The organism is Streptomyces sp. NPDC002888 (assembly GCF_042888465.1).
Taxonomy (GTDB): domain Bacteria; phylum Actinomycetota; class Actinomycetes; order Streptomycetales; family Streptomycetaceae; genus Streptomyces.
The window spans coordinates 1-55,463 of sequence record NZ_JBIAPU010000009.1; the positions used below are offsets into that span (position 1 = coordinate 1).

The window sequence follows — 55,463 nt, forward strand, 5'->3', positions numbered from 1 at the left end:
CCTTGAGGCGGGCCGCGGAAGCACGACACTGACAAGAAGCGGGCGGACCCAACGGCCACTTCATCGGCAGGGGTTCACGGCAGCCGGCCCCGACGGTCGCACCAGACCCTCACCGTCTGAACAGCACCCTGCGTCATCTCGGGATCGTCCACTCCGCCGTCAGGTCGGCTCGCGTGGCCGGGGTGGCGTTGTGGACGCCGTACGCCCGCACCGGCCGCATGTTCGATGTTCGGGCCGTTGGCCGACGGCGAGGGACCGGGGCGCGGGCTTCCGGCCTTACGGCCTTACGGCTCCTTCGTCTCCGACTCCAGGGCCTTTCGTGTCGTCGGTCCGTACACGCCCAGTTCGTCGTCCTGGATGCCGCGGGACCACTGGTAGTTGCGTACGGCGTCCTCGACCTGGGTGCTGTACTTGCCGTCGATGTCGTCGTTGTAGAGGAACAACTGGCCCAGCCGCTGCTGGAGTTCCGTCACTTCCGCGCCGCGGTCGCCGTGGCGTAGGGCGACGTTGTCGGCGTCGCTGTCGCTGTCGGGGGCGCTCTGGCGGCTCGCGTTGTCCTCGGGCTTGAGGGGGGTGGTCGCGTCGGCGGCCGGTGTGGTCGGGGCCGGTTCGGTCGACGGTGAGGCGGAAGGGGGCGCGCTCGACGCCGACCGGGAGGGTGATGCGGTCGGACTGGCCGACGAGGGCGTGGTCGTGGGTGTCGGGGTGGGGGACGCCTTGGGCGGCGCCGACGTCGGAGGTGTGGAGGCGGCGCTCGTCGACGGGGCCGGTACTGCCGCTCGTACGTCCTTGGATGCCGAACCGTCCCTCGACGGCGTCTCGTAGGAGAACAGGCCGCTCGCGAACCCGGCCGCCGCCACCACCGCCACGACCGCCGCCGTGGCCCCGAGAAGGACCGTGCGGCGGTGACGGCGCGGTCTGTCGTCGGCTTCGACGTACGGGTTGCCCGAGGCGCCCGCGGCGTCCGAGACGTACGAGACCTCCTCAGCGACCGGCGCCCCCGGGGCGCTCTCGAACAGGCTCAGGTCCATCGCGCTGGGAGCGCCGGCCGGGGGTGCCAGGGGGGTGGGGAGCGCCGCGGTCGCCTCCGCCGGCCCGTGCTGCTCGGCTGCCACCGCGCGCAACGGCATCGTCGCGTCAGGAGCGGGCGGAGCCTGCCTCTCCTCGCGGCCCTGGCCGTCCTCGCGACCCTGCCCCTCCGCAGGACCCTGGCCCTCTACCTGCCCCTGCCCCTCCTCGGGGCCCTTGCGCGCCGCCTCCCCCTCGATCTCCACGTATGGCCGTATCCGCAACGGATCGAAGTCCTCCGCCGCGGCCGCCTCCGCCGTGCGCGCGTCGCGCAGGGCTTCGGACGCGCGCTGGGTGCAGGCGCACGACGGGGTGTTGTCCCGTGCCCGGAGCGCCCCGCACTGCGGGCACTGATGGCCGTTCGACTCGTCCACGTGTTCGGTCCTTCCCCATGCGAGCTCCAGAGATTATGCAGATCCTCCACACACGCACCCGCGATCGACCCCCGGAATGTGGCCTTCCAACAGGACTCAACGGGCCATAACTGGTCACACCGTTCACGATGGAAGGTGTCACGAGAGCTTCGGGAGGTCTTCATGGCCCTGGACACGCACGCCCGGACGGGAGAGGCGGAGCGGCACGTGCCGGGCAACGTCCTCGTGTCGATCGGCGCCCTGCTCCTCGGGATGCTGCTCGCCGCACTCGACCAGACCATCGTGTCGACAGCGTTGCCCACGATCGTCAGCGAACTCGGCGGTATGGAGCACCTGTCCTGGGTGGTCACGGCGTACATGCTGGCCTCGACGGCCGCGACCCCGCTGTGGGGAAAGCTCGGTGACCAGTACGGTCGGAAGCGGCTGTTCCAGATCGCGATCGTGCTCTTTCTCGTTGGCTCCGCACTGTGCGGGGCCGCACAGGACATGACCCAGCTCATCGCCTTCCGGGCCGTTCAAGGGCTCGGCGGTGGCGGGCTGATGGTGCTGTCCATGGCGATCGTGGGGGACATCGTCGCGCCGCGTGAACGCGGGCGGTACCAGGGGCTGTTCGGGGCCGTCTTCGGCGCCACCAGCGTGCTCGGACCGCTGCTGGGCGGGCTGTTCACCCAACATCTGAGCTGGCGCTGGGTGTTCTACGTCAACCTGCCGATCGGTGTCGTCGCCCTCGCCGTGATCGCGACGGCCCTGCACATCCCGCACCGGGCGACCCGGCACGTCATCGACTACCTCGGCACCATCCTCATTGCGTCCGTGGCCACCTGCCTGGTCCTGGTCGCCTCCCTCGGCGGCACGACGTGGGACTGGGGGTCCGCGCAGATCGTCGGGCTGGCGGTCCTCGGTGTCGTACTGGCCGCCGTGTTCGTGTTCGTGGAGCGGCGGGCCGCCGAGCCGGTCCTGCCGCTGAAGCTGTTCCGCATCCGCACCTTCACCCTGTCGGCCGTCATCAGCTTCATCGTCGGCTTCGCGATGTTCGGCGCGATGACCTACCTGCCGACGTTCCTCCAGGTCGTCCAGGGCGTCTCCCCGACCATGTCGGGCGTGCACATGCTGCCGATGGTGCTCGGCATGCTGCTGTCGTCCACCGGCTCCGGGCAGATCGTCAGCCGCACCGGGCGCTGGAAGGTGTTCCCGATCGTCGGCACGGGCGTGACCGCGCTCGGGCTGCTGCTGCTCCACCGGCTCGACGAGGGCAGCTCCACCGCCGAGATGAGCGCCTGTTTCTTCGTCTTCGGCCTCGGCCTCGGCCTCGTCATGCAGGTCCTCGTGCTGATCGTGCAGAACGCCGTCTCGTACGAGGATCTGGGCGTCGCCACCTCCGGCGCGACCTTCTTCCGCTCCATCGGCGCCTCCTTCGGCGTGGCCATCTTCGGTACGGTCTTCGCGAGCCGCCTGGGCGACAAGCTCACCGACGCCTTCCGGGGCGCCCAGCTCCCGCCCGGTGTCTCGGCGGACTCCCTGCAGGCCGACCCACGCGGCATCTCCGCCCTGCCGGCCGCCCTGCGCCCGGAGGCCCTGCACGCGTACGCGTCCGCCATCACCGACGTCTTCCTGTATGCAGCCCCGGTCGCCCTCCTCGGCTTCGTCCTGGCCTGGTTCCTGAAGGAGGAGCCGCTGCGCGGCTCGGTCACCGCCCCCGACGTGAGCGAGACGCTGGCCAGCAACCCGGTCGAGCGGTCGTCGTACGACGAGGTGTGCCGCGCGCTGTCCGCCCTCGGCACCCGGGAGGGCCGCCGCGAGGTCTACCGGAAGATCACCGCGCGGGCCGGGTACGACCTGCTCCCGGCGTCGAGCTGGCTGCTGCTGCGGATCAAGAGGTACGGCGGGGTGGAGCCTGCCGTGCTCGCCGACCGCAGCCCCGTACCGCTGGGCGTGATCATCGAGGGCGCCCGGCAGATCGAGGAGCGTCGGCTCGCCGTACGCGCCGGCGCCGACCTCGTGCTGACCGACGAGGGCCGCGAGGTCGCCGAGCGGCTGGCGGCGGCCAGGGAGGAGTCCCTGGCCGAGTTGCTCGGCGACTGGTGGGGACCGGACCGGCCCACCGACCTGGTGCAGCTCGTCAAGGAGTTGAACGAGGAGCTGTGCGGCTCGGACCGGGAACAGCCGCACGACGACCGGCCGGTGGTGCGCCGGGGCTGAGTGCCCTATCCGACCGGTGCACCCAGCCTCTTGCTGAACCAGTGCTCGGCGTACTGGTCGTCGTTGTGCGGCTCGGTCTCCGTGTAGCCGAGTCGGGCGTACAGCGCGCGGGCCTCCACGAGGTCGCCGCGGGTGTCGAGGACGATCCGCCCGGCGCCGAGCTCGCGGGCGGCGTCCTCGGCGACGGCGACGAGCAGCGCCGCGCCGCCCTTTCCGCGGGCCCCGGGCAGCAGGAACACACGCGTGAGCTCGGCGGTCGTCGCGTCGAGGAGCCGTACGCCCGCGCTGCCGGCCGGCTCACCCTCGTACCGCCCGACCAGCAGTCGTCCGCCGGGCGGGGCGAGGTCGGCGCCGGTGTGGGCGGCGATCTCCCGCTCCAGCTCGTCCGGGTCGGTCCTGCGCCCCTCGTGCAGCAGATACCAGCGGTCGCTGACCTCCGTGTAGTACGCCCGCCAGAGTGCTGCGGCGGCGGGGGAGTCGAAGGGTTCGGGGGCTACGGTCCAGGAGGTCATGTCGGTCATTCTCGGGAGGCGGCGGGTACCGCGCGCAACCGAATATGTGTGACCTCCGGTGAGTCCACGACCTGGGTCTTCTCCCACTCGATGTGCTGGTCGCCGAGGCCGTCGAAGAGCCGACGGCCGCCGCAGGCGAGGACCGGTACGACGTGCAGGAGGAGCTCGTCCAGCCATCCGGCGCGGATGAACTGCTGCACCAGGTCGGCGCCTCCCGCCAGCGACACGTCCTTGTCCCCGGCCGCCTCGCGGGCCAGCTCCAGAGCGCGCCCGGGACCCTGGGTGACGAAGTGGAAGGTGGTGCCGCCCTCCTTCACCAGCGGCTCGTGGGGGTGGTGGGTGACGACGTAGACCGGCGTGTGGAAGGGCGGGTTGTCGCCCCAGGGGATCTCGCCGGTGATGTACATGCCGTGCCCCATCACCACCGCGCCCGGCCGCTCCGCCCAATCCCCGATCAGCTCGTCGTCGGGGCCGCCCGTCCCGCCCTCCATCCCCTGCATCCGGCGGAACGTGCGCAGCCCGTACACCCACTGGTGCAGGCGTTCCCCGCCGATGCCCAGGGGGTGCTCGCGGCCCGACTCCGGGCCTGCGACATACCCGTCCAGTGACATGGCCAGCCGTGCGATGACCTCACCCATGACGACCTCCTCGAATCCTGCGGTGTCCTCGACGTCTTGACGCTTCGTGTCTTCACGTCTTCGCGTCCTCTCACCCTGACGTCGATCGGGGCGCCGCCGAATCGACACGCCCGTCACACCGGTTTCAGGCGGGGGCCGGTGGCCTGTAGCCGCCGTTTGGGAGGTGCCTTCCGGGCAACTCGACGGGAAACCCGGCCCACTGGGCCATACACCGGAAGGCAACCATGTCCACAGGCGTGATCATCGCTCTGATCGTGATCGTGGCGGCCGTCGTCGCAGTGGCGGCCGCCCTGACCCTGCGGGGCCGAGGAGCGCGGGGCGGAGGGAGCCTGAAGCGGCGCTTCGGGCCCGAGTACGACCGTGCCGTGGCCAGGCACGACGGAGACACCAAGGCCGCCGAGCGGGAACTCGGCGCACTCGTGGAGCGGCACGGCGGACTGCGCGAGCGGCCGCTGGAGCCGACGGAGCGGGAACGGTTCGAGGCCCGCTGGACGGACACGCAGGAGCGGTTCGTCGACTCGCCGCGGGAAGCGGTGGCCGAGGCGGAACAGCTGCTCTCCGAGCTGGCCGGAGCGCGGGGCTTCCCCGACGGCGGGCGGTACGAGGAGCAGGTCGCCGCGCTCTCGGTGCACCACGGGCACCACGTGCACGGCTACCGGCGCGTCCACAGCGTCGTGCGTGGGCGCGCGGGCAGTGAGCAGGACGGCCGGACCCCGGGCACGGAGGAGCTGCGCGAGGCGCTGGTCGAGGCCCGTGACCTGTTCGAGGACCTGATGGGCCCGGTGCGCCGCGACTCCGGCCGCCACCGCGCGACCCACGACCACCACAGCAAGGCCCGTGCCGGCGGCCGCGGTCACCTGCCGTCGTTCCACCGACACCAGACGAGCAAGGGGTGAGCGAGATGGCGGACGTGACATCCGACGAAGGCAAGCGACGCACACCGGCCCGGGGCACGCACGGCGGGCTCGGCGCGGGAGCGGAGGACGTTCCCACCGCGGGCGCGCCCCGCGCCGGAGGCCAGGGGATCCCCGAGGAACACGGCACGCCCATCGGCGGGAAGCCGGTGAGCGGGAGCCGGCAGACGGGCCGTGCGCTCGACGGGGAGACCACGGTCGGCCGGGATGACGCCCAGGACGTCCCCCGGGAAGGCGCCCTCGGGGCCACCGGGCCGAGTCGGAAGGCCCCCGCCGGCGCCGCTTCGGTCGCGTCGGACGAAGGAGCCCGGCTGCTCTCGCACGACGAGGCCGACAAGCTCGCGCTGCAACTGCACCACGCCGTGTCCGGGTTCGTGGACGAGCCACGGTCCGCCGTGGAGGAGGCCGACCACGTGCTGGAGGAGGTCGCCTCGCGCTTCACGGAGGCCGTGACGCGCCGTCGCCGCACCCTGCGCGGGGCGTGGCAGTCCACGGAGGGCGGCGAGGACAGGCCCGCGACGTCCACCGACACCGAGCAACTCCGCTTGGCCCTGCGCGACTACCGCGAGCTGGCGGAACGACTCCTACGCGTCTGAAGCATCCGAGTCTGCCTGCACATCCACCGCCGTCCGGCGCTCCCGCCACTGCCGTACGACGTCCTCGACGTCGTACGGCTTCTTGCCCAGCGGGGGGCCGGGCGGCGGTTTGAACATCATCTCGCGGATCTTGACGTTGACGTCGTCGATCAGCTTCCGCACGATCCGCTCCGAGGGCGCCGCGAGGGCCGCTACGAGCGTGTCCTCGGCCTCCTTGCGCAGGGCGAGGGCGGGCGGCAGGACCGACAGACCCTCGCGGGCCATCTTGCGCCGGATCCACCACAGTTCGTCGTACGTCGTGTCCGTTCCCGGCGGCAACGGTTTGCCCGCGCCGGGGAGTCGGTCGAACTCACCGCGAGCTTCCGCGTCTCGGATCTGTTTGTCGACCCAGGACTCGAACGGTACGCCCGGTGGCTTTCGCTCGGTCATGACTCCATTGTGCCGGACGCGGTGCCCACGGGCGATTTATCATGCGGCGGCGGTCGCCAACCAGGCCGCTCGCACGCACAGTTCAGCAGGACAGTGCACCAGGCACACTTCAGAAGGAGCGCACGTGCTCGAACTCACCATGGCCACCGTGTCCGGGACGGACGCGGGCGCCACGGCCGGCATGCTCATGGCCGACGCGCCCAGCGACCCGGGTGCCGTGCTCCGGGTGGGCCGGGACAAGTCCGTGTGCCGTCTCGCGACGCCCGAGGACTGGCTGTTCGTCTCGCGGGTCCACCTGGAGTTCCTGTGCGGCCCGGAGGGCGGCTGGCAGGTCACCTGGCTGCGCGGCTCGCAGCCCGACCCGTCCTCCGAGGTGCGGCTGGTGGTCGGGGAGTACGCGCAGACCATCGCGTACGGCGGCACCGTGCAACTGCCGAAGGGCGGCGCCGGCGAGATCGTCATCGTGGACCGCACCGGGCCGCGCAGCGTCAACGTCGGCTTCTACCACGAGGCGTAACCGCCTGCGCGGGGCTGGGACTACGCCAGCACCCGGGCCAGGGCGAAACCGTCGTAGCCCTTGCTGCCCACCGTCTGGACCGCGGTTCCGCTGAGGCGCGGGTGCGTGCCGATGAGTTCGATCGCGGCGCGGGTGCCCTGGATGTCGGGGGTGCTGCTGTCCACGTCGGCGACGCGGCCGCCCCGGACGACGTTGTCGACGACGATCAGGCTGCCCGCGCTGGTGAGCTTCAGCGCCCATTGCACGTAGTGGGCGTTGTTGGCCTTGTCGGCGTCGATGAAGACCAGGTCGAACGGGGGCGGGTTCTCGTCGGCGAGCTGGGGCAGCGAGTCCAGGGCCGCGCCGACGCGCACCTCGACGACCTTGTCGAGGCCGGCCCGGGCGATGTTGCGGCCGGCGACCTCGGCGTGCTTGGGGTTGTACTCCAGGGAGATCAGGCGGCCGTCGGCCGGGAGCGCCCGGCCCAGCCAGATGGTGCTGTAGCCCCCCAGTGTGCCGATCTCGAGAATGGTGCGGGCGCCCTGGATCTGGGCGAGCAGCTGGAGCAGCTTGCCCTGGTTCGCCGTGACGTTGACCTGCGGCAGGCCGGCCGCCTCGCTGTCCCGCAGCGCGGCGCGGGTGACCTCGTCGTCCGGGGTGAGGTGGGCGGTGAAGTACGCGTCGACGGCGTCCCAGATCTGCGAGTCGCTCATGCGCTCTGCCTCTCCAATACAAGTTAGATGCTCTAACTAGTTGTTCTGACGAAGATGCTCCGGCGCAGGTTCCTCCCCAAAAGTGCTCCCCGAGTACCCCGCGCGGCGATTTCAGCCGATCGGACCAGGGGGAGCGGGCGGCGTCTGCTGCGCTCCCGCCGGGACCGATTCCCACAGCCGGGGCCGCAGCGTCAGCCACACCAGGCCGATGGCGAGCGCGGCGAGGCTGCCGCCGACCGTCAGCAGCCAGACCGGGATCCCGCCCACCTTCCGCAGCCGCTCCTCGTAGATCACCTGCCGGTAGGAGTCGTCCGTCGCCGCGCGGCGCAGTTCGTGGTCGCCGGAGATCGTGGCCGGGGTGGGGAACTTCTGGCCCACGGCCGTCAGGAACGGCGTGCCGTCCGCCAGCTCGGCCAGCGGGGTGCCCGACGTCGCGGCGACCCGCCCGGCGAAGATGACACGGGGACGCTCGCCACCGATCCGGGAGGCCGGTTCCATGCGGTGCGGGGCGAGGACGTACAGGCCCAGCGACTGCGGAGCGCGGGCCGGCCGGGACAGACGCATGGGGTAGACGGGGCTGTCGGCGGTGAAGGTGAGGTGCAGCGGGTCGAGGGCGCCGTTCAGCGGGGTACCGGCGGTCTCGGGAGTGAGGCGGACCGCCACGTACTCCCAGCGCCGGTCGACGTACGGCTGGAGGGCGCTCTCCAGGCGGGGCGGGAAGGCGAAGCCGTTGGTGCGCAGCCAGCCGTCCAGGGCGCCGGGGTCGGTGGCGGTCAGCCGGGCCACGTCGAAGGGGCCGAGCCGCTGCCGTCCGACCACGCCCACCTGGGGCGGGGCGGCGTTGGCACTCTCGCCGGGCGGCGGCGCCCCGGCACCGTCGCCCGTGGTGAGCGGCCAGTCGCCGTCCTGCGGCCAGAAGTGGTAGCGGGCGCGTTCCACGGGGGCGGTCGCGGCGGTCAGCTCGTCGAAGAGCGCCGGGTCGCCGAGCTTCACGGTCGCCCGGCGCGGTACGGGCATGATCCACGCGGCCCGGTCGGCGTCGCCCGTGACCGACAGCCGCATCACGATCTGCTCCTGCTGCCCGTCCCACCGCACGACGGACACCTCCCGGCCCACGGAGACCTGCTGCCGCGACCCCGGAACCAGCGCCCCACACCCGCAGGCGTATGCGGGTGCGACGAGCGAGCCGAGCTGGAGTGCGAGGAGCGCCAGGACGACCGTCAACACGCGCCCACGCGCCCCACGCCGCAGTGAACCGCCCATGTCCCCGAGCACCCCGAAGCCCCTCCACCCCTCGTCACCTGGCCGGTCGGCGTCTACGACGGTATGGCGGGGGCTCCGGTTCCGTTCGTGGCGTGATCGTTCTCGCAATTTGCGGAGGCAACCTCGGCGCCCGCCGACTATCGTCTAGCGGACAAAAGGGGAACGGATGTCAGGTGAACCGGGGGTTGCCTGCGTCTCTGTCCTGGGGCGGTACGAGCCTCACAGGGTTCGTAGATCACATCCCTCGCGAGGGACGCGTGGGGCGAACGGGGCGGGAGGCCGACGAGGCGTGGCGAATGCGGATCACAGCAGGCGTCCGGTAAAAGCCTTCGGAGCGACAGCCGTCGGGGCGGCCAGGGCCCGCCTGCGCGCCGCTCGCCTCGGACTGTGGCTGATCGCCGCCGTCCTCGCCGTCCGACAGCTGGCCGTCGTCCTTGCTACACCCCGCGGAGAACGGCTGACGGACCTGGAGACCTGGGTCGGTCCGAACGGCGTCCTGCACGTGAAGGGGTCCCTCTACGACTCCACACGTTTCACCGGTACCCCCTTCGGGGGGCTCGTTCTCAAGCCTTTCACCCGTTCGGCCGAACAGGCCCTCGGCTGGGGCTGGACCTTCGGCACCCTCCTCCTGGTCGTCGCCCTCGGCCTGGTCGTCGCCCGCGCCCTGCCGCAGCCCGTCAGCCGCCGCACCGCGCTGCTGGCCGCGCCCGTCGCGATCAGCCTGCTCATGCTGTCGCTACCGGTGCGCAACACCCTCTGGCTCGGCCAGACCAGCATCATCCCGGTGCTCCTCGTCCTCCTCGGCTGCTTCGTCGTACGCGGGGAGCGCACCAGCGGCGTGCTCATCGGCCTCGCCGCCGCCCTGCAGCCCACGATGCTGCTGTTCACCCCGCTGCTGTGGTTCACGGGGCGCCGCCGCGCCGCCGCCTCCACCGGCGTCACGTTCGCCGCGTCCACGGCGATCGCCTGGGCGGCGATGCCGCACGACTCGTACACCTATTGGGTGCACCACATGGTCGGCGTCGGCCTCGGCGGCGAGGCGAACGACCTCGCCAACCAGTCCCTGCACGGCACCCTGCTCCGGCTCGGAGTGACCGGCCCCCTGGAGATCGGCCTCTTCTTCGCCCTCGGCGCCGCCGTCGCCTGCCTCGGCCTGCGCCGCGCCGTCCGCTACGCCCGCGACGGACAGCTGCTGCTCGCCGTCGCGATCACCGGCTGCGCCGCCATCGCGGTGTCGCCGACGAGCTGGCAGCACCAGCTGCTGTGGGTGCTGCTCGCGGTCGTCGGCCGGGTCGGCAGACGCACCTCCGACCGCTACCTGTGGCCGGTCGCCGTCGTCCTGGTGATGACGCTCCCGGCGAAGATGGTGCTGCCGGACATGACGCCGCTGTACCCGCTGCGCGACAACGTCGTCCTGCTGGCCGCCCTCGCCGCCGCCACGGTCGTACCGTTCCTGTCCCGCACATCGACGTACTACCGCGCGCCGATCCCCACGCAGTACGCGCCACCGGTCCCGGCCCGCTTCAGGCACGTCCCCCTCGTGCCCTTCCTGCGCCGGGTCCTCACCCGCCCCAACCTCCTGCTGGAACTCCTCCTGATCCGCGTCACCTACGCCGCCTACTCCAAGGTGCGGCTCGCGGCGACCGGCGGAAGCAACTCGAAGGGCCGGGTCCGGGCGGAGGAACACGGCCGGCAGATCCTCGACGTCGAACGCTTCCTGCACATCGACATCGAGCGCGCCGTCAACCACGCAGTCGCCAAGGTCGACTGGCTCCGCGAATTCCTCGACTTCTACTACGCGTCGTTCCACTTCGTCGTCCCGCTGACCGTCCTCGGCGTCCTGTACTGGCGCCGCCCGGTCGACTACCGCTGGGCCCGCTCCGCCCTCGGCTTCGCCACCCTCCTCGCCCTGGTCGGCTTCTGGCTCTACCCGCTGGCCCCGCCGCGCCTCATGCCGAGCCTCGGCATCATCGACACGGTCCACGGCGTCCAGGACTTCTCCGAGCCGGAATACGGCACGCTGACCGCGCTCACCAACCAGTACGCGGCGATGCCGTCGCTGCACTTCGGCTGGTCCCTGTGGTGCGGGATCGTCATCGCGATCGTCGCGCCGAAGTGGTGGATGAAGGCGCTCGGCCTGCTGCACCCGTTCTTCACCGTCACCGCGATCGTCGCGACCGGCAACCACTGGATCCTCGACGCGGCCGGCGGCGCCGCGGTGGTCGCCGCGGGCTTCGGCCTCACCTACGCCCTCCAGGGCCCCCGCGCCCGGCTCGCGACGGCGGCGGCAGCCGAGGTCAGCAGTGAGACCTCGGCACCGAAGAAGGACCGTACTCCGAGCTGATCCGGTACTCCCCGGGCTCGGTGACGGTGAGCCGAGTGAAGTCGCCTTCCCTGTTCAGACAGCCGTTGTCGACGCGCAGCCAGGGCGAGTAGGCGACGCGCACGGTCACCGGACCCGGCCGCGAGACGCGCAGCGTCAGGTCGGCGCTGGTCGTCCCCACGACGGTCCCCGGCGCCGAGACCAGCGGCACCGCGTCCCGCACCCGGTACACCCGCCAGTTCGCGTCCTGCCACACCGGCTCCAGCCAGTCCGGCCGGTCCTTACGCACCAGCCGCGCCTCGCCCCACGCGGACCCGTCCGGCTTCCCCCGCGGCAGGACGACGAAACCGACCGCCCAGTGGTCCAGCCACGCCCGGTAGGTCGCCGCGGAGAACGTCCCGTCGTAGAACAGACGGGCACGCTCCACATCGAGCTGGCGGTTCCAGCCGCGAGCGAGGTTGACGTGCGGGGCGAGCGCGGCGGCCTCGCGGTGGTCACGGGCCGGAACGGCCTCCACGCGTGTCCGGTCCGCACCGAGGCGCTGCAGCGCGTGCACGACGGGATTCGTGTCGGCGGCGTAGGCGGGAACGACCCTGTACGCCTTCAGGTCGTTCGCGGTCTTGTTGCCGACCCACCAGACGGAGAACACGAGCGCCATGACCATCAGACTGCGGCCGAGCCGCCGCAGCCGGGGCACGGAGAGCAACGCGGCGAGAAGCACGGCCGGCGCGAAGAGCTCGGCGAACCGCTCGACGTTCGTCCCTATCGGGGAGGGGATGAGATACACGAGCACGGTCCCGGCCGCGTACACGGCCCCGCTCCATCGCGCCACCCGCCACCCACGGGGCGCGAGCGCGGTGACGGCGAGGCCCAGGGCGACGGGCGGCCAGATGCGGCCGGGCGGCATCGGCTGTTCCCCCTCGAACGGGAAGAGGAGCGTGGTCATGCCGACCACGACGGCGGGGGGGACGAGAAGGACGAGGGCCCGCCCGTAGTCCCGCACGACGAGGAATCCCGCACCCACGACGGCGAGGAACAGCCCCGCGACCGGCGATGCCATCGTCGCCAGCGCCGAGTAGGCGCCCGCCAGGACGAGCCGCCGCTCCCCGGTCAGCAGGACGGCGGCGGCGAGCCCGAGGGCGACGCCCAGCGCGAAGGTCGTACGCCCCGAGGCCACGTCGCACCAGAGGGCCAGCGAGGCGAGGAGAGCCGGGCCGAGTGGCCTGCGGACCCCGGCCCGACCGATCAGCACGGCGGCGAGCCAGGAGGCGACGAGCCCGGAGACGGCGGTGACGGTGCGCACACCGAGGGCGGCCATCAGATACGGCGATATCAGGCTGTAGTTGGCGGTGTGCATCCCGCCGTACCAGAACAGGTTGTACGCCGACCCACCGTGCCGTGACGCGAACCCGGCCCAGGCTTCCTGTGCGGCGAGGTCACCTCCGCCGGTCGCGAGGAAGAGCCACCAGATCGCGTAGAGGGGGAGCAGCGGGAGGGTGGCGAGCAGGGGTAAGCGGTGGCGCTGCCAGAGGGGGTGCCTCTGGAGTTCGGCCGCGCGCGTCGGCCGGACGAGTATGTGTTCGGCTGGGACCACGGTTCCGTAGACGTGAAATCAGGGTGGTGAGTTCACTCCGGACAGGCGGCTGTCCCCGTGGTGTTGGACAGCGCTCAGGCCCTCGCCGGTACCGGGCGCCGGAGCAGGTAGACGGCCGCGGTCGAGGCCAGGACGGCCATGCAGGCGATGAAGACCAGCCCCGCGCCCTCCAGGCCGATCGGACCGGTCAGTACGCCCACGCCGATCACCGGGACCGAGATACCCGTGTACGCCACCACGAACAGCGTCGAGATGACGGCCGCGCGCCGGTCCGCCGGAGACGCCCCGGCCACCGCGGACAGCGCCGCGCGGAACGACAGCCCCTGCCCGCTCCCGCCGACGACCGCGCTCAGCACCACCAACGCCAGCAGGTCCCACACCAGCGCGCCCGCGAGCAGCGCGAGCCCGGCGAGGAGTCCGGCGCACCCCAGGGGCAGCGAACGCCCCACCCCGACCCGGCCGACGGCCAGTTGGCCGGCGGTCGAGGCGAAGAAGGCCAGCGCGACGACGAGTCCGCTCACGGCGTGGTTGTGCACGTCCAGGGACTCGGCGAGGAACGCCGGGCTGACCGAAGTGAACACCCCGAACAACGCGAACCCCACGAACGAGGCGATCGCCGCCGCCCCGAACACCGCCCGCACCTGCGAGGGCACACCGGGCCGCCGCGGCCGCGCGCTGCTCAGCGGCCGCCGCTCTCGCACGGTCTCCGGAAGCCGCAGCAGAACGCCGGCCGAGCAGGCCACCAGGGCGAGGTGCACGGCGAACGGCAGGTACAGCGGCCAGGGAGCGTACTGCGCGAGCACCCCGGCGAGCAGAGGACCGCACCCAAGCCCGCCCATGTTGGCGGCGGTCGCGACCAACGTGGCCCGGGAGCCGCCCCCGGACGGCGCCAGCTCCATCACGTACGCCGTGGCGGCCCCGGTGAACAGACCGGCGGACAGCCCCGACAGCAGCCGCCCCGCGTACAACCAGCCCAGCCCGGTGGCGCACAGAAAACAGACGGCACTGGCGGCCGCGAACCCCAGACCCCACAGCAGCACCGGCCGCCTCCCCACGACGTCCGAGGCGTTGCCCACCAGCAACAACACACCGATGACCCCGAAGGCGTACACCGCATACACGACGGTGACGGTCAGCTCGGAGAACCCGAACTTCTCCTGATAGAGGGGGTAGAGGGGAGTGGGCAACGTGGTGCCGGCCATGCACACGACGAACACGGCCCCGCCGAGCAAACACTGACGCCACCCTCGACGATCACCGTCCATGCGCCGACGGTAACTCCGCACACCATCCCGACCCGACCCGGCACGCCCGGCGCAACGGCCCACAGCGGACGACGAAAAGGAAAAGGCAAGGAGATCCCACTCCTTGCCACTATCAATCTATAGCGCACCGGGGGGCTTGCGGCAAGACCCCGGTTGTACCGCAGAATCGGCGGCCGAAAGCCAGGACCTGCGGAAACGGGAGTCACGAAATGCGAGTGTTATTGACGACGTGGGGGTCGCGCGGAGACGTCGAACCGCTGGCGGGACTGGCGGTGGCGTTGCGGGAACTCGGCGCGCAGGTGCGGGTGTGCGCACCGCCGGACGAGGAGTTCGCGGCGCTGCTGGCGCGTGTCGGTGTGGAGCTGGTGCCGCTGGGCCCGTCGGTGCGCTCGGTGGTCGCCGGCACGAAGCCACCGACGGCAAAAGACGCGTTCCGGCTCGCCCCCGAGCTGGTCGCCGCGAGGTTCGACACGCTCACCGCGGCAGCCAACGGATGTGACGCCCTGCTGGCAACCGGCCTGATGCCGGCCGGCGCACGGGACGTGGCCGAGAAACTGGGCATCCGCTACGTGCTCGCGTGCTTCCACACCCTGGGACTGCCGTCACTGCACTTCCCTCCCGGGAGGCGGCCGGGCACGCCGTCCCCGGAGGGCGAGACCGACAACCGGGTGCTGTGGGAGCAGGACGCCCAAAGGGTGAACGCGTTGTACGGCGAAGCGCTCAACACCCACCGCGCGGCGATCGGCCTGCCACCGGTGGACAACGTCCGCGACCACGTCCTCACCGACCGGCCGTGGCTGGCGGCGGACCCGACGCTGTGGCCGTCGCAGGGCGGGACGGAGCTGGACGTCGTGCAGACCGGGGCGTGGATCCTGCCCGACGACCGTCCGCTCCCAAAAGAGCTGGAGGCGTTCCTGGACGCCGGTGAACCACCGGTGTACGTGGGCTTCGGCAGCCTCGCCTCGCACGCCCCGAAGGACATCGCCAGGGTGGCCACCGAAGCGAGCCGCGCGCAAGGCCGCCGCGTACTCCTCGCCCGCGGCTGGGCCGACCTGGCCCCGATCGACGACGCCGACGACTGCTTCGTGGTCGGCGAGGTCAACCAGCAGGCACTGTTCCCCCGGGTGGCCGCCGTCGTACACCACGGCGGCGCGGGCACCACGACGACGGCGGCCCGGGCCGGTGCGCCCCAGGTGGTGGTCCCCCAGATCGCGGACCAGCCGTACTGGGCCGCCCGTGTGGCCGAACTGGGCATCGGCACGGCCCACGACGGCCGGACGCCGACCTTCGACTCCCTGTCCGCCGCACTCACCACAGCCCTGACGCCCGAGACCCGCGCACGAGCGAGGGCCGTGGCCGGCACCATCCGCAGCGACGGGGCGACGGTGGCCGCGAAACTGCTACTCGACGCCGTCAGCCACGAAAGTCCGCCCGCGTCCGCGTGAACCACGCGGACTCGTCGAGTCACGCCGGGTGGGCAGTGCGTTGGAGGCTCTGCGCCACCCATCGGCCCCCGCCTCCCCCGCCTCGGCCACTCCGGTGACCCATTTCCTCCAATCGACCTCACCCACCCGCCGCGCCGCCAAGCCCACCCGGCGTCCATGCGAGGCGCCGACGCGCACCACCCACCGGCCGTCAGCCGCTGAGTCCACCCGGCGTCCATGCGAGGCGCCGACGCGCACCACCCACCCGCCGCGCCGCCAAGCCCACCCGGCGTCCATGCGAGGCGCCGACGCGCACCACCCACCGGCCGTCAGCCGCTGAGTCCACCCGGCGTCCATGCGAGGCGCGAGCGCGCGCCCTCAACCCCGGCCCGCAACGCAGCCCGCCCAAGGGAACGCACACCTCGGTCACCCGCTTTTCCGGGCCGCTCGCTCGCTTCTCACCCGTGCTGGAGCGGACCGGGTCAAGGGTCGGCCGAAGGCCGATCGGCGCAGCCGACGCGAAGCGCCCTTGAGGCGGGCCGTGGAAGCACGACACTGACAAGAAGCGGGCGGACCCAACGGCCACTCCGCTAGCAGGCGTCCACAGGAACTGCCCCGGCGCCGCACTCGAACCAGATGGTCTTGCCGGCCGAGGGCCACGGGGACACGCCCCACTTGTCGACGACCGCGTCCAGCAGCATGAGTCCCCGGCCGCCCTCCGCTTCCAGCGACACCTCACTTGGCGCGCAGGGGAGTTCAGGGCCGCCGTCCGTCACCTCGACCCGGATTCCCTCCGTCTGACGTAGGAGCAGGAACGTGCAGCGGCGGTCCGGGACGTGGCGTACGACGTTGGCGATCAGCTCTGTCGTGGCCAGCTCCACCGCGTCGGAGAGGTCCGCCAGCCCCCACTCGTCCAGGAACGAGCGGACGATGCGGCGGATGTGCCGGGCCGAGTGTTCGCCGACGGTCAGGCTCATGCGGTACTGCGTAGGGCGTGGGGCCGCCATGAGCGTGGGGGGAAAGTATTCGTTCACAGGACGAGGCTGGCCTGCCGTGACTACTCTCGGCTACAGCACGGATACAACGCGTCCTGCTGTGGACAGAGTTGCTAGAGAGGCCGCACGTGACCCACATCAACGTCCTGGATCCGGGAGCTTCGCCGCTTGATTACTACGGCTTCGAGTTGCGTCGACTGAGGGAAGCTGCTGGGCTGACGCAGCGACAACTCGGGGACATCGTCAACTACACGGGTTCGTTGGTCGGGCAGGTCGAGACAGCGAGGAAACTGCCGACGCCGGAGTTCAGCGAGCGTGTGGACGCGGCGCTGGGGACGGGCGGGTTACTGTCCCGGCTCGTCGGACTGGTGATGCGTAGTCAACTTCCGGCCTGGTTCCAACAGGTCGCGGAGTTGGAGGCGCGGGCCGTCAAGATCTCCACCTTCCAGACGCACATGGTCCACGGACTCCTCCAGACCGAGGCGTACGTGCGTGCCGTGTTGGGCTCCCTCGACGAAACCGACCTCGACGACCGCACCGCCGTCCGACTCGCCCGCCAGCGCATCTTCGAGAAGGCGATGCCGCCCGTGCTGTGGGCGATCATCAGCGAGGCCGCGCTGTGTCAGGAGATCGGCGACACCGAGGTCATGCGCGGGCAACTGGCCCACCTGTTGTCGTTCGAGAGCAATCCTCGGATCAACGTCCAGGTGCTGCCGTTCTCGACCGGGGCGCACGCAGGACTGCAAGGCTCGTTCACCCTCTACCGGTTCGAGAAGGACCCGTCCATCGTCTATACCGAGGGGTATGGCAGCGGGCATCCCACCGCGAACCCGGACACCGTCAGCGACTGCTCGCTCCGTTACGATCATCTTCAGGCCGCCGCGCTCTCCCTCAGGGATTCGGCGGATTTGATCCGGCGTGTGATGGAGGAACGCTATGGCGAACAACGGGATTCCGGCGGGGATCACGTGGCGTAAGTCCAGCTACAGCGGCGATCAGGGCGGCGAGTGTGTGGAGTGCGCGCCGCTCAATGGTCTGGCCTGGCGCAAGTCGTCATACAGCGGCGACCAAGGGGGCGACTGCGTAGAGATCGCCGAAGCCCCCTGCGCCACCGTAGCCGTACGCGACTCCAAGACCCCCAGTGGGCCGGTGCTCACCCTCGCACCCTCCACCTTCGCGGCCTTCGTCTCCTGGACTACAACCGCTGAATAATCGTCCCCGTAGCCAACCCGCCCCCCGCGCACATAGTCACCAGCGCGAACTCCTTGTCCGTCCGCTCCAGTTCATGCAGAGCCGTCGTGATGAGCCGGGCTCCGGTGGCCCCCACCGGATGCCCGAGGGCGATCGCGCCGCCGTTGACGTTGACCTTCGTCAGGTTCTGTTCGAAGACCTGAGCCCAGCTCAACACAACGGACGCGAACGCCTCGTTGATCTCAACCAGGTCGATGTCCTTCAACGACATCCCCGCCTTGCCCAGCACCGCACGCGTCGCGTCGATCGGCCCGTCGAGGTGGAAGTGAGGGTCGGCGCCAACAAGCGCCTGGGCAACAATCCGCGCCCTCGGCTTCAACTTCAGCGCCCGCGCCATCCGCTTCGACGCCCACATGATCGCCGACGCCCCATCAGAAATCTGCGACGAGTTGCCCGCCGTATGCACCGCGGTCGGCATGATCGGCTTGAGGCCGGTCAGCGCGTCCATCGTCGTGTCGCGGAGCCCTTCGTCGTGGTCGACCAGGCGCCACATGCCCTGCCCGGAGGCCTGTTCCTCCTCGGTCGTGGGGACCTGGACCGCGAAGGTCTCCCGCTTGAAGCGTTCCTCGGACCAGGCGATGGCCGCCCGTTCCTGGGAGGTCAAACCCAACGCGTCGACGTTCTCCCTCGTCAAGCCTCGATGTCGCGCGATGCGTTCCGCTGCCTCGAACTGGTTGGGGAGGTCGACGTTCCATTCCTCCGGGAACGGCTTACCCGGGCCGTGCTTGGAGCCCGAGCCCAGCGGGACGCGTGACATCGATTCGACGCCGCAGCTGATGCCGACGTCGATGACGCCCGCCGCGATCATGTTGGCCGTCATGTGGGACGCCTGCTGCGAGGAGCCGCACTGGGCGTCGACCGTGGTCGCGGCTGTCTCGTAGGGGAGGCCCATGGTGAGCCAGGCCGTGCGGGCGGGGTTCATGGACTGTTCGCCGGCGTGGGTCACCGTGCCGCCGACGATCTGCTCGACGCAGTCGGCGGGGATGCCGGTGCGGCCGAGGAGTTCGCGATAGGTCTCGCCCAGGAGGTAGGCGGGGTGCAGATTGGCGAGCGCGCCGCCGCGCTTGCCGATGGGGGTGCGGACGGCTTCGACGATGACGGGTTCGGCGGCCATGGGTGCGGGTCCTTTCCTCCGAACGTGCCTGAACGTGCCCGAACGTGCCGGAACGTGCCGGAACGTGAGCGGAACTGGAACTAGTACGTGTTCTAGTTCTCTGGAGCAGTCTGCGGAAGTGATGTGCGTCACCGCAAGGGTCTTGCAGGCTTCAGGGTCCTGAACTACCTTCACCGGACCCATATTCTGATGGACCGTCAGATGGCTGGAGCTGCCCATGCCCTGTCCAGCACTGCCCGACGGGTTCGACTTCACCGACCCCGACCTGCTGCACCACCGTGTGCCTCACCCGGAGTTCGCCGAACTGCGCCGGGCCGAGCCGGTCCGCTGGATCCCGCAGCCGGGGAACGTGGCCGGCTTCCAGGACGAGGGCTACTGGGCCGTGACCCGGCACGCGGACGTCAAGTACGTCTCCACGCACCCGGAGATCTTCTCGTCCTTCCTCAACACCGCGATCATCCGCTTCAACGAGCACATCGAGCGCGACGCGATCGACGCCCAGCGACTGATCCTGCTGAACATGGATCCGCCCGAGCACACGCGCGTCCGGCAGATCGTGCAGCGCGTCTTCACGCCGAGGGCCATCCGGGCGCTGGAGGAACGCCTGCGGACACGCGCCGGGGACATCGTGGCGGCGGCGCGGGAGCAGTCCGGCTCCTTCGACTTCGTCACGTCCGTCGCCTGCGAGCTGCCGCTTCAAGCCATCGCCGAGCTGATCGGGATACCCCAGGACGACCGGGCCAAGATCTTCGACTGGTCCAACAAGATGATCGCGTACGACGACCCGGAGTACGCCATCACCGAGGAGGTCGGCCAGGAGTCGGCCACCGAACTCATCGCGTACGCCATGAACATGGCCGCCGACCGCAAGCAGTGCCCGGCCAAGGACATCGTCAGCACGCTGGTGGTCGCCGAGGACGAGGGGAGCCTCCGCTCCGACGAGTTCGGGTTCTTCGTGCTGATGCTGGCCGTGGCCGGCAACGAGACGACCCGCAATGCCATCACTCACGGGATGCACGCCTTCCTCACCCACCCCGAGCAGTGGGAGCTGTACAAGCGGGAGCGGCCCTCCACCGCCGCCGAGGAGATCGTGCGGTGGGCGACGCCCGTGGTCTCCTTCCAGCGGACGGCGACCCAGGACACCGAACTCGGGGGGAAGAAGATCAAGAAGGGGGACCGGGTCGGGATCTTCTACGCCTCGGCCAACCATGATCCCGAGGTCTTCGAGAACCCGGACCTCTTCGACATCACCCGCGATCCCAATCCCCACCTGGGCTTCGGTGGCGGCGGGCCGCACTACTGCCTCGGCAAGTCCCTCGCCGTCCTGGAGATCGACCTCATCTTCAACGCCATCGCCGACGCCATGCCCGGACTCCGGCTCGTGGACGACCCGCGGCGGCTGCGTTCCGCGTGGATCAACGGGGTGAAGGAACTCCGGGTCAGCGCATGAGTGAAGGCGGCGGCCCCGGGGATCGAGGGCCGCCGCCTTCACGTGCGGTGGGGTGAGAATCACCCGGCTCAGTACCAGCCGTCGGCGGCTCAGTACCAGCCGTTGGCGGCTCAGTACCAGCCGTCGGCGGCTCAGTACCAGCCGTCGGCGGCTCAGTACCAGCCGTTGGCCTGCCAGAAGTTCCAGGCGCCGACCGGGCTGCCGTAGCGGGACTTCATGTAGTCCAGGCCCCACTTGATCTGGGTCTTGGCGTTGGTCTTCCAGTCGGAGCCGGCCGAGGACATCTTGGAGCCGGGCAGGGCCTGGACCAGGCCGTAGGCGCCGGAGGAGGCGTTGGTGGCGTTGACGTCCCAGCCGCTCTCGTGCTGGACGATCCTGGAGAAGGCGTTGTACTGCGCGGCGTCAGGGATCATCTTGTGCGCGATCGTCCTGGCCTCGGAGGCGGAGTCCACGGTGGCGGCCGCGTGAGCGGGAGCCGCGGTCAGCGCGATACCGGCGGTGGCGGCGGCCACGGCAGCGGTCGTGAGGGCCTTCTTCGGGGAAGCGATGCGGCGGATGAAAGCGACGGACACGGAGAACCTTTTCTTCGGGGACTGGGGTGTGTCGCGGACATACGTCGGCGCCGAGGCCCGTGGGCTTGTCGGCGCCGTGCGACGTCATCCACAGAAGCAGGCTCGGAAGGCGTCCGCAATGAACCCTTTTACTAGTTATGGCCGCATCCGGCCGAAAATCGGACTCTGTGACCTGGCTCTCAATGTGCAGGTCAGAGGGGGTAGGACCGCGTACATGACAGGCGGTTTGTGGGTACGGCCCTGCCTCGTAGGTGAGCTGGGTCATGTGGGGTGGTTCACGGCCCGGGGGCGTCGAATGTGACCTCGCTCTCGAAGGCCGCCCGGCGCGTGGCCCGGCGCAGGGCCCGGAGCACCGCCGGGCCGAGGGTGAGGGTCAGGACGACGGTGACGATCGCCCGGCCCAGGTCCCAGCCGAGGGACGTGGCCAGGCAGTACGCGACGAAGCGGGCCAGGTTGGCGGGGATCGTGGCGTCCGGGTCGAAGGCGATGGCCGAGGCGTTGCGGTCCATGAAGGGCCAGCCCTGCATGTTCATCGCCGTGCCGTAGGCGAAGGCGGCCAGGAAGCCGTACCCGGCCAGGAGCAGCAGCTCGGCCCGGCCGCGCAGCCGGTCCGCGCCCGGCAGCAGGCCCGCGCCCATCGTGAACCAGCCCATCGACAGCATCTGGAACGGCATCCACGGGCCCACCCCGCCCGTGAGCAGCGCCGACGCGAACATCGTCACCGAGCCGAGCACGAAGCCGAAGCCCGGGCCGAGGACCCGGCCGCTGAGCACCATCAGGAAGAACATCGGCTCGATACCGGCCGTACCCGCGCCGATCGGCCGCAGCGCCGCACCGGTCGCCGCGAGCACACCGAGCATGGCCACCGCCTTCGCGCCCAGCCCCGACTCGGAGATCGTCGCGCCGACGACCGCGACCAGGAGCACCAGCAGTCCCGCGAAGAGCCACGGCGCGTCCTGCGCGTGCGCGGTGAGCTGCGAGGCGGGCGGGGCGAGGAAGGGCCAGCCCAAGGAGACGACCCCGACCGCGCTGACCAGGGCGAGGGCGGCGAGGGAGCGAGGGCCGAGGCGGACGGCACGGACCTGGCGGTCGTGCGGCGGCGCCCCCGCGCGAGGGCCCTTTGCAGGCGCGCTCACGCGAGGGCCCTCCGTAGGCGCGCTCATGCGAGGGCCTTACGTACCTGCGCGACCGTGAGCCACTGCTGCGGGGCCAGGATCTTCGTCACTTGCGGCGCGAACGACGGGGAGGAGACCACGACCTCCGCCGTCGGGCCGTCGGCGATCACCTCGCCGTCGGCGAGCAGGACGACCCGGTGGGCCAGCTCGGCGGCGAGCTCCACGTCGTGCGTGGCCAGGACGATGGCGTGACCGGCGGCGGCGAGTTCCCGCAGGATGCTCACCAGGCGGGCCTTCGCCGCGTAGTCCAGGCCGCGGGTCGGCTCGTCCAGGAGGAGGAGCGGCGGGCGGGCCGTGAGGACGACCGCCAGCGCGAGCGCCAGGCGCTGGCCCTCGGAGAGGTCACGGGGGTGGGTGTCGTCGGTGATGCCGGGGAGCAGGTCCGAGGCGAGCGCGCGGCACGTGCCGGGGGCGGCGTCCGCGTCCCGGTCGGCCGCCGTGCACTCGGCGGCGACCGTGTCGGCGTACAGCAGGTCGCGCGGCTCCTGCGGGACCAGACCGACACGGCGTACGAGGTCCCGGGGCGGGGTCCGGTGGGGGATCGCACCGCCGACGCGCACCGATCCGGACGACGGCTCGACCAGTCCGACGAGGGTGTTGAGCAGCGTGGACTTTCCGGCGCCGTTGCGACCCATGAGGGCCACGGTCTCGCCGGGGGTGACGGTGAGGTCGACGTGACGCAGGGCCTGGATCCGGGCGCGGCGCACGGCGAGGGCGCGGATCTCGGCCACGGGCCCGGTAGTTGGAGTGGGCTCGGGGGTGCGCTTGCGCCAGCGGCGGCGAAGTGCGGGGGGCGGTACGGGTGTTGTGGTGACCCGTGGGGTGTCGGGCGGTACGGGTGTTGTGGTGACCCGTGAGGTGTCGGGCGGTACGGGTGTTGTGGTGATCGGTGGGGTGTCGGGCGCTACGGGTGTGGCGGTGATCCGGGGAGTGTCAGGGGTCTCCCGGCGATCGGCGAGGCGTTCCCGTAGCTCTCCCGCCCGTCGGCGGGCGTCCCGGACGGTCAGGGGAAGCGGGGACCAGCCTGCCAGCCGGCCCAGGTCGACCACCGGCGGGTACACCGGCGATACGGCCATGATGTCGGCCGGCGAGCCGAGGACCGGTGCCGCGCCCGGGCTCGGGAGGAGGGCGACCTGGTCGGCGTACTGGATGACGCGTTCCAGGCGGTGTTCGGCCATGAGGACGGTCGTACCGAGGTCGTGCACCAGGCGTTGGACGACCGCGAGGACCTCCTCCGCGGCGGCCGGGTCCAGCGCCGACGTCGGCTCGTCGAGGACGAGGACCTTGGGGTGCGGGGTGAGGACGGAGCCGATCGCGACGCGCTGCTGCTGACCGCCGGAGAGGGTGGCGATGGGGCGCTCGCGGAGGTCGGTCAGACCGAGGAGGTCGAGGGTCTCCTCGACCCGGCGCCGCATCACCTCCGGCGGCAGGCCCAACGACTCCATGCCGTAGGCCAGTTCGTCCTCGACGGTGTCGGTGACGAAGTGCGACAGCGGGTCCTGGCCCACCGTCCCCACCACGTCGGCGAGTTCGCGCGGCTTGTGGGTGCGGGTGTCCCGGCCGGCGACCGTGACGCGGCCGCGCAGGGTGCCGCCGGTGAAGTGCGGGACGAGGCCGCTGACGGCACCGAGGACCGTGGACTTGCCGACGCCCGACGGGCCCGCGAGGAGAACGAGTTCACCCTCCGGGACCTCGAAGTCCACGCCCTGGACGGTGGGTTCGCAGGCTCCGTCGTACGTCACGGAGACGTTCTCGAAACGGATCACGACGGCTCCTTGGGGACGGGGGCGGGGGTGGAGGCTGGAGTGGAGGCAGGGGCAGGGGCAGGGGCGGGGGCGAGGAAGGCGGGGAGGAGGCCGAGGAGGACCGCCGCGGCCGGCCACAGGGGGAGGGTGGGCGCGACGAGGGGGACGGTGGTGGGGTGCAGGGCCGTCGGGTCGGTGGACGCGGCGACGGTGAGGAGGACGGCGACCGCGATGCCGGCCCCGGCGACCAGGCAGGCGCGGACGTTCCAGGTGTCCGGGCGGTATCGGGTGCGCGGGGAACGGCGGCCGCCGAGGCGCAGGCCCGCGAGGGCGGCGGCGAGTCCGGTGAGGAGGAGGGGCAGGCCGTAGGTGCCGCCCGCGGCGGTGAGCAGGCCGTACGTTCCCGCGCAGACGCCGAGCAGGCCGCCCAGGGTGAGGGCGGTGGTCGTACGGCGGACCGGGGCGGGGACCTCGGCGGTACGGCCGTAGCCCCGCGCGTCCATTGCGGCGGCGAGGGCGACGGAGCGCTCCAGGGCACCCTCCAGGACGGGCAGGCCGACCTGGAGCAGGCCGCGTATGCCCTTGTCCGGGCGGCCGCGCAGGCGGCGGGCGGCACGTAGGCGCTGGACGTCGGCGATGAGGTTCGGGGCGAAGGTGAGGGCGACGACCACGGCCACGCCCATCTCGTACAGGGCGCCGGGGAGGGACTTGAGGAGGCGGGTGGGGCTGGCGAGGGCGTTCGCGGCTCCTACACAGATGAGGAGAGTGGCCAGTTTCAGGCCGTCGTAGAGCGCGAAGAGAAGGCCTTCCGCCGTGACCTTGCCCCCGAGGCGGATGCCCTGGGCCCAGTGGGGGAGCGGGACTTCGGGGAGGGTGACGATCACGTGGGTGCCGGGGATGGGGGAGCCGAGGACGAGGGCGAAGAGGAGGCGGACCAGGATGACGGCCAGGGCGAGTTTGAGGAAGGCGGTGTAGGAGCGGGCGGTGGGGGTGTGGGGGCGGTGGGTTGCCACTACGTAGGCGGAGGTGGTGATGAGGAGGGCGAGGAGGAGGGGGTTGGTGGTGCGGGTTGCTGCGGTGCCCAGGGAGAGGGACCAGAGCCACCAGGCGCCGGGGTGCAGTTGGGCCGGGCGCCGGTACCGGGGGGTGGGTCCGCTCACCGGCGCCGGCCCGGTGCCGCTGGGGCTAGGCACGGCGACGGGCCTGCCAGATCGCCGCCGCTCCCAGTGCTGCAACCACCGCTGCTCCTGCCCACAGGCCCACCGACGGGCCCCCGTCCGTCTTGGCCCGCTTCTCGGTCGTCGTCGGCTTCTTCGCCCCGCTGACCTGTTCGCCGCAGCCGTGCTCCGGATATCCCCCGATCGCGCACAGCAGGGCGTTCGTGTCATAGCGGAGGGGCTTGGCGACCGCGGCCAGGGCCTCTGCTGTCGTCGCGTCGGCGGACAGCACCGCGCAGGCCGTGCGCGGGGCGGGCGGAGTTTCGCCTGACGGGGCGTCCCTCCCCGTGCCGAAGTCGATGACCAGGGCGACGCGTTTGCGGTCGTCCTGCGGGGGCGTCTTCGCGCAGATCTTCGCGAAGTCGGCCTCGCCCCGCGGTTGTGTCGCGTCGCCGGAGTCCTCGCTGACGGCAAAGCGGAAGCCCTCGACGTCGCCGTCGGAGGGGCGGGCGGTGGAGGGGCCCTGGGTGGCGTACGCCCAGCGGTTGCCGTCGCGGTCCCAGAAGGACCAGTAGCGGTAGCCGGCGGCCTGGGACTGGGTCGTGCCGGCCGCCAGGGTCAACAACAGCGCGGTGAGGAGGAGGGCACCGCGGCGGATCACGGCTGCTGCTTCCGGTTCCGGCCGCTCAGGAGGAAGCCGATGCCGATGCCGGCGACGAGGAAGACACCGACGGTCCACCAGACGCCGAAGCCGTCGTCGGAATCCTTCTTGTCGGCGGCCTTCGTAGTCTTCTCCGCCGCCTGCGGCGCCGGGCCCGTCGCGTTGAGCTGCTTCACCAGGTCCGTGCCGCCGAAGTCGTGCGGGTCGGTGCCCATCGTGTGCGCCGCGAGGATCAGCTGGGCGTACGCCGCGGGGCCGCTCTGCCTGGCCCAGGCCGTGGCGTTCTTCTCCAGCCACGCGTACGGCTTCCGTGCGGCCGAGGTCGACCCCTGCGCGGCGAGTGCGACGACCGCGTCCGCCGTGTTGCCGTAGTCGGGCTGGTCCTTGGCGCCGGGGAGGGCGGACTTCAGGAATCCGCCCTGGGTGGCCTCCGCGAGGTAGGCGGCGCCGTTGGCCGCCACCTGCTGCGGGGCGAGCGGCTTGTCGGAGTCGGCGCAGGCCTGGACGCCCTTCGGCGCCTGTCCGGCCGTCGCCACGAAGCCCTTGCCGAGGCTGCCGAGGACACCGGCCGCCGTGGCGTCCGCGTTGGCGGCCAGCTTGCCCTTCTTGTCCGGCTGGTAGGCGAGGGCACCGCCGTCGTCCGCACCGCAGGTGAGGGACCACTTCGCCAGCAGGTCGTACGGCGACTTGCCGCCCTTGCCGTCCTCGCCGTCCCCCGCGACCTCGGCGGGCTTCTCCCCGGCGGCCACGAGGGCGCCGACGACGACGGACGTCGAGTTCGTGTCGCTGGGGCCGCCGGGGGTGTAGCCCCAGCCGCCGTCCTTGTTCTGGACGGACTTCAGCCAGGTCACGGCCTTGTCGACGGCGGTGGCGTGACCGCCGAGCGCGGCGAGGGTCTGGGCGGCGGCGGCCGTGCTGTTGGTGTCGATCACGAGCTTGGCGTCGCAGGCCTTGGCGGTGTCGGCGCGGAAGGCCGCGAACGCGCCGTTCGCGCACTGCTGTCCGGCCAGCCAGCCCACCGCCTTCGCGGCGGGCTTCACGTCCACGGTGTGCTGCGCGAGCAGGGCGAGGGACTGGCGCCAGACGCCGTCGTACGTCGGGTCGGTGCTGCCGTACAGCCCGTCGGGTATCGCCACCGACGGCGACGGGGAAGGCGTGGCGGCGACGGCGGGCGTGGCCGCGCCGATCACGACGGTGGCGGCCAGGACCGCGGCGCTGCGGCGGACGTTCATGATCGGCGGATGCCTCTCCCTGCGGGGAGCCGGGCAGCACGGGACGCCCCGGCGGCTCGGCTCCGTAGACCTCGACGGTGCCGTACGGCGGCGGGTGCCGGCGCACGTGTGAGCCGGTCATGTTTCCCGCACGGGGCAGTCCGGCTCGCCGCCCTGCACGGACGGCTCACGGTTGCGGGTCAGCGCCGGTTTTGCACCGGCTTCCCCCCGTACGGGTGTGATGACGACCGGGCCACTCTACCTTCGGTCCTGCGCTTCACCTCCGCCCTCGGAGTGGAGGTGAAGCGCATCTCACGCGCCGCGGGGAGGTTGAGGTGTTGCCGATTGCCGATTGCCGATTGCCGATTGCCGATTGCCGCGCGCCATCGGGTCGGCGGCCCCGCCTCGACGGCCTCGCCGGTGTTCAGCGCAGGGTGAGCGGGGTCTCGGATTCGACGCGGGTCAGCTTCTGAGGGTTGCGGACGTAGTAGAGGCCGGTGATGCGGGCGTCCTCGACACGGATCGCCATGACGCCGTCGAGCTCGCCGTCCAGGCGCAGGACGAGAGCGGGGTTGCCGTTGACGACGGTGGGGTCACTGGTGACGGTGGCTTCGAGCTTGCGGAGGCCGCCGACGAACATGCGGACCACCTTGTCGGCACCGATGACCGGCCGCCGCGCGGCGTGCTTGACGCCGCCGCCGTCGCTCAGCAGGACGACCTCGGGGGCGAGCACGTCGAGGAGGCCCTGCATGTCCCCGGTTTCGAGCGCACGCTGGAACGACTCCAGAGCCGCGCGGCTCTCGCGCTGGGAGACCACCTCGCGAGGGCGGCGGGCATCGACGTGCCGGCGGGCGCGGTGCGCTATCTGGCGGACGGCCGCCGGGCTCTTGTCGACGGCGGCCGCGATCTCGTCGTAGCCGACGTCGAAGACCTCGCGCAGCACGAAGACGGCGCGTTCCGTCGGCGACAGTGTCTCCAGGACGAGCATCAGCGCCATCGACACGCTCTCGGCGAGCTCGACGTCCTGGGCCACGTCCGGCGCGGTGAGCAACGGCTCGGGCAGCCAGGGGCCGACATACGCCTCCTTGCGGCGCGTCATGGTGCGCAGCCGGTTGAGCGACTGGCGGGTCGTGATCCGGACCAGGTAGGCGCGCTGGTCGCGCACCTGATCCAGATCGACCTCGACCCACCGCAGCCAGGTTTCCTGGAGGACGTCCTCGGCATCGGCCGCCGATCCGAGCATCTCGTAGGCGACGGTGAAGAGCAGGTTGCGGTGGGCGACGAACGTCTCGGTCGCGGGGTTGGTGGAGTGGTCGCTCATGTCTCGAACCCTTTCCTTCGCGGCCGGCTCTGGTTGCCGAAGGCCGTCAAGCTTGCGTCCAGGGAAGGCCTGGCTAGGCTGCCGGTTCAGCGGGTGCCGGCGTCTTGCCGCGCTCGGCCTGGAGCAGCTGCCGGCGCTTGTCGTCCCTGAACCCCCAGGCGAACGCACCGGGCTTACGCGCCTCGTCCGCCAGTTCCTTGACGACGTTTGTGCAGGCGATCTCCTTGATCTTCGCGGCAAGGCGACCGCCGATGTAGAACCTGTTCGAGGTGTCATCCCTGGAAGCGAGCTGTAGCGTGGCGGCGCGACGGCCCAGGCCGATGCACTGGCCGAAGAAACCCACGTTGACGGCCGCGGGTTGCTCACCCGCGATCCGGGCCAGCACCGTGTCGGCGGCGTGCGCGCCCAGCGGCCGCGCGGTCTGGCAGCTCATCCGGAACGGCAGGTCCGACGGTGCCGCCGAATCCCCGGCCGCGACGATGTGCCCGTCGTCCACGCTGGTCAACGTCTCGTCCGTGAGCAGGCGGCCCAGGGCGTCGGTGCTCAGCCCGCTGCGGCCGGCCAGGTCCGGCACGCTGAACCCGGCCGTCCAGATCGTCACCTCGCTCGGCATCTCGCGACCGTCACCGAGCCGCACGCCATCGCGGGTCACCGCCGTCACCTTCGCGTCGGGGCCTTCGAGCACGGTCACACCGAGTTCGGCGAGCCGCTTGGCGACCGAGCGCCGCCCCCGCGGGTGCAGGTACGCGCCGAGCACCTCGCCGCACACCAGGGTCACGGTGCGGCCCTCCTCCGCCAGCTCGGCGGCGGTCTCGATGCCGGTCGCACCGCCTCCGACCACCGTCAGAGGGGCCGTTGAGGGCGCGGCGTCGAGGACCGGCCGCAGCCGCTGCGCCTCCTCCAGGGTGGCGATCGGGTAGGCGAACTCGGCCGCTCCGGGCACGCTCGGGTCGGCGCTGCCACTGCCCACCGCGTAGATCAGGTAGTCGTAGCCGACCGTGTCGCCGGTCGCCAACGCCACGCTGCGCTCGGCCGCGTCGATCCGTGTCACGGTGTCGACCGCCAGGCGAATGCCCTCGGCCAGGATCTCTCGGTAGTCGACGACCGCGTCGTGGGACCCGCCCACCACTTGATGCAGGCGCACCCGATTCACGAAGGTCGGGCGCGGATTGATCAGGGTCACTGTCACGTCGTCGCGCTGCGTCAGGCGATTGGCCGCCATGACACCGGCGTATCCGCCGCCGATCACGACCACATCGATGTTCTCAGCCATGGTGTCTCCTCCGTTTTCAGGGGTTCGGCCTCAAGACACCTCGACATCGAACGCTGTGACAGCACGTGAGGCAGATCACTCCAAGGTGCGGGCTCAGCCGCGGAGTTGAGTGTGAGTAGGTTCGGGCCATGACAACCACGGGGAGACTTCTCGGCTCGGGGCGTACGGCCGACGTGTACGAGATCGACGAGGCCTGGGTGCTGCGCCGTGACCGGGAGGGGTGGGGGGACGCGGCGGCCGAGGGGGCGCTGATGGAGTACGTGCGCGGCCACGGCTACCCCGTGCCCCGGGTCCGTCCCTCCGACTCGCGCACCGACCTCGTGATGGAGCGGCTGGCCGGTCCGACGATGGTGCAGGCGTGGGCGGCGGGCTCGCTGGGGTCGGAGAACGCGGGGGCCGTCCTCGCCGGGCTGTTGCGCCGACTGCACGCCATCCCCGGCCGCGTCATCCACCTGGACCTCCACCCGGAGAACGTCATCCTCACCGACACCGGCCCCCGCGTGATCGACTGGGGCACGGCCGAGAGGGGGGACCCGGGGCTCGACTGGGGCATGTCCGCGATCATCCTCGCGCAGGTCGCCCTGTCCGAGGAGCCCTACGCCGAACCCGCCCGAGCCATGCTGACCGCCCTGCTCGCCGACCCCTCGGACCTGACGCCTCAGGGCTTGGCGGAGGCCCGCAGGCGTCGTGCGGCGAACCCGACCATGAGCCGGGACGAGGTGGAACTCCTCGGGGAAGCCGAGGAGTTGATCCGTTCGCTCATGGTCTAGAAGCCTAGGAGTCTAGGACCCTAGGAGGCGCGGGGTGTCTCGCCGCCGAAGGCCAGGAACAGGGTGCGGGAGGAAAGGAGCCAGGTGCCGTCCGGGGCGCGGTGGAAGGCGTCCTCGTAGTGGCCGATCTGGACCGGGGGGCCCGCCGGGACCATGCTTGCGCCGTCGTGGCCGTCGACGCGGTACGTCGTGAAATACGACCTCGCGTGCGCCGTGTCCGGGGAGGTCACCGTGACGAGGACGTTGGACATGAGGCGGCGTGAGAGGCGGTCGGCCGGACGCGAGCCGAAGTAGTCGCGCAGTGCGGCCCGGCCTTTGATCAGGCGTTCGCCCGCCGGCCATTCCCATGTGCCGTCCTCGGTGAACAACTCGGCCACGGTGGAGGGTTCGCCCAGGTCGAGGCGGTGGACGAAGTCGAGGACGAGGCGTTCGCAGGCGCGTTCGGCGAGGAGGTGTTCCCAGGGGTGGTCCATGAGGTCGTTGGTATCAGGGGGCCGTCGCGCCCCGCGAGGGAATTACACCGCGACGTACCTCACCGGCTCGCTCCCAGCCACCGCTTCCGCCCGGCCCTGCTTCACCAGTCGCCGCAGGTGGGCCTCCGCCTCGGAGACGGCGATGTTCCGTGAGCCGTAGGGGATCTGGTCCCACGGGCGGTTCCACTCCATGCGTTCGGCGACTTGCCAGGGGGTGAGGGGCTCGGCCAGGAGGGAGAGGAGGCCGGTGAGGCGGGCCTCGTGATGGGTGAGCAGTTGCCTCACACGTGCGGCCGCGTCCGTGAAGGCGTGCTGGTGGGCCGGGAGGATCTCGGCGGGGGCGAGGCGGCCGACGCGTTCGAGGGAGTCGAGGTAGTCGCCGAGGGGGTCGGTGACGGTGGCGTCGTCGGGGTCCTCGTAGAGGCCGATGTGGGGGGTGATCTCGGGGAGTACGTGGTCGCCGGAGAACAGGCGTCCGTGGCCCGGGAGTTGGGCGGGGTGTTCCTCCTCCAGATGGAGGCAGACGTGGCCGGGGGTGTGGCCCGGGGTCCAGATCGCACGGACGCGGCGGCCGGGAAGGTCGAGGAGTTCACCGGGGACGATCTCGCGGTCGGGGAGGGCGGGGGAGAGGCCGGGCAGGGCGCGGCGGGGCGCCGTGCGCAGGGGGGCCACGTGGTCCTCGGGGGCGCCGGCCGCGGTGAGCTTGGCCGTCATGTAGGTGAACCAGCGGTCGGGTCGGGTCTCACGCGTCCTGCGGACGATCGCCAGGTCCGCCGCGTGCATCGCGATCCAGGCACCGGACGCCTCGCGCACCCGGCCCGACAGGCCGTGGTGGTCGGGGTGGTGGTGGGTGACGACCACCCCGTGGACCTCGGTGATCGAGCTGCCGCAGGCCGTCAGTCCCTCCGCGAGCGCCTCCCAGGACGCCGGGTCGTCCCATCCCGTGTCGACCAGCACCGGCCCGCGGTCGGTGTCGACGACGTACACGAGGGTGTGGCCGAGGGGGTTGTCCGGGATGGGCACCTCGACGGAGCGGACGCCACCGCCGTGGTCGTACACCGTCGTCCCGGGTTCGCGGTCCTGGCTGCTTTTCATCTGCCCTCCGTCCCACGGCCATTGCCCACTATAACTAGAACTGGTTTCAATGGGTGCTCAAGTCGACTGATGCTGTGGGGCGTTGGGCTTACCTGCGCTGATGTGCGCTGATGTGCCCACCACTTGTCGTCGCTTGTCGACGCTGGCACTGCCGGACGGCCCAGAGACGGCCCAGCCGTCGGAGCGGTGCCCCTGGTCGCGGTCGGCGGCCCAGTGGCCGAGTCGAGCCGCCAACGATCTCGAAAACCGTCGTGGCAGCGATGTCACCGTGGGTTCAAAACCCATGTACCCCTCAGCGCTGGCGGAGTGGATTGTGAGACCGGCCGAAGGTGGGCTCCCGCCCAGTGCCCTTGCAGCGAGGGCACGGGAGAGTCCGGGGAGGTTGGGGGTGCATAGGGTAGGTGACGGTCTTCCCGCCGCGGCACTTTGCGCAGGTAGACGACAGACTTCGCTGGTGGCGCCTCCACAGCAAGACCGCTGGGTAGCACATCACGGCTACCAAAAACCCGAGGACATGCAACGGCAGGCCGAGGGCTGGAACTGCATCCCCCAGGCCATAGATGAGTGCACCGACTAGCCAAAAGCCCAGGTAGATCAAACAGCCCATGCGTCCCCCCGATGCCGTGACTGCGCTCACAGGATACGCCCAAGAAGCTACGAATTGTGCAGACTGTGTCGAGCATTGAGACGCGTACGCGGAAGGCCGTCGATGCGGTGTACCGCACGACCCACAAGCCCCCGACGGCCCCTGACGGCCCACGCGTTCCGGACGCGCCCCTGATCTTCGGGAAACCGCTGGTCAGGGGCATTCTCGTCTTCTTCGTGGACTACTTTAACTAGAACTGGTATCAGTTTCTGAAACACCGTCAGATATCCCGTCAGAAACGAAGGCAGTCGCCATGGCCGAGCTCCTGGAACACGGACAGCTGTTCATCGGCGGGGAGTTGACCGACCCCCTGGGCAAGGACGTGATCGAGGTGATCTCGCCGCACACCGAGGAGGTCATCGGGCGGGTGCCGCACGCGTCGGCGGCGGACGTGGACCGGGCGGTGGCCGTGGCGCGGCGGGCCTTCGACGAGGGGCCCTGGCCGAGGATGAGCCTCGACGAGCGGATCGCGGTCGTCACCCGGATCAAGGACGGGATCGCCGTACGGCACGAGGAGATCGCCCGCGTGATCTCGTCGGAGAACGGGTCGCCGTACTCCTGGAGCGTCCTCGCGCAGGCGCTCGGCGCGATGATGGTGTGGGACGCGGCGATCACGGTCGCGCGGAACTTCAGGTACGAGGAGACGCGCGACGGCGTGCTCGGGAAGATCCTCGTGCGGCGCGAGCCGGTCGGGGTGGTCGCGGCCGTCGTCCCCTGGAACGTGCCGCAGTTCGTGGCCGCCGCCAAGCTCGCGCCCGCGCTGCTCACCGGCTGCACGGTGGTGCTGAAGCCGTCGCCGGAGTCACCGCTGGACGCGTACCTGCTGGCCGAGATCGCGACGGAGGCGGGGCTGCCGGAGGGCGTGCTGTCGATCCTGCCGGCGGACCGCGAGGTCAGTGAGTATCTGGTCGGGCACCCGGGCGTCGACAAGGTCTCCTTCACCGGCTCGGTCGCGGCGGGCAAGCGGGTGATGGAGGTGGCCGCCCGCAATCTGACCCGCGTGACCCTGGAGCTGGGCGGGAAGTCGGCGGCCGTCGTGCTGCCCGACGCGGACGTCGAGGCGGCGGTCGCGGGCATCGTCCCGGCGGCCTGGATGAACAACGGGCAGGCGTGCGTGGCCCAGACCCGCATCCTGCTGCCGCGCTCGCGCTACGACGAGTTCGCCGAGGCCTTCGCGGCGGCGGCCGGCGCCCTCGTGGTCGGCGATCCGCTGGACCCGGCGACCCAGGTCGGCCCGCTGGTCGCCGAGCGGCAGCAGCGGCGCAACCTCGACTACATCCGCATCGGGCAGGAGGAGGGCGCGAAGATCCTCACGGGCGGCGGCCGCCCGGCGGGGCTGGAGCGTGGCTGGTACGTGGAGCCGACGCTCTTCGGCGACGTCGACAACTCCATGCGCATCGCCCGGGAGGAGATCTTCGGGCCGGTGATCTGCCTGCTGCCCTACGGCGACGAGTCCGAGGCCGTGAAGATCGCCAACGACTCCGACTACGGGCTCAGCGGCAGCGTGTGGACGGCCGACGTCGAGCACGGCATCGAGATCGCGCGGCAGGTCCGTACGGGTACGTACTCGGTCAACACCTTCAGCCTCGACATGCTCGGGCCGTTCGGCGGTTACAAGAACTCCGGGCTCGGGCGGGAGTTCGGGCCCGAGGGGTACGGCGAGTACCTGGAGCACAAGATGATCCACCTGCCGGCCGGCTGGGAGGGCTAGCGGATGGGCGACCGCTGGCACGTCGAGGTCGACCGCGCCCTGTGCATCGGCTCCGCCCAGTGCCTCCACCACGCCCCGGGCGGCTTCCGCCTGGACGGCGGGCGCCAGTCCCACCCTCTCGACCCCGCCCCGGACGCCAACGAGCGGATCCTGGCGGCGGCGGAGAGCTGTCCGGTGGAGGCGATCGTGATCACGCTGCTGAGCAGTGGGGAGCCGGTGTTCCCGCCCGAGGAGCAGTAGCCGAAAAAACAAGGTAAAAATCATGGTTTGGGGGCTTTCGTCCCCGCATGAAAGTTCTATTCTGGAAGTCGGCCTACGAGACGAGTGAGGGAGTTCGACCGGAGTAGCCGACTCTGGCGAGAGGTTTCGGCTTCCGCTGGTGCCGACGTCGACGGTCGGGCTGAGAGGCCCGAAAGCCGCGGGACTGGAAAGCGTCCTGCGACCGGAAGGCGACCCCCAGTACCTGATCCGGGCAATACCGGCGAAGGGAACCCGCCTCGTAGGTCCCTTCTGTGCCGGTCCTTCTGCGCCGGTCCTCTCTATGCCTTCGACGCGTCCTCGGCGCCCGGGTCCGTCAGGTCGATCAAGCGGCACACCGTCTCGATGTCGATCTTGACCTGGGCGATGGAGGCGCGGCCGGAGAGCCAGGTGATCAGGGCCGAGTGCCAGGTGTGCTCGATGACGCGGACGGCAGAGAGCTGTTCGGGGGTGGGGCGCTCCAGGCCCATCGCGTCGAGGATGATCGCGGTCGTCTGACGGGAGACCTGGTCGACCTCGGGGCTGACGCTGCGGTCCGCGAAGGTCAGGGCGCGGACCATGGCGTCGGCGAGATGCGGCTCGCGCTGGAGGGCGCGGAAGGCGCGCATCAGGGTCTCCGCCACCCGTTCGGCCGCACGCTCGCCCGACGGGGGCTTCTTCCGCAGCGTGCCGTGCATGTGCTCCAACTGGTCCTGCATGGTGGCGACCAGCAGGTGGACCTTGGAGGGGAAGTAGCGGTAGAGCGTGCCGAGCGCCACCTGTGAGGACTCGGCGACCTCCCGCATCTGCACGGCGTCGAAACCGCCCCGGCTGGCCAGCTGCGCGCTCGCGTGCAGGATGCGGCGCCGGCGCGCCGCCTGCCGCTCGGTGAGGGGCGGGGAGGGGCGCGAGGTACTGGCTTCCACCTTGGTCACCTTGGCTTCCGCAGGCATGGGTCCCGTTCCGTGACAGTCGGTGAGGACAGGTGATCACACAGCATGGCAGGGCTGTCCGCCGTGGCGCGAATCACCTGATCCACTTCTCCCAGCGCCCTTACCTGCCGGTAAATTCGGAGCCTCCCGAACGATCAAGTCTGAAACTTGTTCTAGATTAGCGTCCCGGCGTAATCTCGCGGGACAAGTGCAGGCAGAAGGGGGCCCAGAGTGACCGCTGAGGCCAGTCAGGCGGGGTCCGGGAAGGACCTCGCAGCAGACGGCGAGCGACCGCTCGACATCGCACTCCTCACCTATAAGGGAAACCCGTTCTGCGGAGGCCAGGGCGTTTACGTACGCCACCTCTCACGCGAGCTGGCCCGCCTCGGCCACCGCGTCGAGGTCATCGGCTCCCAGCCCTACCCCGTCCTCGACGAGGGCTACGACGGCCTGAGCCTCACCGAGCTGCCCAGCCTCGACCTCTACCGCCAGCCCGACCCCTTCCGCACCCCGGGCCGCGGCGAGTACCGCGACTGGATCGACGCGCTCGAGGTCGCCACGATGTGGACCGGCGGCTTCCCGGAGCCCCTCACCTTCTCCCTGCGCGCCCGCCGCCATCTGCGCGCCCGGCGCGGGCAGTTCGACGTCGTGCACGACAACCAGACCCTCGGCTACGGCCTGTTGGGCGAGGTCGGCGCCCCCCTGGTCACCACGATCCATCACCCCATCACCGTCGACCGCCAGTTGGAGCTCGACGCGGCCGACGGCTGGAAGCGCCGCTACTCCGTGCGCCGCTGGTACGCCTTCACCCGTATGCAGAAGCGGGTCGCGCGCCGCCTGCCCTCGGTGCTCACCGTCTCCGGCACCTCCCGCCAGGAGATCGTCGACCACCTCGGCGTCCAGCAGGACCGCATCCACGTCGTCCACATCGGCGCGGACACCGAACTGTTCTCGCCCGACCCGTCGGTGCCGCAGGTGCCGGGCCGGATCGTGACGACGTCCAGCGCGGACGTCCCCCTCAAGGGCCTGGTCTTCCTCATCGAGGCGCTCGCCAAGGTACGGACCGAGCACGCCGACGCCCACCTGGTCGTCGTCGGCAAGCGCGCCGAGGACGGGCCGGTCGCCCAGGCCATCGAGCGGTACGGACTCGAAGGCGCCGTCGAGTTCGTCAAGGGCATCTCCGACGCCGAACTGGTCGACCTGGTCCGCTCGGCGGAGGTCGCCTGCGTGCCCTCCCTGTACGAGGGCTTCTCCCTCCCGGCCGCGGAGGCCATGGCGACGGGAACGCCGCTTCTCGCCACGACCGGCGGAGCGATCCCCGAGGTCGCGGGCCGGGACGGCGAGACCTGCCTCGCGGTGCCCCCCGGCGACTCCGGCGCGCTCGCGGCGGGCCTGAGCCGGCTGCTGGGCGACCCGGAACTGCGCACGCGGCTCGGACAGGCCGGCCGCGAGCGGGTGTTGCGCCACTTCACCTGGGCCCGCGCCGCCGAGGGCACGGTCGCCCGCTACCGCGAGGCGATCGCCTCCTCCACGGGCACGCCCCACGGCCGTACGGCGGCCTCCACAAGCTTCGCAGCCCCGACAAGTGACACCGGCGTCTATCCCGAAAGCAGGGCCACGTGCTGACCGTCGACTTCTCCCGGTTCCCGCTCGCGCCGGGCGACCGCGTACTGGACCTCGGATGCGGTGCCGGCCGGCACGCGTTCGAGTGCTACCGGCGCGGTGCGCAGGTCGTGGCCCTCGATCAGAACGCCGAGGAGATCCGCGAGGTCGCGAAGTGGTTCGCGGCGATGGAGGAGGCGGGCGAGGCCCCGGCCGGCGCCACCGCGACGGCCATGGAGGGCGACGCGCTCGCGCTGCCGTTCCCCGACGAGTCCTTCGACGTCGTCATCATCTCCGAGGTCATGGAGCACATCCCGGACGACAAGGGCGTACTCGCCGAGATGGTCCGGGTGTTGAAGCCGGGTGGCCGCATCGCCATCACCGTCCCGCGGTACGGCCCCGAGAAGGTCTGCTGGACGCTGTCCGACGCCTACCACGAGGTCGAGGGCGGCCACATCCGCATCTACAAGGCGGACGAGCTGCTGGCGAAGATCCGCGAGGCCGGCCTGAAGCCGTACGGCACCCACCACGCGCACGCGCTGCACTCGCCGTACTGGTGGCTGAAGTGCGCTTTCGGCGTCGACAACGACAAGGCGCTGCCGGTGCGGGCGTACCACCAGCTGCTGGTCTGGGACATCATGAAGAAGCCGCTGGCCACCCGGGTCGCCGAGCAGGCGCTGAACCCGCTGATCGGCAAGAGTTTCGTGGCGTACGCGACCAAGCCCCATCTCCCGCGCCTTTCCGACTCCGAGGCGGACGCCAAGTGACCACTCCCCGGACAGAACATCTCGTCCTGCCCGGGGTCCTCACCTCCGAGCAGGCCGCCGCGACCGTTCGCGGCATCCTCGCCGTGCAGCGGGAGGACGGTGCGATCCCGTGGTTCCGGGGCCACCACCTCGACCCGTGGGACCACACCGAGGCCGCGATGGCCCTTGACGCGGCGGGCGAGCACGAGGCCGCCGAGCGCGCGTACACCTGGCTGGCGCGACACCAGAGCGAGGACGGGTCCTGGTACGCGGCGTACCAGGACGGGAACTTCGACGACGTCACCGACCGGGGGCGCGAGACGAACTTCGTCGCCTACATAGCCGTAGGCGTGTGGCACCACTACCTGTCGACCGGGGACGACACGTTCCTGGACCGCATGTGGCCGACCGTCTACGCCGCGGTCGAGTGGGTGCTGCGGTTGCAGCAGCCGGGCGGGCAGATCGGCTGGCGGCGCGACGAGGACGGTACACCGACCGCGGACGCGCTCCTCACCGGGTCCTCCTCGATCCACCAGGCGCTGCGGTGCGCGCTGGCGATCGCCGAGCAGCGGGAAGAGGCCCAGCCCGACTGGGAGTTGGCGGCGGGCGCGTTGCGGCATGCCATCCGGCGGCATCCGGAGCGGTTCCTGGACAAGGGCCGTTACTCGATGGACTGGTACTACCCGGTGCTGGGTGGGGCGTTGACCGGCGCGGAGGCCAAGTCCCGTATAGAGGAGGACTGGGAGCGCTTCGTGGTGCCCGGGCTGGGGGTGCGGTGTGTCGTGCCCAACCCGTGGGTGACGGGCGGGGAGTCGGCCGAACTCGCCCTGGCGCTGTGGGCGGTCGGGGAGTCCGACCGGGCGTTGGAGATTCTGCAGTCGATTCAGCATCTGCGGGATGCGGAGTCGGGGCTGTACTGGACCGGGTTCGTCTTCGAGGACGAGGCGATCTGGCCTCGGGAGCTGACGACTTGGACCGCCGGGTCACTTCTCCTCGCGGTTGCCGCGCTGGGGGGTCATGAGGCGACCTGTGCGGTGTTCTCGGGGGAGCAGTTGCCTTGGGGGCTTGAGGTGGACTGCTGCGATTAGGCCGTATTCGGCTGGTCGCGCCCACGCGGCGGGGCCGCATGTTCAATACGGCCCCGCGCCCCTTCGGGGCGCCTCAGTGGCGGTGGACTCGATTGGCTATCGCATGGCCCACGAAGAGGTAGACCACCGCTGCCAGGCCGTAGCCCGCGACCACCCTCGCCCACGCCTCGTCGAACGTGAACAGGTCGTGTGACCAGCCGGCGAGCCAGCGGGCGGTGTCGTGGATGAACTGCACGAAGGAGTTCGCCCGGTTGGCGTCCAGTAGGTACATCAGGATCCACAGGCCCAGGATCAGGGCCATGATGTCGGCGACGACGGCGATGACCGTGCCGGCCTGGTTCGCACCGTTCCGATATCGAGGAGACATGTCCAACGGGTTGCCGCCATGGGCGTCATGAAACCACGTCTCCCATTTTCCCTGTGTTCGAGTGGAATCGGTGACTCCGGGGGATCGTGTTCCAGGGGGTTGCCGATGATCCTGCCCCCTTGAGTGGCAGGAGGGCCGTTGTCCGACGCCGGAGCACCCACGATCGAGGAACCGCGACTCACGACACGCCGCATGCGTCGCCGCCGTATCCCCCGTCATGTCGTCGTCGCGCTGCCCCTCGCCCTGGCCGGGCTGATCTCCCTGTCCGTCTCGGGCAACGTCCTCCGCCCGTTCGAACACATCACCACGCTGGAGGCCAAGATGGCCTCCAAGTCGGACTTCTTCAGAGACCCCGAGGTGCAGCGGCTGTTACTGCGGCACGGCATACGCGTCGACATCCACCGCCTCGGCTCCCGCGGCATCGCCACCCAGTCCCTGAAGGGCATGGACGTCGTCTTCCCGTCCGGTCAGCCCGCCGCGAAGCTGATCCTCGACCGGCAGGACCACTCGGTGCGATCGGCCCGCCCCTTCGTCACCCCGCTGGTCCTGTCCACGTTCCGCGACTACGCGGAGACGCTGGTGAAGGCCGGGGTCGCCACGCGGCAGCAAGCCCCGGACGGCGGCAAGACGCTCTACTACGACCTCCGGATGGGGGAGTTCACCCGACTGCTCGACGGCGTCGACGACCCGAAGGACCCCAGGGACGGCAGCGATTCGGACGCCGACACCTGGAACGGCATCGGCTTCGACAAACTCGAGGGCCCCGCCCGCAGCAACAGCGGCCGTGTCCTCGTGCGCACCTCCAACGTCTGCGAGTCCAACTCCGCCGGCACCTACCTGAGCATCCTCGCCTTCGTCGCCAACAAGAACCGCACCCCGGGCGCCCAGGACCCCAACGACCCGAAGCTCGCCGCCAACGCCGTCCAGAATGTCGCCGCCCGCATCAAGCCCCTCATCAACCTCCAGGGCATGTGGGCCGACGAGCAGGCCGAGAGCTACTTCTCCGACCTGGGGGAGAGCATCGCGCCGATCTCCGTCATCTACGAACACCAGTATCTGGCCCACCAGATCGCCTACCACGACAAGCACGGCAGACAGGACACCGACCGCGTCCTGCTCTACCCCACGCCCTACGCTCTCACCGAGCCGCAGCTCATCTCCCTCACCGACGGCGGCGACCACCTGGTCCGCGTCATCGAGGAGGACGCGGAACTGCGCGAGCGGGCCATCGAACTCGGCTTCCGTGTCCGCTTCTCCGGCGAGGACGGCACCAGCGAACAGCTCAACGCCTATCTCCGCGAGCACGGCATCCAGGCGCCGGCACCGAACCCCGACCAGACCAAGGTGTACGAGCCCGATCTGAGCGTGCTGGAGGAGATCATCACCTCCGTGGGCAACTGCCCGCCGCTCGAGGAGGACACCCCGTGAGACGCCCCGTCCGGGCCCTGACGGCCGCCCTGGCCCTCGCCCTCCTCGGCACCCTCACCACCTCCTGCACCAGCGAGGACGACCACGTCACCCTGCGCGTCCTCGCGAGCCCCGAACTCGCCGACCTCGGCCCGCTGCTGGGCGAGCTGGAGGACGACACGGGGGTCGAGCTGGAGATGGAGTACAAGGCCACCGCGGACCTCGCCGGCCAGCCGCCCGCCACCGGCCGCTCCCCGTACGACCTGGCCTGGCTCGCCTCCGACCGCTCGTTCCTGCTGCGCGTGCAGGACTCCGGCGGACGCCTGACCCGACCCGAATCCACCGCGATCATGCGCTCCCCGGTCGTCGTCGGCCTTGAACCCGCGGTGGCGAAGAAGCTGCGCGAGCGGGCCCCCGGCGGGCGGATCTCGTGGGCGGACGTCGCCGACGCGGCCGCCGACGGCACCGTACGGTTCGGCATGGCCGACCCACGGCGCAGCGACACGGGGCGCGCCGCGCTCGTCGGAGTCGCCACCGCGGCCGCCGCGACCGGCGGCGCACTGCGCGAACAGGACGTCTCCTGCGACCGGTTGCGCGGCTTCCGCTCCGGCCAGACCCTCACCGGCGACAGCTCCCGCGACCTGATCGCCGACTACCTCCGGCACCAGGACGACGCCGACGCCCTGATCGCCCACGAGTCCGAGCTGCTGTCCCTCAACGCCACCGGCAAGCTGCGCGAGCCCCTGGAGATCGTCCACCCCGAGGACGGCATGGTCCTGTCCGACTTCCCGCTGCTCCTGCTCGACGAGCGGCAGCGGTCGGCGTACGGCGAGGTGGTCGACTGGCTGCTGAGCGCCGACGCGCAGAAGAAGCTGATGCAGCGGACCTTCCGGCGCCCGGTCAACCAGGACGTCGAGCCCGCCCCCCAGCTCCGCGCGGCCGTCGGCAACGCCCTGTCCTTCCCCGACCGGCTGTCCATCGTCGAACAACTCGTCGCCGACTACGGGGAACCCCTGCGCGAAGCCGCCGACCAGGTGGTGTTCCTGCTGGACTTCTCCACCTCGATGCGCGGCGAGCGGATGGCCGACCTGCGGGCCGCCTTCGCCGGGCTCAGCGGCGCCGACCAGACCTCCACCGGCAAGTTCGCCCGCTTCTACCGCGGGGAGCGCCTCACCGTCGTACGGTTCGGCGGCCGCGTGCTCCAGGAACGCACCGTGACCGTGCGCGGGGACGGCGACCTGCGCACCCTCGACCGGATCGTCGCCGAGGGCGGCTTCGACGACGCCACCGCCGTCTGGTCGGCCCTCGACCGCGGCTACCGCATCGCCACCGCCGCCGTGCGGGAGGAGCCCGAACGCCCCGTCGCCGTCGTGCTGATGACGGACGGCGAGAACAACGCCGGTATGGCGTATGGGGAGTTCCTGCGCCGGCACCGCGCACTCGGCGCCGAGGCCGACGCGGTGCCCACCTTCCCCGTCCATTTCGGAGAGGCCGACGCGACCGCCCTGAAGCGTGCCGCCCAAGCGACCGGCGGCCGCGTGGTCGACGCCGAACTCTCCTCCCTCGCCGACGCGTTCAAGGAGATCCGTGGGTGTCATTGACAGTCAGTGGTGGGGCCTGTGGTGGCCGTGGCTGGTGGTCTGGGCCCTGACGGCGGCGTGCTGCGTCGTCCTGCTGCGGTACGCGCTCATGCGCCCGGGCCGACGGCGCAGGCGGGGCCGGCGCGGCGGGCCGACCGTCCTCGGCATGTGCTTCTACCTGCACAAGCAGCGCGTCATGGACATCTACGAGACCGGCCGCTTCAGCGAGTCCCTCGCGCAGGAGGTCGCCGACCGGATCAACGTCACCAGCAACTACGGCCTGTGGGGCAAGCTCTTCTCCTGGGTCGGGGGCAAGGCGGACCGCGGCGTCACCAAGGAACGCATCACCACCTACCTCAAAGAGAGCACGCCCATGAACGTGATCGGCGTGCTCATGGACACCATGCGCCGCGAGGACGTCGTCGTGGACGCCGACCTCACCACCGGCCGCCTGGTCCTCAACCGGTCGCTCGCCGACGCCCTGCGGGACGCGCCGCAGGACGGTCAGGTGCCGTTGAGCGCCGTCATGTCGGACTTCGTCTCCGTCACCGGCCGCTTCACCGCCCGCCGCACGGAGAGCGGCGACGTGGTCCTGCGCGCCCGTTACGGCTCAGGTGAACCGGCCGCCCAGGTGAAGATCACCTGCGCCGAGGCCGAGGGCCGGGGCGAGTTCCGCGACGAGGACTACTACACGGGGGAGTTCCAGGCCCGCTGCCTGGGGAAGGTGCGGACGTGGGACCCGCGCAGGGGTGAGCTGACGCTGGACCCGGTGGCGATCTTCCGCTGACGCTCTACGAGTTGAGCTCGGCCAGCGCCCGTAGCGTGTGCGGATCGGGGGAGAGGGCGAGGAGGTCGGTCACCGGACCCTGGCGCCACAACTCCAGCCGCTCGGCGATGCGTTCGCGAGGCCCGACGAGGGAGATCTCGTCCGCGAAGGCGTCCGGCACGGCGAGCACGGCCTCCTCGCGGCGCCCGGACAGGAACAGCTCCTGGATCCGCCGCGCATCCTCCTCGTACCCCATGCGGGCCATCAGGTCGGCGTGGAAGTTGCGGGCCGCGTGCCCCATCCCGCCGATGTAGAAGCCGAGCATGGCCTTGACGGGCAGCAGCCCCTCGGCGACGTCGTCGCAGACCTTCACGCGGGCCATGGGCGCGACGAGGAAGTCTTCAGGGAGGGCACCGACGACCTCCCCGTACACCTCGGGCCTGGTCGGCGCCCAGTACAACGGCAGCCAGCCGTCGGCGATCTCGACGGTCTGGGCGACGTTCTTCGGCCCTTCGGCGCCGAGCAGCACGGGCAGGTCGGCGCGCAGGGAGTGGGTGATCGACTTGAGGGGCTTGCCGAGTCCGGTGCCGTCCGCGCCGCGATAGGGGTGGGAGTGGAACCGCCCGGCCAGCTCGACAGGTGCCTCCCGCCTGAGGACCTGCCGTACGACGTCGACGTACTCGCGGGTCGCGGTCAGCGGCGACTTCGGGAACGGGCGGCCGTACCAGCCCTCGACGACCTGCGGGCCGGACAGGCCGAGCCCGAGCAGCATCCGGCCGCCGGAGAGGTGGTCCAGGGTGAGGGCCTGCATCGCGGTCGTGGTGGGGGAGCGGGCCGCCATCTGCGCGACGGCCGTACCCAGCCTGATCCTCGAGGTCTGCGCGGCGATCCAGGTCAGCGGGGTGAAGGCGTCCGAGCCCCACGACTCGGCCGTCCACACCGAGTCGTAGCCGAGCCGCTCCGCCTCCCGCGCCAGCGTCACGTGCTCCGCGGAGGGGCCGCGGCCCCAGTAGCCGAGTGCGAGACCGAGCCGCATGCCTGCCTCCTGACGGTTCCTGACGGTTCGTCAGCTGGAAGGGCGACTGTACGACAACGGCCCCCCGCCCGGAAGGGCGAGGGGCCGTGGAGGTCATTCAGGGGCTCAGCCGCGCTGGATGCCCGAGGTGTCGCGCAGGACGCCGCGGCGGCCGTCCTGGGTCTGGGCGATCAGGCCCGGGCCGCTCTGCTCGACGGCCAGGTACCAGGTGCCCGGCGCGAGTTCCGCGATCGGCGTCGGCGAGCCGTCCTCAGGGAACAGCGGCCGCGCCACCGGCACGGCGAACCAGAACGGCGAGAAGTCCGCGGCCGGCGGCTGCGCCTGGGGCTGCGGCGGCTGCTGCCCGGCGAACGGCTGTCCGGGCTGGCCCTGCTGCGGCGGCTGCCCACCGAACTGCGGCTGCGGCTGGCCGGGGTAGCCGTACCCACCGGGGGGCTGGGCGCCGTAGGGCTGGGGCGCCGGGGGCTTGGGGGCGGGGATGAGGGCGGCCTGGAGGGCGGGGACGAGGGGGGTGGCGATGGCGGCTGCCGCCATGACCAACGTAGCGATGAGGGCAAGGATCAGACCGACACCAGCGTCCAGGCTGTCGCCGGCGCCATCGAAGTTGTTCGTACCGCTGGCCGGGTCGAAGATGTTCCCGAGGGCGCTCCACGCCGCGAAGACCGTGAACGCGACCCCGAGCTGGCCGAGGTCGAGCCCGGCCACCTTCGGGACCTGCGGAAGGCAGCGCGAGATGACTACGAGCGCCGCACCGATGAGGCCCGCCAATACCACGCCCATGAGGATCGGACCGCTCGCCCAGGCGCTGGGGAAGTCGAAGCTGTCCGGGGCCGCGTCGGCCGAGTAGGAGTCGAGGAACGACGCGATGAACAGCAACACCGCTGCTCCGATCACCACGCCGTCGCCTCTAGTGAGGGAGCGGATGTTCACTTCTGGTCCTTCGTAGGTCGTCTCATCGTGGGTAGAGGCGTCGCTGTCACCATGTCGCCTTCCGGCCCCGGTGGGAAGCGCGGGGGTGGCCCCTTATCGTAGGAACGACCCTATCGTCCGCACGATCAGGCTGTCCGCCGGGATCAACGCGCTGATCGCTACCCGCGCAGGAAACTCACGATTCCCTCAGAGATCCCTTGCGCCGCCCTCTGCCGCCAGGCGCCGCTTGTCAGCAGTGCCGCGTCCTTGGTATCGCGCATGTTGCCGCACTCGATGAACACCTTGGGAACCGTTGACAGATTGAGACCGCCCAGGTCCTTCCGCGTGACGAGACCGCTTCCGTCGCCGACGTAGTTGGACGGCTTGGTGTCGGTGGTGTGCGCGAAGTCGGTCGCGATGAGCTTCCCGAGGTCGCGGGAGGGGTCGACGATGGGGCGGGTGTCGGCACCGCCCGCGTGGACCGCCGACGGAAGGATGACGTGGAACCCACGGTTTCCGGCCGCCGACCCGTCGGCGTGCACGGAGACGACCGCGTCGGCGTGCGCCTCGTTCCCGATCCGGGCCCGCTCGTCCACACACGGCCCGTACGGCCGGTCGCCGTCCTGCGTCAACTTCACGGTGGCACCCTGCTGTTGGAGCAGCGTCCGCAGCCGGTGCGCGACGTCGAGGGTGAACCGGGCCTCCGTGTACCCGGAGTTGGTGGAGGTCCCCGTCGTGTCGCACTCCTTGCGGTTGGTGCCGATGTCCACCTTGCGGTTGATCTCAGCCGTGTGCTGGAAGTTCTCGGGGTTGTGCCCGGGGTCGATGACGACGACCTTGCCCTTGAGCGGCGCTGCACTGTACGGCGAGGGCGACGCGCTCGGCTCCTTCCCGTCGGCAGCGCTGGTGGCCGTCCCGACGGGAGTCCTGTCCGCCCCGTCCGACCCGCCGGGGGCGCCCTGATACACCACCCACCCGAGCACCGCCCCGGGCACCAGCACGGCGATCGCCCCGATCACCACCCGCCTCAGCGGCGAGCGACGGGGCTGAGAGGGTTCGAATTCCGGACCTGCGTACGACACGCCTCGACTCTATCGGGCGTCACCGGCGCCTACGCATGTCGTTGCGGGGCAAACGGCTGACAGCCCACCGCATCGACACCAAACTGCCCCACACACCGACACCACGAACGGGAGACATCCATGGCCGGCAACCCCTACTTCGACCAGCCGCTCACGCCTGTCCGGCCCCGCATGTTCAACAGCACCCTCGCCAAGGTCGTGTGGACCGTCGTGCCCGTCGTCACCCTTGGCCTGTGTGCGGCTGTTCCGTTCGTGGTCGCGGCGGTGAAGGGCGTGGTCAAGCCGTGGCTGGCGGTCGGCTACGTCGTCGCCGAAATCGCGATCATCGGTGTGGCCATGGCGATGGACCCGGATCCCGACAGCGGCAACCCCTTCACGGGCTTCGTGCTGATGCTGCTGATCATCGCGTCGGCGACGCACACGGCGCTGCTCGACAACGAAAAAATCAGCATCGGCAAGTGACCGGCGCTCCGAGCCCTCAGATCCCGGCCCCGGTCCGCCGCAGGACGCGCAGAGAGCCCGTGGCCCCCGCCTCCGTGAAGGCGCCGGAGGCCAGGGCGCGGAGGTAGACGCGGTAGGGGGCCTGGCCGGTGAACTCGTCCGCCGGGTCCGGGAACACGTCGTGGATGACGAGCAGCCCTCCCTCGGTGACATGCGGGGCCCAGCCCTCGTAGTCGGCGGTGGCGTGTTCGTCGGTGTGGCCGCCGTCGATGAAGACGAGGGAGAGCGGGGAGTTCCAGATCTTCGCGATCTGGGGGGAGCGGCCGACGAGCGCCACGACGTGGTCCTCGAGGCCCGCGCGGTGCAGGGTGCGGCGGAAGGTGGGCAACGTGTCCATCACGCCGAGTTCGGGGTCGACCGTCTCGGGGTCGTGGTAATCCCAGCCCGGCTGCTGCTCCTCGCTGCCCCGGTGGTGGTCGACGGTGAGTGCGGTGACCCCGGCCTCGCGGGCCGCGTCGGCGAGGAGGACGGTGGAGCGGCCGCAGTAGGTGCCGACCTCCAGCAGGGGCAGCCCGAGCCCGCCCGCCTCGACGGCGGCCGCGTACAGCGCGAGCCCCTCGTCCACGGGCATGAACCCCTTCGCCGCCTCGAACGCGGCCAGGATCTCGGGCTTGGGTGCCGCGGTCATCGGGGTCCTTCCGGTCTTACGGGCGTACGGCTCGTACGCCCGTACGGCGTACGAGCTCACAGGGCGCCCATGCTGCCGCACCCCCCGCCGGCCGGCGACAGGGGGTGCGGAAAGCGGGGACTGCGCGGGGACTACGCGGTGGTGAGCGTCTCGCCCGGCAGGGACAGGTCCAGGTCCACCGGGCGGTCGTCGCCCGCGTGGGTCGCCGAGGAGGCGAGCGGGGCGTGGCCGGTGGCCTTCGCGGCCAGGACGTACGCGCCCTCGGCCGGCACCGTGAGCGCGTAGGTGCCGTCCTCTTCGGACAGCGTCGCGCCCGCCTGGCGGCCGCGCGGGTCGATCAGGGTGACCCTGGCGCGGGCGACCGGGGAGCCGTCGGCGTCCAGGACACGGCCGCGGAACCCGCGGAGCACCTCCTCGGCACGCTCCAGGTTGGCCTCCTCCTCGCTGCTCGCGCGCAGCTGGAGCTTGTCGGCGGGGCGGCGGCCGGGGAGGAAGAGGGCCAGGACGAGGCCCACGGCGACCGCGGCCGTCGCGATCAGGAAGGAGACGCGGAAGCCGTGCATCGTCGGGATCGCGACGCCGCCGACATTGTTCGCGGTGTTGGCCAGCACCATGCCGATCACAGCGCTCGACACCGACGTACCGATGGACCGCATCAGCGTGTTGAGGCCGTTGGCCGCACCCGTCTCCGACGCCGGGACCGCGCCCACGATCAGCGCGGGCAGCGAGGAGTACGCCAGGCCGATGCCCGCGCCCAGGACCACCGCGATGACGAGGCTCTGCCAGGGCGCGCTCATCAGGCCGAGGCCGGCGCCGTAGCCGATCGCGATGATCAGCATGCCGAGGATCAGGGTGACCTTGGGGCCGTACTTCGCCGACAGGCGGGCGTAGACGGGGGCCGTGAACATCATCGTCAGGCCCAGCGGGGCCACCAGCAGGCCCGCGACCACCATCGACTGGCCGAGGCCGTAGCCGGTGGACTTCGGCAGCTGGAGCAGCTGTGGGAGGACGAGGGAGACGACGTAGAAGGAGACGCCGACCATGATCGACGCGAGGTTGGTGAAGAGCACCGCGGGGCGGGCCGTGGTGCGCAGGTCGACCAGCGGAGCCTTCACGCGCAGCTCCATCACGCCCCACAGGAGGAAGACGACGAGCGACGCGCCGAACAGGCCGAGCGTGGTGCCCGAGGTCCAGCCCCAGTCGCTGCCCTTGGTGATCGGCAGCAGGAAGAGGACCAGGCCGGTGGAGAGGCCGAGCGCGCCCAGGACGTCGAAGGTCCCCTCCGCCCGCATCGGGGACTCCGGTACGACGAGGAGGGTGAGGACGATGGCGAGGGCGCCGAGGCCGGCGGCGCCGTAGAACAGGGCGTGCCAGTCGGCGTGCTGGGCGACCACGGCGGCGGCGGGCAGCGCCAGGCCACCGCCGACGCCTATCGAGGAGCTCATCAGGGCCATCGCCGAGCCGAGCTTCTCGCGGGGCAGCATGTCGCGCATCAGGCCGATGCCCAGCGGGATGGCGCCCATCGCGAAGCCCTGCAGCGTACGGCCCACGATCATCATGAGCAGGTCACTTGTGAGCGCGCTGACCAGCGCGCCGACGACCATCACCGCGAGGCTGGTGATCAGCATGCGCCGCTTGCCGTAGAGGTCACCGAGCCGGCCCATGATCGGCGTGGCGACGGCCCCGGAGAGAAGCGTCGAGGTCAGGACCCAGGTGGCGTTGCTGGGCGCGGTGTCCAGCAGTTGCGGCAGGTCCTTGATGACCGGGACGAGCAGGGTCTGCATCACCGCGACCACGATGCCCGCGAAGGCGAGCACCGGAACCAGGGCGCCGCTCGCTCTCCGGGAGGGCTGGTCGGTCGTCGTGAGCGTCATTGAGTGTGGCCTCCAGGCCGGAAAGAAGGGAAGAGTGGGACATGTGTGCAGGGTGAACCCCGTGCGCTGGGGCAACTATTCCGTTGCTTTGGCATGCTAACGAATTCTTGACCTTCTCTTGGTGATCAGGGAAGACATCACCTGGTGATCAGGGAAGACATCACCTGGTGATCAGGGGAGAGATCACCTGGTGATCAGGGGAGTGATCACCAGGCCATGCGGGTGCCCCGGCCGAAATCCCGGTGCCGGGACGGTGGAGTGGTTGAGACCATGACCCGCATGCTGCGAGCCGCCGACACCACCCGCGCCTCCCGTCGTCCCCCGCCCCCCACCTGGCTGGTGGTGGCGCTCGCCTGCGCCGGGCAGTTCCTCGTCGTCCTCGACGTGTCCGTCGCCAATGTGGCGCTGCCTTCGATCCGAGCCGATCTGGGGCTCGGCGCGTCGGGGCTCCAGTGGGTGGCCAACGCGTACTCGATCGCCTTCGCCGGGTTCATGCTGCTCGGCGGGCGGGCCGGTGACCTGTACGGGCGCAAGCGCATGTTCCTGGTGGGGCTCAGCCTGTTCACGCTGGCCTCGCTGGCCGGCGGGCTGGCCCAGGAGAGCTGGCAACTGCTGCTGGCGCGGTCCGTGCAGGGGCTCGGCGCCGCGGTGCTGGCGCCCTCGACGCTCACCATCCTCACCTCCGCCGTCCCGGAGGGCGCCGCCCGGGCGCGGGCCATCGCGACGTGGACAGCGGTGGGCGCCGGCGGCGGGGCCGCGGGCGGTCTGGTCGGCGGGGTGCTGGTGGAGGCGATGTCGTGGCGTTGGGTGCTGCTGATCAACGTGCCGATCGGCGCGGTCGTCCTGGCCGGCTCCGCCGCCCGGCTCGCGGAGAGCCGCGCCGGGGACGGACGGCGACTCGACCTGCCGGGCGCGGTGCTGGTCACGGCCGGTCTCGCCACCCTCGCGTACGGCATATCGCAGACCGAGGCCGAGGGGTGGACGGCGGCGGCCACACTGGTGCCGCTGGCCGTCGGCCTCGCGCTCGTCGGGCTCTTCCTCGCCGTCGAGGCCCGTACGACGGCCCCGTTGATGCCCCTCGGACTGTTCCGCAAGCGCTCGGTGTCGTCGTCGAACGCGGCGATGTTCCTCTGCGGCTTCGCGATGTTCTGCATGTGGTACTTCATGACGCTGTACGCGCAGAACGTGCTGGGCTACACCCCGCTGGAGGCCGGACTCGCGGTCGTGCCCAGCTCCCTCGCCGTCGTCCTCGGCTCGAAGCTCGCGCCCCGGCTGCTGGCGGTGGCCGGCGCGCGCACGGTGGCGGTGCTCGGCACGCTCGTGGCCGCCGTCGGTTTCGCCTGGCAGTCGACGATGAGCGCGCACGGGTCCTACGTCACCGCGATCATGATCCCGGGGGTCCTGATGATGGTGGGCGCGGGCCTCTCGGCCACTCCGCTCGCCGCGCTGGCCACGTCCGGGGTGGCGCCGGGGGAGGCCGGGCTGGTGTCCGGGCTGGTCAACACCTCGCGCGTGATGGGCGGTTCGCTGGGACTCGCCGTCATGTCGACGCTCGCGGCGACGCGTACGGCGGGCAGCGGGACACCGGAGGCCGTCACGGCCGGGTACGCCCTGGTGTTCCGCACGGGGACGGCGGTGCTGGTGGCGGGGGCGGTGCTGATGCTGCTGTGGCTGCCGCGAAAAACTCCTGCGAGGTGAGGCAACGATCCGGGCGGCTCGTGGACTCCTTTGTACATCTAGGAGGTGCCCATGGGGGATCGCAAGCAGGCTCGGGACGAGGAGTTCCAGGCCTTCGTCATCGGCCGCTGGCCGCGGCTGATGCGGACGGCATTTCTCCTCACGGGGGAGCAGCACGCCGCGGAGGACCTGGTCCAGTCGACGCTCGAACAGGTCTACGTGGCCTGGCGCAGGGTCGGCTCGGCCGACGACCCGGAGGCGTACGTCAGGCGCGTGATGATCAACGCCCACGCGCGCAAACACCGCAGAAGGCTGAAGGAGTTCCTGGCACCGAAGGACGACTCGGGCATCTCGTACGAGGTGCCCGACACCGGTGACCGCATCTCCCAGGCCGACGACCGCAACACCCTGCTCGGGGCGCTCGCGCAACTGCCGCCCCGGCAGCGGCAGGCGGTGGTCCTGCGGTACTGGGAGGACCTGACCGAGACCCAGACGGCAGAGGCCATGGGGTGCTCGGTGGGCGCGGTGAAGAGCAACGCGGCCAAGGGGATCGCGAAACTCCGCGCCATACCGGAACTGGCGGAGACGGTGACGTACGGAGGGCGGAAGTAATGAACGCGGACCGGGAGACGAACCACGACATGACGCACCACGACATCGCCCTCCTGCTGGCCGACGCCGCGGACGAGGTCGAGATCGGCATAGCCCCCACCCAGGCCGTGATCCGCGGCGGTCGCCGCCGCAGGGCCCGGCGCTGGGCGGTGGCCGCGGCCACGGCCGTGGTGGTCGCCGGCTCCACCGGTGCGCTGGCACTGAGCGGGCTGCCGGGCGGGCACGAACACGGTGTGACACCGGCCGGGCCCGGGCCGTCGGGATCGCCGAAGCTGGACGGGCCGCAGTCCACCACCCTGTTGGCCACCGGTACCGACGGGGGCAAGGAGTGGAACGTCTCCATCGACGTGTGGGCCGCCCCGCGCGACGAGGAGGAGGCACAGGCCGAACTCGACGCGATGGTGCAGTACGACGACATGCCGGGAGACGTCCGCAAGGCCGCCGACCTGGTCGGCAAGGGTGCGTACTTCGTCCACCGCAGCTACGGGGAGGACGTTGAACGCAAGCGGACGATGGAGGACGTGGTCACCAAGTCGAGCGGCATGTCGGGCAGGGACCTCCAGGCCGGCATGCTCCCGCTCGAACTCGACCCCAACGGCCCCGAACGCCTGGTGGTCGGCAGCGTGGCCAAGACGGCCCAGGAGGTGACCTGCGCGTGGAAGGACGGCACGAAGACGGAGGTCCGCAGGGCGAGCGAGAAGGACGTCGTCAACAGCGACGAGTTCGTGATCCGGAGCGTCGAGGGGCTGCCGTTCGACTGGTTCGTGTGCCTGGCGCCGAAGGGGACGGTGTACAAGGACGTGAAGGTGACCGGGTAGCGGGCGCGGGGCACCGGCCTGGCGGGGGCGGTAGGCCTGGGGGCGTGCGTCGGGGGGCTTGGCAGCTTCGTCACGGACAACGGATGATCCGCTGGTCGCCGTAGGGCGGATCGGAGGGGGCCGGGACATGTTGTTGGACCTGAGAGAGGTCGAGCGGCTGCACGCCGACGCGGCACGCGCACGGCGGGTCGGGACGGACCTGATCGGGGCGGCGAGGCTCTTCGGGACCGTGTCGGCGGTGTCGGCCATGACGGCGGTGGCGCTCGCCTGGTGGCGTCCGTCGGCACCCGCGAGCCCGACGGTGCTGGCGCTGGCAGGCACGGCAGTCGCCAGCGCAGTCGGGTGGGTGCTGGTGCTGACCGGCGTCCGCCGCTGGCTGCGGCGCGGGATCGTCACCGACGGGGACGGGCGGCGCAGGCTGGCGGAGGTGTGCGGAGTTCGGCCCGACTACTGGTTCCCGGGGAGGGACTGGTGGCCGCCGGTGCTGTTCGTGGTGCTGCTCTGGTCCGACCTCGCCGCCGCCGCGCTGGTGCTGGCCATCGTCCACTCCGGCGCACCGGAGGGCGTGGAGATGCTGCGGTGGCCGGTCACCGGCTTCCTCCTCTTCCTCGGTGCCATCCTCTCGGGCGTGGTCACCTGGTTCTGCCCTCCCGAGCGCGACAAGAGTTTCAACGCCTCGTGGACACCGGTGAGGGCGGTGCGACGGATCGCCGTGTACGCGTTGCCCGCGTTGCTGGCGGCCCCGGTGCTGGTGGGGGAGCGGCTCGGCTGGACCGGGGCGTTCGTCGAACGGCACGAGGTCTGGGCGAAAGCGCTCGCCTGCATCGCGCCGCTCTGGTTGATCGTCGCGCCGCTGATCCATCACGACCACTCGGTGTCCGCGAGCAGCGGCGACTGACGCGCCGCCCCCTGGAGCCGACCCTGGCCGACCCCTAGAGCCAGCCCTGTTGGCGGGCCTCGCGCACCGCCTCCATGCGGTTGCGGGTACCGGTCTTGCCGATGGCGGCGGAGAGGTAGTTGCGGACGGTGGACTCGGAGAGGTGGAGCCTGCCGGCGATGTCCGCGACGGTCGCGCCGTCGGCGGAGGCCTTCAGGACGTCGCACTCGCGGGCGGTGAGCGGACTGGGCCCGGCGCTGAGCGCGGCGGTGGCGAGCGCGGGGTCGACGACCGTCTCCCCGGTCAGCACCCGGCGGATCGCGACGGCCAGTTCCTCCACGGGACCGTCCTTGACGAGGAAGCCCGCCGCTCCGGCCTCCATGGCCCGCCGCAGATACCCGGGCCTGCCGAAGGTCGTCAGGATCAGCACCCGGCAGTCCGGCACCTCGTCGCGCAGTTCGGCGGCGGCGTCCAGGCCGCTCATGCCGGGCAGCTCGATGTCGAGCAGCGCGACGTCCGGACGGTGGGTCAGCGCCGCGTCCACGATCGCGTCCCCGGCCCCCACCTGCGCGACCACCTCGATGTCCGGCTCCATCCCGAGCAGTAACGCCAGCGCGCCGCGCATCATCCCCTGGTCCTCGGCGAGCAGGACTCTGATGGACTTGGCGGGCCGGTGGTCCCGGGGCATCTCGCTCACGGGCTCAGAGTAGGGCGCAGGGCGCTGGTCGGTGGCCGAGACGGCAACGAAGCTGCTGCTGGTCATGGCGGAACGAGGTGCTGGTCGTGGCGGGACGTCATGGCTTGCCCCCGGCGCCCTCGTGCGACCTCCGTGCCGGCACGAGGGCGCCGGTCATGCGAGCTGTTCGGTGGGCTGCGGCGCCGGACCCTCGGGGGGCTCCGGGGTGTCCACCGGCAGTTCCGCCGTGACCGTGAAGCCGTGGCGTGGGCCGGGGCCGGCCGTGAGGGAGCCGCCGGCGGCGGTGAGGCGTTCCTTGAGGCCCGTGAGGCCGGTGCCGCCGATGCCCTCCCGGGTTTCCGCCTCGGGGGTGCCGGTTCCGTTGTCCGCGACCGTCAGGCGGACGCGTTCCGGGGCGCCCGACACCGTGATCTCGCAGCGGGTCGCGCCGCTGTGGCGGACGACGTTGGTGACCGCCTCGCGCACCACCCAGGCCAGCAGAGCCTCCGTCTGCGGTCCGAGCGGCGGGCCCGACCGGTGCAGCACGGGTTCGACGCCCACCGCGCCCAACGCGGAGCGGGCCCGCTCCAGTTCCGTGACGAGGCTGCCCTCGCGGTAACCCGTGACCGCCTCGCGGATCTCGGTCAGCGCCTGGCGGCCCACCGACTCGATGTCGGCGACCTGACCGAGTGCCGCGTCGAGGTCCCGCCCCGCCAGCCGGCGGGCCGCCTCCGACTTCACCACGATCACCGACAGGGTGTGGCCCAGCAGGTCGTGCAGGTCGCGGGAGAAACGCAGCCGCTCCTTCTCGACGGCACGCCGGGCCAGTTCCTCACGGGCGGTGCGCAGCTCCCGTACGGCGTCGGTGAGGGAAAGGAGCGCGGCGGTCACCATCGTCGACAGCAGGGTGCTGTAGCCGACGTTGATCGCGTCCCAGCCGGAGCGGTACGCGGTGACGACGCCCGCGCCGGCGGCCAGTCCGATGCCGACGCGGCCCAGCAGCGGCCCCCGCATGACCGCGCCGACGGCCAGTCCCAGCAGCGGGAAGAAGTACAGCCAGCTGCCGCCGTATCCGGCGGCCAGACCGCAGGTGACAAGGCCCATCAAGGCCAGTGCCACCCGGGTGCGGACCGCCTCGCGCTTCTCCTTCACGAAGGCGCGGAACACCACGTAGATGTAGAGGGAGTTGAAGGTGAACAGGCCCAGGCCCGCGACCACGGGGTTCGGTGTCTCGCCCTGGAAGAGGTTCGAGAAGGAGCCCAGGCCCATCAGCAGCCACGGCACCAGGGTGAACCCCGAGGGCGCGGGTCCGAAGTTCTCCGGCGTGCGTCCCGTCCGGCGCCACTCCCGTTGCCGGGTCCGGAACCGCTGCCGTTCGGCCCGCTGCCGCGCGGCCGCCTCCCGCCAGTGGCACAGCCGCCGTTGCGTCGTGCTCCTCCAGGACATGCCCTGCCCCCTCGATCAGACGGCCGTGCCGCTGCGGCGGTACGACAGCACAGCGTACGAACCGAACACCAGCAGCCAGGCCGAAAGGACGAGTACGGCACCCGCCGCAGGAGCGTGGCCCTGCGCCACCGAACCGCCCAGCTGCGCGAACCGGTTGGTGGGCGTGTACGACGA

The 55,463-nt window shown here is 71.1% G+C and carries 53 protein-coding genes and 2 riboswitches (1 of these 55 running past the window's edge); of the genes, 23 read left to right on the top strand and 30 right to left on the bottom strand.

Going from position 1 to position 55,463, the window contains the following annotated elements:
• Window positions 1-284: 284 nt before the first annotated feature.
• Window positions 285-1,442, bottom strand: a complete 1,158-nt coding sequence (locus tag ACFYWX_RS16335; protein WP_389424688.1) for a peptidoglycan-binding protein — start codon at window positions 1,440-1,442, stop codon at window positions 285-287.
• Between the two features lie 162 nt (window positions 1,443-1,604).
• Here ACFYWX_RS16335 and ACFYWX_RS16340 point away from each other — a divergent pair, with 162 nt between their 5' ends.
• Window positions 1,605-3,641 carry a DHA2 family efflux MFS transporter permease subunit gene (locus ACFYWX_RS16340; protein ID WP_389424689.1) on the top strand — a complete coding sequence of 679 codons (2,037 nt, stop codon included), beginning with the start codon at window positions 1,605-1,607 and terminating at the stop codon, window positions 3,639-3,641.
• Between the two features lie 5 nt (window positions 3,642-3,646).
• Here ACFYWX_RS16340 and ACFYWX_RS16345 read toward each other — a convergent pair whose 3' ends face one another.
• A complete protein-coding gene (locus ACFYWX_RS16345; protein ID WP_389424690.1) occupies window positions 3,647-4,162 on the bottom strand; it encodes a GNAT family N-acetyltransferase in 516 nt (171 codons plus the stop codon).
• A complete protein-coding gene (locus tag ACFYWX_RS16350; RefSeq protein ID WP_389424691.1) occupies window positions 4,159-4,791 on the bottom strand; it encodes a dihydrofolate reductase family protein in 633 nt (210 codons plus the stop codon). The genes ACFYWX_RS16345 and ACFYWX_RS16350 overlap by 4 nt, the downstream gene beginning before the upstream one ends.
• Window positions 4,792-5,015: 224 nt before the next feature.
• On the opposite strand from ACFYWX_RS16350, the gene ACFYWX_RS16355 reads away from it, so the two are divergent.
• Both ACFYWX_RS16355 and ACFYWX_RS16360 read left to right on the top strand, forming a co-directional pair.
• Window positions 5,016-5,687, top strand: a complete 672-nt coding sequence (locus tag ACFYWX_RS16355; protein ID WP_389424692.1) for a hypothetical protein — start codon at window positions 5,016-5,018, stop codon at window positions 5,685-5,687.
• A 5-nt stretch (window positions 5,688-5,692) separates the two neighbouring features.
• The gene (locus ACFYWX_RS16360) at window positions 5,693-6,301 is read left to right on the top strand and encodes a hypothetical protein (RefSeq protein ID WP_389424693.1); all 609 of its coding nucleotides are present in this window, start codon (window positions 5,693-5,695) and stop codon (window positions 6,299-6,301) included.
• On the opposite strand, the gene ACFYWX_RS16365 is transcribed toward ACFYWX_RS16360, so the two are convergent.
• Window positions 6,290-6,730 carry a DUF1992 domain-containing protein gene (locus tag ACFYWX_RS16365; RefSeq protein ID WP_389424694.1) on the bottom strand — a complete coding sequence of 147 codons (441 nt, stop codon included), beginning with the start codon at window positions 6,728-6,730 and terminating at the stop codon, window positions 6,290-6,292. The genes ACFYWX_RS16360 and ACFYWX_RS16365 overlap by 12 nt on opposite strands.
• A gap of 124 nt (window positions 6,731-6,854) precedes the next feature.
• Between ACFYWX_RS16365 and ACFYWX_RS16370 the strand changes: the two genes are divergently transcribed.
• Window positions 6,855-7,247 carry a hypothetical protein gene (locus ACFYWX_RS16370; RefSeq protein WP_389424695.1) on the top strand — a complete coding sequence of 131 codons (393 nt, stop codon included), beginning with the start codon at window positions 6,855-6,857 and terminating at the stop codon, window positions 7,245-7,247.
• A 20-nt stretch (window positions 7,248-7,267) separates the two neighbouring features.
• Here the strand turns inward: ACFYWX_RS16370 and ACFYWX_RS16375 are convergent, their stop codons facing one another.
• Both ACFYWX_RS16375 and ACFYWX_RS16380 read right to left on the bottom strand, forming a co-directional pair.
• Window positions 7,268-7,939, bottom strand: a complete 672-nt coding sequence (locus tag ACFYWX_RS16375) for an O-methyltransferase (protein WP_389424696.1) — start codon at window positions 7,937-7,939, stop codon at window positions 7,268-7,270.
• 111 nt (window positions 7,940-8,050) lie between these two features.
• Window positions 8,051-9,202 (bottom strand): DUF2330 domain-containing protein, encoded by a 1,152-nt coding sequence (locus tag ACFYWX_RS16380; RefSeq protein WP_389424697.1) that lies wholly within the window; start codon window positions 9,200-9,202, stop codon window positions 8,051-8,053.
• Window positions 9,203-9,491: 289 nt separating this feature from the next.
• Between ACFYWX_RS16380 and ACFYWX_RS16385 the strand changes: the two genes are divergently transcribed.
• Entirely contained in the window at window positions 9,492-11,546 is a 2,055-nt protein-coding gene (locus tag ACFYWX_RS16385) for a bifunctional glycosyltransferase 87/phosphatase PAP2 family protein (RefSeq protein ID WP_389424698.1), read from the top strand.
• On the opposite strand, the gene ACFYWX_RS16390 is transcribed toward ACFYWX_RS16385, so the two are convergent.
• Both ACFYWX_RS16390 and ACFYWX_RS16395 read right to left on the bottom strand, forming a co-directional pair.
• Window positions 11,500-13,119 (bottom strand): hypothetical protein, encoded by a 1,620-nt coding sequence (locus ACFYWX_RS16390; protein ID WP_389424699.1) that lies wholly within the window; start codon window positions 13,117-13,119, stop codon window positions 11,500-11,502. The genes ACFYWX_RS16385 and ACFYWX_RS16390 overlap by 47 nt on opposite strands.
• Window positions 13,120-13,193: 74 nt before the next feature.
• Complete coding sequence (locus ACFYWX_RS16395; RefSeq protein ID WP_389424700.1) at window positions 13,194-14,384, bottom strand: MFS transporter; 1,191 nt, start codon at window positions 14,382-14,384, stop codon at window positions 13,194-13,196.
• A 209-nt stretch (window positions 14,385-14,593) separates the two neighbouring features.
• Between ACFYWX_RS16395 and ACFYWX_RS16400 the strand changes: the two genes are divergently transcribed.
• Window positions 14,594-15,829, top strand: a complete 1,236-nt coding sequence (locus ACFYWX_RS16400; RefSeq protein ID WP_389424701.1) for a glycosyltransferase — start codon at window positions 14,594-14,596, stop codon at window positions 15,827-15,829.
• A 569-nt stretch (window positions 15,830-16,398) separates the two neighbouring features.
• Here ACFYWX_RS16400 and ACFYWX_RS16405 read toward each other — a convergent pair.
• Entirely contained in the window at window positions 16,399-16,785 is a 387-nt protein-coding gene (locus ACFYWX_RS16405; protein WP_389424702.1) for an ATP-binding protein, read from the bottom strand.
• Between the two features lie 146 nt (window positions 16,786-16,931).
• Between ACFYWX_RS16405 and ACFYWX_RS16410 the strand changes: the two genes are divergently transcribed.
• Entirely contained in the window at window positions 16,932-17,780 is an 849-nt protein-coding gene (locus ACFYWX_RS16410) for a helix-turn-helix domain-containing protein (protein WP_389424703.1), read from the top strand.
• The gene (locus tag ACFYWX_RS16415) at window positions 17,740-18,015 is read left to right on the top strand and encodes a DUF397 domain-containing protein (protein ID WP_389424704.1); all 276 of its coding nucleotides are present in this window, start codon (window positions 17,740-17,742) and stop codon (window positions 18,013-18,015) included. The genes ACFYWX_RS16410 and ACFYWX_RS16415 overlap by 41 nt, the downstream gene beginning before the upstream one ends.
• Here the strand turns inward: ACFYWX_RS16415 and ACFYWX_RS16420 are convergent.
• Window positions 17,999-19,168 (bottom strand): steroid 3-ketoacyl-CoA thiolase, encoded by a 1,170-nt coding sequence (locus ACFYWX_RS16420; RefSeq protein WP_389424705.1) that lies wholly within the window; start codon window positions 19,166-19,168, stop codon window positions 17,999-18,001. The genes ACFYWX_RS16415 and ACFYWX_RS16420 overlap by 17 nt on opposite strands.
• Before the next feature lie 217 nt (window positions 19,169-19,385).
• Here ACFYWX_RS16420 and ACFYWX_RS16425 point away from each other — a divergent pair, with 217 nt between their 5' ends.
• Entirely contained in the window at window positions 19,386-20,618 is a 1,233-nt protein-coding gene (locus tag ACFYWX_RS16425) for a cytochrome P450 (RefSeq protein WP_389424706.1), read from the top strand.
• A gap of 152 nt (window positions 20,619-20,770) precedes the next feature.
• Here ACFYWX_RS16425 and ACFYWX_RS16430 read toward each other — a convergent pair whose 3' ends face one another.
• The 8 genes from ACFYWX_RS16430 to ACFYWX_RS16465 form a co-directional block, all read right to left on the bottom strand.
• Window positions 20,771-21,190, bottom strand: a complete 420-nt coding sequence (locus ACFYWX_RS16430; protein ID WP_389424707.1) for a transglycosylase SLT domain-containing protein — start codon at window positions 21,188-21,190, stop codon at window positions 20,771-20,773.
• A gap of 275 nt (window positions 21,191-21,465) precedes the next feature.
• Window positions 21,466-22,353: an ECF transporter S component gene (locus tag ACFYWX_RS16435; RefSeq protein WP_389424708.1), complete on the bottom strand. Its 888-nt coding sequence runs from the start codon at window positions 22,351-22,353 to the stop codon at window positions 21,466-21,468.
• The gene (locus ACFYWX_RS16440) at window positions 22,350-24,131 is read right to left on the bottom strand and encodes an ABC transporter ATP-binding protein (protein ID WP_389424709.1); all 1,782 of its coding nucleotides are present in this window, start codon (window positions 24,129-24,131) and stop codon (window positions 22,350-22,352) included. Before ACFYWX_RS16440 ends, ACFYWX_RS16435 begins: the two co-directional genes overlap by 4 nt.
• Window positions 24,128-25,270, bottom strand: coding sequence for an energy-coupling factor transporter transmembrane component T (locus tag ACFYWX_RS16445; RefSeq protein WP_389424710.1), 1,143 nt, complete (start codon window positions 25,268-25,270; stop codon window positions 24,128-24,130). Before ACFYWX_RS16445 ends, ACFYWX_RS16440 begins: the two co-directional genes overlap by 4 nt.
• Window positions 25,271-25,295: 25 nt before the next feature.
• On the bottom strand, window positions 25,296-25,928 hold the full coding sequence (locus ACFYWX_RS16450) for an SCO2322 family protein (RefSeq protein WP_389424711.1): 633 nt from the start codon (window positions 25,926-25,928) through the stop codon (window positions 25,296-25,298).
• Entirely contained in the window at window positions 25,925-27,160 is a 1,236-nt protein-coding gene (locus ACFYWX_RS16455) for a prenyltransferase/squalene oxidase repeat-containing protein (protein ID WP_389424712.1), read from the bottom strand. The genes ACFYWX_RS16450 and ACFYWX_RS16455 overlap by 4 nt, the downstream gene beginning before the upstream one ends.
• A 116-nt stretch (window positions 27,161-27,276) precedes the next feature.
• A riboswitch (cobalamin riboswitch) is annotated at window positions 27,277-27,407 on the bottom strand.
• Between the two features lie 156 nt (window positions 27,408-27,563).
• The gene (locus ACFYWX_RS16460) at window positions 27,564-28,460 is read right to left on the bottom strand and encodes an RNA polymerase sigma-70 factor (protein WP_389424713.1); all 897 of its coding nucleotides are present in this window, start codon (window positions 28,458-28,460) and stop codon (window positions 27,564-27,566) included.
• Between the two features lie 73 nt (window positions 28,461-28,533).
• On the bottom strand, window positions 28,534-29,733 hold the full coding sequence (locus ACFYWX_RS16465; protein ID WP_389424714.1) for an NAD(P)/FAD-dependent oxidoreductase: 1,200 nt from the start codon (window positions 29,731-29,733) through the stop codon (window positions 28,534-28,536).
• 128 nt (window positions 29,734-29,861) lie between these two features.
• On the opposite strand from ACFYWX_RS16465, the gene ACFYWX_RS16470 reads away from it, so the two are divergent.
• A complete protein-coding gene (locus ACFYWX_RS16470) occupies window positions 29,862-30,503 on the top strand; it encodes a phosphotransferase (RefSeq protein ID WP_389424715.1) in 642 nt (213 codons plus the stop codon).
• Between the two features lie 20 nt (window positions 30,504-30,523).
• Here ACFYWX_RS16470 and ACFYWX_RS16475 read toward each other — a convergent pair whose 3' ends face one another.
• A complete protein-coding gene (locus tag ACFYWX_RS16475; protein ID WP_389424716.1) occupies window positions 30,524-30,976 on the bottom strand; it encodes a nuclear transport factor 2 family protein in 453 nt (150 codons plus the stop codon).
• 42 nt (window positions 30,977-31,018) lie between these two features.
• Entirely contained in the window at window positions 31,019-32,071 is a 1,053-nt protein-coding gene (locus ACFYWX_RS16480; protein ID WP_389424717.1) for an MBL fold metallo-hydrolase, read from the bottom strand.
• A gap of 899 nt (window positions 32,072-32,970) precedes the next feature.
• On the opposite strand from ACFYWX_RS16480, the gene ACFYWX_RS16485 reads away from it, so the two are divergent.
• Window positions 32,971-34,428 (top strand): aldehyde dehydrogenase, encoded by a 1,458-nt coding sequence (locus ACFYWX_RS16485; protein WP_389424718.1) that lies wholly within the window; start codon window positions 32,971-32,973, stop codon window positions 34,426-34,428.
• Window positions 34,429-34,431: 3 nt separating this feature from the next.
• A complete protein-coding gene (locus tag ACFYWX_RS16490) occupies window positions 34,432-34,668 on the top strand; it encodes a ferredoxin (RefSeq protein WP_389424719.1) in 237 nt (78 codons plus the stop codon).
• A 76-nt stretch (window positions 34,669-34,744) separates the two neighbouring features.
• Window positions 34,745-34,935: riboswitch (TPP riboswitch) on the top strand.
• A gap of 32 nt (window positions 34,936-34,967) precedes the next feature.
• Here the strand turns inward: ACFYWX_RS16490 and ACFYWX_RS16495 are convergent.
• Window positions 34,968-35,618 (bottom strand): TetR family transcriptional regulator, encoded by a 651-nt coding sequence (locus tag ACFYWX_RS16495; protein WP_389424720.1) that lies wholly within the window; start codon window positions 35,616-35,618, stop codon window positions 34,968-34,970.
• A gap of 210 nt (window positions 35,619-35,828) precedes the next feature.
• Here ACFYWX_RS16495 and ACFYWX_RS16500 point away from each other — a divergent pair, with 210 nt between their 5' ends.
• Genes ACFYWX_RS16500 through ACFYWX_RS16510 form a run of 3 tightly spaced genes read left to right on the top strand, consistent with a single transcriptional unit; the run spans window position 35,829 to window position 39,033 of the window.
• Entirely contained in the window at window positions 35,829-37,223 is a 1,395-nt protein-coding gene (locus ACFYWX_RS16500) for a glycosyltransferase family 4 protein (RefSeq protein WP_389424721.1), read from the top strand.
• Complete coding sequence (locus ACFYWX_RS16505; RefSeq protein ID WP_389424722.1) at window positions 37,217-37,966, top strand: class I SAM-dependent methyltransferase; 750 nt, start codon at window positions 37,217-37,219, stop codon at window positions 37,964-37,966. Before ACFYWX_RS16500 ends, ACFYWX_RS16505 begins: the two co-directional genes overlap by 7 nt.
• Entirely contained in the window at window positions 37,963-39,033 is a 1,071-nt protein-coding gene (locus tag ACFYWX_RS16510) for a prenyltransferase (protein WP_389424723.1), read from the top strand. The genes ACFYWX_RS16505 and ACFYWX_RS16510 overlap by 4 nt, the downstream gene beginning before the upstream one ends.
• 73 nt (window positions 39,034-39,106) lie before the next feature.
• On the opposite strand, the gene ACFYWX_RS16515 is transcribed toward ACFYWX_RS16510, so the two are convergent.
• Window positions 39,107-39,400 (bottom strand): hypothetical protein, encoded by a 294-nt coding sequence (locus ACFYWX_RS16515; protein ID WP_079662668.1) that lies wholly within the window; start codon window positions 39,398-39,400, stop codon window positions 39,107-39,109.
• A gap of 138 nt (window positions 39,401-39,538) precedes the next feature.
• On the opposite strand from ACFYWX_RS16515, the gene ACFYWX_RS16520 reads away from it, so the two are divergent.
• Genes ACFYWX_RS16520 through ACFYWX_RS16530 form a run of 3 tightly spaced genes read left to right on the top strand, consistent with a single transcriptional unit; the run spans window position 39,539 to window position 43,174 of the window.
• Window positions 39,539-40,828, top strand: coding sequence for a hypothetical protein (locus tag ACFYWX_RS16520; RefSeq protein ID WP_389424724.1), 1,290 nt, complete (start codon window positions 39,539-39,541; stop codon window positions 40,826-40,828).
• A complete protein-coding gene (locus tag ACFYWX_RS16525) occupies window positions 40,825-42,408 on the top strand; it encodes a substrate-binding domain-containing protein (protein WP_389424725.1) in 1,584 nt (527 codons plus the stop codon). The genes ACFYWX_RS16520 and ACFYWX_RS16525 overlap by 4 nt, the downstream gene beginning before the upstream one ends.
• Entirely contained in the window at window positions 42,395-43,174 is a 780-nt protein-coding gene (locus ACFYWX_RS16530; RefSeq protein WP_389424726.1) for a hypothetical protein, read from the top strand. Before ACFYWX_RS16525 ends, ACFYWX_RS16530 begins: the two co-directional genes overlap by 14 nt.
• A 4-nt stretch (window positions 43,175-43,178) precedes the next feature.
• Here the strand turns inward: ACFYWX_RS16530 and ACFYWX_RS16535 are convergent, their stop codons facing one another.
• From ACFYWX_RS16535 to ACFYWX_RS16545, 3 genes are all read right to left on the bottom strand, one after another.
• A complete protein-coding gene (locus ACFYWX_RS16535; protein ID WP_389424727.1) occupies window positions 43,179-44,189 on the bottom strand; it encodes an LLM class F420-dependent oxidoreductase in 1,011 nt (336 codons plus the stop codon).
• A gap of 105 nt (window positions 44,190-44,294) precedes the next feature.
• Window positions 44,295-45,119: a hypothetical protein gene (locus ACFYWX_RS16540; protein ID WP_389424728.1), complete on the bottom strand. Its 825-nt coding sequence runs from the start codon at window positions 45,117-45,119 to the stop codon at window positions 44,295-44,297.
• A 158-nt stretch (window positions 45,120-45,277) separates the two neighbouring features.
• Window positions 45,278-46,180 carry an N-acetylmuramoyl-L-alanine amidase gene (locus ACFYWX_RS16545; protein ID WP_389424729.1) on the bottom strand — a complete coding sequence of 301 codons (903 nt, stop codon included), beginning with the start codon at window positions 46,178-46,180 and terminating at the stop codon, window positions 45,278-45,280.
• Window positions 46,181-46,300: 120 nt separating this feature from the next.
• Between ACFYWX_RS16545 and ACFYWX_RS16550 the strand changes: the two genes are divergently transcribed.
• On the top strand, window positions 46,301-46,642 hold the full coding sequence (locus ACFYWX_RS16550) for a hypothetical protein (RefSeq protein WP_389424730.1): 342 nt from the start codon (window positions 46,301-46,303) through the stop codon (window positions 46,640-46,642).
• Between the two features lie 16 nt (window positions 46,643-46,658).
• Here ACFYWX_RS16550 and ACFYWX_RS16555 read toward each other — a convergent pair whose 3' ends face one another.
• A complete protein-coding gene (locus ACFYWX_RS16555) occupies window positions 46,659-47,309 on the bottom strand; it encodes a class I SAM-dependent methyltransferase (RefSeq protein ID WP_389424947.1) in 651 nt (216 codons plus the stop codon).
• Window positions 47,310-47,440: 131 nt separating this feature from the next.
• The gene (locus ACFYWX_RS16560; RefSeq protein ID WP_389424731.1) at window positions 47,441-49,183 is read right to left on the bottom strand and encodes an MFS transporter; all 1,743 of its coding nucleotides are present in this window, start codon (window positions 49,181-49,183) and stop codon (window positions 47,441-47,443) included.
• A gap of 270 nt (window positions 49,184-49,453) precedes the next feature.
• Here ACFYWX_RS16560 and ACFYWX_RS16565 point away from each other — a divergent pair, with 270 nt between their 5' ends.
• The 4 genes from ACFYWX_RS16565 to ACFYWX_RS16580 all read left to right on the top strand — a co-directional run bounded on the left by ACFYWX_RS16565 (window position 49,454) and on the right by ACFYWX_RS16580 (window position 53,188).
• Window positions 49,454-50,881: a DHA2 family efflux MFS transporter permease subunit gene (locus tag ACFYWX_RS16565; RefSeq protein WP_389424732.1), complete on the top strand. Its 1,428-nt coding sequence runs from the start codon at window positions 49,454-49,456 to the stop codon at window positions 50,879-50,881.
• 51 nt (window positions 50,882-50,932) lie between these two features.
• Window positions 50,933-51,472, top strand: coding sequence for a SigE family RNA polymerase sigma factor (locus ACFYWX_RS16570; RefSeq protein ID WP_389424733.1), 540 nt, complete (start codon window positions 50,933-50,935; stop codon window positions 51,470-51,472).
• Window positions 51,472-52,290: a hypothetical protein gene (locus ACFYWX_RS16575; protein ID WP_389424734.1), complete on the top strand. Its 819-nt coding sequence runs from the start codon at window positions 51,472-51,474 to the stop codon at window positions 52,288-52,290. The genes ACFYWX_RS16570 and ACFYWX_RS16575 overlap by 1 nt, the downstream gene beginning before the upstream one ends.
• 127 nt (window positions 52,291-52,417) lie before the next feature.
• Window positions 52,418-53,188 carry a hypothetical protein gene (locus ACFYWX_RS16580; protein ID WP_389424735.1) on the top strand — a complete coding sequence of 257 codons (771 nt, stop codon included), beginning with the start codon at window positions 52,418-52,420 and terminating at the stop codon, window positions 53,186-53,188.
• 34 nt (window positions 53,189-53,222) lie between these two features.
• On the opposite strand, the gene ACFYWX_RS16585 is transcribed toward ACFYWX_RS16580, so the two are convergent.
• The 3 genes from ACFYWX_RS16585 to ACFYWX_RS16595 form a co-directional block, all read right to left on the bottom strand.
• The gene (locus tag ACFYWX_RS16585) at window positions 53,223-53,855 is read right to left on the bottom strand and encodes a response regulator (protein WP_389424948.1); all 633 of its coding nucleotides are present in this window, start codon (window positions 53,853-53,855) and stop codon (window positions 53,223-53,225) included.
• Between the two features lie 162 nt (window positions 53,856-54,017).
• Window positions 54,018-55,289 (bottom strand): sensor histidine kinase, encoded by a 1,272-nt coding sequence (locus tag ACFYWX_RS16590; RefSeq protein ID WP_389424736.1) that lies wholly within the window; start codon window positions 55,287-55,289, stop codon window positions 54,018-54,020.
• A 15-nt stretch (window positions 55,290-55,304) separates the two neighbouring features.
• Window positions 55,305-55,463: the end of an ABC transporter permease gene (locus ACFYWX_RS16595; RefSeq protein ID WP_389424737.1), read on the bottom strand. The gene runs 558 nt beyond the window's last position; only the last 159 of its 717 coding nucleotides appear in the window; the start codon falls outside the window, past its right edge; its stop codon occupies window positions 55,305-55,307.

Excerpts from the sequence above, each read along its gene's own strand:
- ACFYWX_RS16340 (WP_389424689.1), top strand. The coding sequence starts at position 1,605 with ATGGCCCTGGACACGCACGCCCGGACGGGAGAGGCGGAGCGGCACGTG.
- ACFYWX_RS16345 (WP_389424690.1), bottom strand. The coding sequence starts at position 4,162 with ATGACCGACATGACCTCCTGGACCGTAGCCCCCGAACCCTTCGACTCC.
- ACFYWX_RS16350 (WP_389424691.1), bottom strand. The coding sequence starts at position 4,791 with ATGGGTGAGGTCATCGCACGGCTGGCCATGTCACTGGACGGGTATGTC.
- ACFYWX_RS16355 (WP_389424692.1), top strand. The coding sequence starts at position 5,016 with ATGTCCACAGGCGTGATCATCGCTCTGATCGTGATCGTGGCGGCCGTC.
- ACFYWX_RS16360 (WP_389424693.1), top strand. The coding sequence starts at position 5,693 with ATGGCGGACGTGACATCCGACGAAGGCAAGCGACGCACACCGGCCCGG.
- ACFYWX_RS16365 (WP_389424694.1), bottom strand. The coding sequence starts at position 6,730 with ATGACCGAGCGAAAGCCACCGGGCGTACCGTTCGAGTCCTGGGTCGAC.
- ACFYWX_RS16375 (WP_389424696.1), bottom strand. The coding sequence starts at position 7,939 with ATGAGCGACTCGCAGATCTGGGACGCCGTCGACGCGTACTTCACCGCC.
- ACFYWX_RS16380 (WP_389424697.1), bottom strand. The coding sequence starts at position 9,202 with ATGGGCGGTTCACTGCGGCGTGGGGCGCGTGGGCGCGTGTTGACGGTC.
- ACFYWX_RS16395 (WP_389424700.1), bottom strand. The coding sequence starts at position 14,384 with ATGGACGGTGATCGTCGAGGGTGGCGTCAGTGTTTGCTCGGCGGGGCC.
- ACFYWX_RS16400 (WP_389424701.1), top strand. The coding sequence starts at position 14,594 with ATGCGAGTGTTATTGACGACGTGGGGGTCGCGCGGAGACGTCGAACCG.
- ACFYWX_RS16405 (WP_389424702.1), bottom strand. The coding sequence starts at position 16,785 with ATGAGCCTGACCGTCGGCGAACACTCGGCCCGGCACATCCGCCGCATC.
- ACFYWX_RS16415 (WP_389424704.1), top strand. The coding sequence starts at position 17,740 with ATGGCGAACAACGGGATTCCGGCGGGGATCACGTGGCGTAAGTCCAGC.
- ACFYWX_RS16420 (WP_389424705.1), bottom strand. The coding sequence starts at position 19,168 with ATGGCCGCCGAACCCGTCATCGTCGAAGCCGTCCGCACCCCCATCGGC.
- ACFYWX_RS16425 (WP_389424706.1), top strand. The coding sequence starts at position 19,386 with ATGCCCTGTCCAGCACTGCCCGACGGGTTCGACTTCACCGACCCCGAC.
- ACFYWX_RS16435 (WP_389424708.1), bottom strand. The coding sequence starts at position 22,353 with ATGAGCGCGCCTACGGAGGGCCCTCGCGTGAGCGCGCCTGCAAAGGGC.
- ACFYWX_RS16455 (WP_389424712.1), bottom strand. The coding sequence starts at position 27,160 with ATGAACGTCCGCCGCAGCGCCGCGGTCCTGGCCGCCACCGTCGTGATC.
- ACFYWX_RS16460 (WP_389424713.1), bottom strand. The coding sequence starts at position 28,460 with ATGAGCGACCACTCCACCAACCCCGCGACCGAGACGTTCGTCGCCCAC.
- ACFYWX_RS16465 (WP_389424714.1), bottom strand. The coding sequence starts at position 29,733 with ATGGCTGAGAACATCGATGTGGTCGTGATCGGCGGCGGATACGCCGGT.
- ACFYWX_RS16470 (WP_389424715.1), top strand. The coding sequence starts at position 29,862 with ATGACAACCACGGGGAGACTTCTCGGCTCGGGGCGTACGGCCGACGTG.
- ACFYWX_RS16475 (WP_389424716.1), bottom strand. The coding sequence starts at position 30,976 with ATGGACCACCCCTGGGAACACCTCCTCGCCGAACGCGCCTGCGAACGC.
- ACFYWX_RS16480 (WP_389424717.1), bottom strand. The coding sequence starts at position 32,071 with ATGAAAAGCAGCCAGGACCGCGAACCCGGGACGACGGTGTACGACCAC.
- ACFYWX_RS16485 (WP_389424718.1), top strand. The coding sequence starts at position 32,971 with ATGGCCGAGCTCCTGGAACACGGACAGCTGTTCATCGGCGGGGAGTTG.
- ACFYWX_RS16490 (WP_389424719.1), top strand. The coding sequence starts at position 34,432 with ATGGGCGACCGCTGGCACGTCGAGGTCGACCGCGCCCTGTGCATCGGC.
- ACFYWX_RS16495 (WP_389424720.1), bottom strand. The coding sequence starts at position 35,618 with ATGCCTGCGGAAGCCAAGGTGACCAAGGTGGAAGCCAGTACCTCGCGC.
- ACFYWX_RS16515 (WP_079662668.1), bottom strand. The coding sequence starts at position 39,400 with ATGTCTCCTCGATATCGGAACGGTGCGAACCAGGCCGGCACGGTCATC.
- ACFYWX_RS16535 (WP_389424727.1), bottom strand. The coding sequence starts at position 44,189 with ATGCGGCTCGGTCTCGCACTCGGCTACTGGGGCCGCGGCCCCTCCGCG.
- ACFYWX_RS16550 (WP_389424730.1), top strand. The coding sequence starts at position 46,301 with ATGGCCGGCAACCCCTACTTCGACCAGCCGCTCACGCCTGTCCGGCCC.
- ACFYWX_RS16555 (WP_389424947.1), bottom strand. The coding sequence starts at position 47,309 with ATGACCGCGGCACCCAAGCCCGAGATCCTGGCCGCGTTCGAGGCGGCG.
- ACFYWX_RS16560 (WP_389424731.1), bottom strand. The coding sequence starts at position 49,183 with ATGACGCTCACGACGACCGACCAGCCCTCCCGGAGAGCGAGCGGCGCC.
- ACFYWX_RS16565 (WP_389424732.1), top strand. The coding sequence starts at position 49,454 with ATGACCCGCATGCTGCGAGCCGCCGACACCACCCGCGCCTCCCGTCGT.
- ACFYWX_RS16570 (WP_389424733.1), top strand. The coding sequence starts at position 50,933 with ATGGGGGATCGCAAGCAGGCTCGGGACGAGGAGTTCCAGGCCTTCGTC.
- ACFYWX_RS16575 (WP_389424734.1), top strand. The coding sequence starts at position 51,472 with ATGAACGCGGACCGGGAGACGAACCACGACATGACGCACCACGACATC.
- ACFYWX_RS16580 (WP_389424735.1), top strand. The coding sequence starts at position 52,418 with ATGTTGTTGGACCTGAGAGAGGTCGAGCGGCTGCACGCCGACGCGGCA.
- ACFYWX_RS16585 (WP_389424948.1), bottom strand. The coding sequence starts at position 53,855 with ATGCCCCGGGACCACCGGCCCGCCAAGTCCATCAGAGTCCTGCTCGCC.
- ACFYWX_RS16590 (WP_389424736.1), bottom strand. The coding sequence starts at position 55,289 with ATGTCCTGGAGGAGCACGACGCAACGGCGGCTGTGCCACTGGCGGGAG.